The organism is Curtobacterium sp. VKM Ac-1376, from assembly GCF_015351025.1.
In the GTDB taxonomy this organism is placed as follows: domain Bacteria; phylum Actinomycetota; class Actinomycetes; order Actinomycetales; family Microbacteriaceae; genus Curtobacterium.
In genome coordinates, this window is sequence record NZ_JADKRV010000015.1 from 1 (window position 1) to 56,361 (window position 56,361).

Genomic DNA, 56,361 nt, shown 5'->3' on the forward strand with positions numbered 1-56,361 from the left:
CACCACCGGGAGGCCTTCTTCGATCAGCGCGTCAACGACCGCCCAACGACACAACGTCCCTGGACATCACAGCTAGCCCCGGGACGTGCGCGTCAGGCGGAGCGGACCTCGACGCCCTTGGCAGCCAGGCGCTCCGAGACGTGCGCGGGCAGCGGTGCCGCGGCGTACACCGTGCGGAGTTCCGGCAGGTCGAGCAGGTCGTCCCAGTTCTGCGGGTCGAAGCGGTCGTCGGAGCCGTCCCAGCCGGGGTGGACGTCCTGCAGTACCTCGAGATCGGAGTCGACGGTGATCTCGCGGACGAGCGCGAGGTGCGAGGGCAGCAGATCGAGGTCGTCGTAGTACTCGCGCGCCCGGTCGTCCTGCCCGTCGACGTCGAGGTCCTCGTCGCTCTCGTCCTCGGCATCCGGGTCGTAGGGGTCGAGGACGTCGAGGTCGTAGCAGAGGACGTCGAGCACCAGCAGCTTCGCGTTGAAGTCCGCGAACTCGATGGGCTCCTCGGTGGTGTTCGACTGGTGATCCATGGCCCGGAGCGTATCCGGCGCGGCACCTGCCCGTTGCGGCACGGGCGTGTTGCGATCTCCAGGGAGCTTCCTGTGAAATCGAACAGCCCGCTGTCCCCCGGGAACAGGGTGATGCATGGCCACCACCAAAGCAGACCGCCCACAGCAGGAGCAGACCGAGCTCCGCCGGGTCATCGGTCCGAAGCTCCTGCTGCTGTTCATCGTCGGCGACATCCTCGGTACGGGTGTCTACGCACTCACCGGGCAGGTCGCGGCAGAGGTCGGCGGAGCAGCGTGGCTCCCCTTCCTCATCGCCTTCGCGGTCGCGCTCCTGACGGCGTTCTCGTACCTCGAGCTCGTGACGAAGTACCCGCAGACCGCCGGCGCCGCGCTGTACGTGCACAAGGCGTTCGGCATCCACTTCGTCACGTTCATCGTCACCTTCATCGTGATGTGCTCCGGGATCACCTCGGCGTCCACCGCGTCGCGGGCGTTCGCGGCGAACCTCGGCGTGGGCTTCGGCATCGAGCTGCCGAACGGCGTGGTGATGCTCATCGCCATGGGCTTCATGCTCGCCGTGATGCTCGTCAACCTGCGCGGGGTCAGCGAGAGCGTGAAGACGAACGTCGTGCTGACGCTGGTCGAGCTGTCCGGTCTCGTGATGGTGATCCTGATCGGCTTCTGGGCGATCGCCGGGGGCAACGCGGACTTCTCGCGGGTGGTGATGTTCGACACTCCGGAGGACAAGTCCCTGCTGCTCTCGATCAGCACGGCCACGTCGCTGGCGTTCTTCGCGATGGTCGGCTTCGAGGACTCGGTGAACATGGCCGAGGAGACCAAGGACCCGTCGCGCATCTTCCCGAAGGTCATGCTCACCGGCCTCGGCATCACCGCCGTGATCTACGTGCTCGTCTCGATCTGCGCCGTGGCCGTCGTGCCGATCGGTGAACTCGCCGGCAACGAGACACCCCTGGTGACGGTCGTGCAGACCGCGGCACCGGACTTCCCGATCGCGGACCTGCTGCCGTTCATCTCGATGTTCGCCGTCGCCAACACCGCGCTCATCAACATGATGATGGCGTCGCGGCTGCTCTACGGCATGAGCAAGCAGGGCGTGCTGCCGGGCTTCCTGTCCCGTATCTCCGCCGCCCGCCGCACCCCGTCGACCTCGATCGTCTTCACGACCCTCATCTCGCTCGTCCTGATCGGCTGGGTCTCGCTCGACCCGGATTCCCCGATCGTCGTCGTGCTCGGTGGCACCACCTCGCTCCTGCTGCTGACGGTGTTCGCGGTCGTCAACGTGACCGTGCTGGTGCTGCGCCGCGACAAGGTCGAGCAGAAGCACTTCCGCGCCGGCGTGGTCATCCCGGTCATCGGCGTGGTCACCTGCCTGTGGCTCGTCCTGCCGTTCTCGTCGGGACGCGACCCGCAGCAGTACCAGATCGCCGGCGCGCTGCTGGCCCTCGGCGTGCTGCTCTGGGTCGTGACCTGGTTCACCCACGGCCGGAAGCAGGCGGAGAAGGCCCCGACCGGACTCGTGACCGAGCCGACGAAGGTGCAGCGCCCGCCGCACGACCACCGCTGAGGGCTGTCGACGGTTCCGGGGCACGAGCACGGGCACGGGCGGCCGAGACCGGCGGGCCGCCGTGCGGTTCTCAGGCGGCGCCCGTACGCTCGATCTGCTCCGCCTGCCCCGCCCCGCCCGTCGAGAGGTCCCGTCATGCGCCGTGTCGGCATCACCCTCGCCTCGGTGTTCGGCGCCGGGATCGTGGCCGTCGGCATCGGGGTCGTCGTGCTCGTCGTGATCGCGGTGAACTCCCTGGCCGGCATCGCGAGGTCGAGCGCCGCGACCCCGACCCCCGCGTGCCCGGCGGTCGCCGCGAAGACGGTCGGCGGGATGGTCGTGCCGGCCGGACCCGTCGGGGGCTTCTGCCAGGACCGCCTGATGAACGCCGCCCACGTGATCCAGGCCGCCCAGGCGCTCGGCATCGGTCCGCACACGCAGGCCGTCGGCGTGATGACCGCGATCGGTGAGTCGAGCCTGGTGAACCTGGACCACGGCGACGCCGCGGGCCCGGACAGCCGCGGCCTGTTCCAGCAGCGAGACAACGGCGCTTGGGGCACGTACGAGCAGCGGATGGACCCGTACACGGCCGCGTCGATGTTCTACGCGAAGCTCGTGAAGGTACCGGGCTGGAAGTCGATGACCCCGACGCAGATGGCGCACGCGGTGCAGATCAACGCGGACCCGGACCACTACGCCAAGTCGTGGCCGCAGGCGAAGGCCATCGTCGAGGAACTGACGGGCGAGACCGTTCCGGACGCCGCCCCGCAGAACTGACCGGTCACGACGCCACCGCCTCGTCGAGCTCGACGATCGCCGCTCCCCCGGTGTGCACGACGACCTGCGCACGGAGCCGAACACGGTGTTCGTCCAGGGCGCACGCACAGGCGTCGACCCACTCCCAGTCGACGGGGTACAGGCGGTCGGCGTCGGGCCGTTCCCACACGAGTACGACGTCGACGGCACCGAGCTGCGCCACGATGTCCGCGATCAGCGCCGCGAAGTCGTCGACGTGCTCGTCCGGAGAGTACGGCAGGTCGGCGATCGGCAGCAGGAACGGGATCGACATCCCGCGGTCGTCGAGGAACAGCACCCAGCACTGTCGGCGCAGTGGCCGTTCGACGACGGCGGTCACGAGCTGGACGACGTCGTCGTCGGTGCGGACGGGTTCACGGATGAGGCGGTCGAGCATGTCGGTGTCAGGCATGGAACCAGCGTGTCGACTCGGCACCACGGACAGCGGCGAACCCCGACTTCTGGGGAGAAACGCCCGGGTCGACCCCGTTGGGGAGGAAGAAGCACGACCTCAGATGCCGTGCGTCACCGAGCTGTCGACGAGCAGCAGCGACGCGAAGAACACCGCGACGACCGCCGCCATGCCGATGAGCACCACCGGCCAGGTCAGTCGCCGCCGCACGAGCCGCAGCACACTGACCACGATCGACGCGACCAGGACCACGGCGACCACGATCGGCCCCACGACCACGACCGAGTCACCCAGGGTGGCGTTGCAGGTGTTGCCGGGTGCCGCGCACGACACGAACGCGAGCGACATGAGCTTGATGCCCCATCCAGCTGCCAGCGCTTCGACCGTCAGCAGCACGAGCAGGGCGATGGAGGCGACCATGTCCGCGACGCGGCGGTTCCCTGCCAAGGGGTGCCGGGCCTCCCGTCCGAAGCGTGCCGGACCGGACCCGAGGGGATCAGGACCGGACCCGACATCCACGCCGGACCCGATCGACGCACCGGGCCCCGACTCCGGGGCCGGCGCTGCCCCTCGCGTGGGCGCGTCCATCAGGAACGCCGGACCAGTTCGAGCAGGACGCAGAGGAAGGAACGCATGTCCCCATGGTGCCCGGTCCCGCGGGCAGGCGCGCGCTGCACGACGACGGGATGTACGAGACGAGGGAACCTCGCTACATTCAGACCCATGGGAGCCGCCGCTCGTGACCACGAACCACCAGCAGCCCCGGCCACGTTCGCCGTGGTGCTCGGCCTGGTCGCGTTCGCCATGGGCCTCATCGTGCCCCCGCAGTCCGCAGGACGACACCTGCTGCTCGGCGCGCTGTTCGGCTGCATCAGCGTGCTGAGCGGGTGGCGGGCGGTGCAGATCGCCAGCCGTCGTCGCGGAGTCCACGTCTGGTCGTGGATCGGGATCGCCATGGGTGGGGCCGGCCTCGTCATGCTCGTGTGGCAGGCGCTCGTGCTCGTCACCGGCGGCGGGTTCCCGACGCCGTTCTGGTTGCCCTACGCGGGTCGCTGACGCCTTCCGGCCTGGAGGCCCGGCTCGGCCCCGCCGTGCCGCTCACGCACCGGGGTGGTCGCCCGTCGGGCGCGGCAACGGGCATCCGGCGTCGTCGGCGGTCACCAGCCGAGCGTGCCCGGGGCGCCCTTGAACGGACCGACGATGTCGGCCGTGATCCAGCCGCCGTAGAAGTCGCCGTCCTGCGCCTGCACCCGTTCGCCGCCGACCTCGCAGGAGTCCATCGCCGAGGGGTAGATCGCGACCCGCTCCCGGAGCGTCTCGTACCCGGGCACGGGCGTGGGGTAGTTCCAGGCGGCACGGCTCGCGACCGTGCCGTCCCCGCCGACGATGTCGAAGTAGCGCGCCAGGCCCTTGAACTCGCACATGCTCGAGCCCGTCGCCGTCACGAGCGCGCCGTCGACCAGGTCCGCGGTCGGCAGGTAGTACACCGGCGGGTGCGAGGTCTCGAGGACCCGGACCGCATCCGTCGTGTCCGCCACGACCGTGCCGCCGAGCCGCACGACGACGCGGGCGGTGACGGGTTCGACGGCGGGCGGGCGGGGGTAGTCCCAGACGGACTCCTGGCCGGGGGCGGGTTCGGTCCGGTTCGGGTGGCGCATGGTCCAGGTCTACGCCGCGCGCCTGCCGGCCAGCCGGGCGGGCGGTGCGGTCGGAAACGGCCGAGCACGAACCGGCCGCCGGGTGCACGATGGGCGGGTGACGACGACGACACGCAGCCTGTTCCGACGGAAGCCCATCGACCTGATCGATGACGACTCCGGGGGCGAGGGCGGCCTGAAACGGCACCTCGGCCTCTGGCAGCTCACCGCGATCGGCATCGGCGGCATCATCGGCGCGGGGGTCTTCACCCTCGCCGGCACCGTGGCGAACGGCGTCGCCGGACCCGCGGTCCTGATCAGCTTCCTCGTCGCCGGCGTGGCCAGTGCCGCGGCAGCCCTGTCCTACGCCGAGTTCGCCGGGCTCATCCCGAAGGCCGGCAGCGCCTACACGTACGGCTACGCGGTGCTCGGCGAGATCGTCGGGTGGTTCATCGGCTGGGACCTGTTGCTCGAGTACACCGCGATCGTGGCGGTGGTCGCGATCGGCATCTCCGGGTACGTCGGGTTCCTGGTCGGCCAGTTCGGCATCGACCTGCCCGCCTGGATGCTCGGCGCGCCCGGCACCGGCGACGGCCACGTGATCGACGTCTTCGCGATCATCCTCTGCCTGCTCACCGCGTTCGTGCTCACCCGCGGCATCCGCAGCGCCGCCCGGTTCGAGTTCGTCGCCGTCGGCATCAAGGTGGCGCTCGTCGTGCTCATCGTGGTGCTCGGCGTCTTCCACATCGACAGCGCGAACTACTCCCCGTACTTCCCGTTCGGGTTCGGCGGCGTGATGACCGGTGCCGCGACGGTGTTCTTCGCCGTGTTCGGCTACGACGCGATGTCCACCGCGGCCGAGGAGTCCACCGACGCCCGCAAGCACATGCCGAAGGCGATCCTGCTGTCCCTCGGCATCTCGATGGTCCTCTACGTCCTGGCCACGATCGTGCTCACGGGCATGCAGGACTACGAGGACATCGACCCGGCGTCGGGCTTCTCGTCGGCGTTCGCGTCGGTCGGGCTCGGCGGTGTCGCGAACGTCATCGCGATCGGGGCCATCGTCGGCATCGTCACGGTGCTCGTGACGTTCATGCTCGGTGCGTCGCGCGTGTGGTTCTCGATGAGCCGCGACGGTCTGATGCCGAAGTGGTTCGCCAAGACCGACCCGAAGCGACACGTTCCCACCCGGGTGACCTGGATCCTCGGCATCGCGTCAGCTGTCCTGGCGGGTGTGCTGCCAATCGGCGTCGTGGCGGAGCTGACCAACATCGGCATCCTGCTCGCGTTCGTGGTCGTCTGCGGTGCCGTGGTCGTGCTGCGCTACCGGCAGCCCGAACTCGACCGCCAGTTCCGGCTGCCGTTCATGCCCGTCATCCCGATCATCGGCGTCATCGCGTCGCTGTGGCTCGTGACGTTCCTGCAGTGGGAGACGTGGGTGCGGTTCGGGATCTGGTTCGCGATCGGGCTCGTCGTGTACTTCGGGTACTCCCGGAAGCACAGCAAGCTGGCCGAGCCGACGAAGCGCTGAGCGCGGCGGACGCCGCGAGCGCGGCGGCCGGGGCGGGCGCGCTCAGCGCCGAAGCGTCTCCCGCGGGTACTCCCCGAACCGGGCCGCGTACACCGAGGCGAAGCGCCCCATGTGCGCGAAGCCCCAGCGTCGCGCGACGTCGGCCACCGAGGTCGCCTGCGGGTCGAGGATCCGCAGTTCCTCGTGCACCCGTCCGAGCCGGACCTCGCGCAGGTAGGTCATCGGCGACCGCTCGAACGCACGCTGGAAGGACTCCTGGATACCGCGGATGCTGAGCCCGGCGGCCTCGGCGATGTCGGCGACGGTGAGCGGCTCGTGCGCGTGCGCCTGGATGAACTCGACGGCGGCGCGGAGCCGGCCGTCGCTCCGGGTGCCGTAGCCGGCCGGGAAGCGCTCGGCCTGCAGCGGGTACATCCGGAGCAGTGCCCGGGCGACGTCGCGCTGCGACTCGTGCCAGGCGAGCGACCCCTCGCCGTCCTCACGGAGCGCCCGGACCGCACCGGCGACGGCGGTTCGCCACTGTCCGACGGCGGCCGGGTCGGGCTCCACCGTCACGTCGAAGGCCATGGTGCCGTCGACCAGGTGGTCCTCGGCGGCGACGTCGAGCACCAGGTCGCGGCGCAGGTGCACCAGGCGCTGGTCCCAGTCCTGGTACTCCATCTCGAAGCGGCGCTCCACCGGGAACATCGTCGGCACGCCGGGCTTCATACGGATCTCGTCGCGACCGATGTCGACGCGTGCTTCACCGCGGTCGAGCCACTGCACGACGACCTCGCCCTCGGTGGCGACGTCACCCCGCAGGTACCCGTGCATCTGGGAGCGCCGGATGCTCATCCGCTCGTCGCCCACGGCGACGTACCGGTACCAGTAGTCCTGGTCGAGTTCCCGCGAGTACCAGGCCTTGCCCCCGTACATGCCGGCGAGGGAGCTGATGGCGGAGTCGGTGTCCTGCCCGGCGACCGCGACGAGCGACGTCGGCGGCGTGGTCCCGGCAGCAGCGGGATGTGAGTCGGTCGTGCTGTCGGTCATGCGAACACCTCTCTCTCGTGGAGCAGAGCGGTGGGTGGTGACATCCGGGTCGGGCCGACCTGCGCTTCCACGCTAGAGAGCGGTCGGTGGTCGTACAACCAGGGTGCGCTCTGTGGCTTATCGGCCGGTCCAGCGAACCCAGCCGTGCACCTGGGCGGCCGCGCTCTCGAGCGACGAGTGCGCCCCGGCGATCGAGTCGTCCGGCGATGCCACCCGGTACTGGTCCGTCCGGGTGACGTCGCAGACGACCTCGGAGTCGAGCCACACGTTCCAGTGGTCTGCAGAGTCGTGCACCCACCGCAGGCGGTCCGGCATGAGCGTGTCCAATCGGGTCGGGCGGATCGCAGTCGTCACGTTCCTCCATGGACGGTAGCCCTGTCCGGTGTGTCGCGCCCAGGGTGGTGTCGGGGATCGTCGGTGGTGACTGGCACGATGGACCCGTGCCAGCAGCCCCGATGATCGACGCCGTCGACGTCATCCGCTTCGTCGGGCCGCAGACGTTCGGCCGTGCACGCGACCTCGTCCGGGCCGGCCTGGTGGACGACGCCACGTGGCACGACGACGACGGCACCGTCACGGCGACCGTGTCCGGCACCGCCGACGATCCGTACGAACTCCGGGTCGACACGACCCCGGCACGTGGTGACTTCGTCCGCCCGGTCCGCAGCACCTGCACCTGCCCGCTCGGCGGCGACTGCAAGCACGTCGCAGCGGCGCTGCTCACGATCAACGCCCGTGCCCTCGCCGCGAACGCCGGCCCCGGTCCGGAAGCGCCGGCTCCGCCGCCCTCGGACTGGAGGCACGACCTCGCCCGCCTCGCCGGTGACGACGAGCAGGCGCCCGCGCCGCAGGGCACGCGCATGGGCCTGCAGTTCGAGTTGCGTGACGCGGTCCCCGCCAAGCTCGCGTCGCGCGCACGGGCCGCCGGCCGTGCACTGCCTGCGCCGTCCCGCACGGTGCGGCTCGGGGTCCGCCCGGTGATCCGCTCGGATGCGGGCAACTGGGTGCGCGGGCAGTTGACCTGGAGCACGCTCCCCTACTCGCAGAACCGCCTCGGGGTCGGCGTCGAGCAGCACGCCTGGTTCCTGCAGCTCGTGGCCCTGCACCGCGCGGGCCAGGTCGCCGGGCTGCCGACCGAGAGCGATTGGCTGCACCTCGACGACTTCCGCAGTCCGCTGCTCTGGCCGCTCCTGCAGCAGGCGGCCGCGCTCGACGTCGCGTTCGTGACCGGCAAGCGCGAGGGCGGAGCCGTGCTCGGTGCGCAGGCGCAGGTGCTGCTGGACGTCGCCCGCGACGACGACGCCGTGGTGATCGGCGCGAGCGCAGTCCTCGACGGCCGGCCCGTGGTGCCCGGGGCAGCGCGGATGATCGGGGACCACGGCGTCTACGTGTTCCGCGAGAGCCCCGAGTTCACGGTCGCCTTCGCCCCGACGCCGGCCCCGGTCCCCGAGGACCAGCGGCGCATGCTCCTCGAAGGCACCCGCATCACGGTGCCACGGGCCGAGGTCGACGAGTTCCTGGCCGACTGGTCGCCCCGGTTGCGCGGTGCCCTCGGGCTCGTCAGCTCCGACGGCTCGGTCGAGCTACCGGAGCGCACCCCGCCCGAACTCGTGCTGACCGCGACGTTCGAGCCCGCCCGGGCGCCACGCACCGATGACCGCGTGCACCTGCACTGGCGCTGGCACGTCGACGGCAGGAAGGACCCGGTCTCCCTGCACGGCCCGCTCCCCGACCTGTCCGGGCTGCTGGCCGCCGACGACCCGACCGAGCCGACGAACCCAGCTGCGGCGGTGGAGTCGACCACGTCGACGGCGTCGGTCGACGACGCGACGCAGGCCGGGCCTCCCGTCCGTGCTGCTGGACCCGGAGGCGGACTGGACTGGTTCGAGGACGGCACCATCGACGGGGCCGACGTCGCGGTGTTCGCGAACGAGTTCCTGCCGGAGCTGCCGGCGCTGGGCATCCGGACCGTCGTGCAGGGCGAGCGGCTCGACTACGAGCGGCTGAGCGGACGGCCGCACATCCGCGTCACGACCATGCCGTCGGACAAGCACGACTGGTTCGACCTCGGCATCATCGTGAGTGTCAACGGCAAGCAGATCCCGTTCACGCCGCTGCTCACCGCGCTCGCAGGTCGGCAGCGACGACTCAAGCTCGTCGACAACTCGTACCTGTCGCTCGCCGACCCCGCGTTCGACCGGCTCAAGGAGCTCATCGACGAGGCCCGCGACCTGGACGAGTGGGAGCCCGACCAGCCGATCGCCGTCACGCCGCTGCACGCCGGGCTGTGGTCCGAGTTCGACCTGCTGGCCGACGAGACCTCGCACGACGAGCGCTGGCAGGCCATCACGTCGGGGCTGCTCGGGGCGACTCCCCCGGGTGACGTGCCGTTGCCGGACACCGTGCACGCCGAACTCCGGCCGTACCAGCACGCCGGGTACGCGTGGCTGTCGTTCCTGGTGACGCACGGCATCGGCGGGGTGCTCGCCGACGACATGGGGCTCGGCAAGACGCTGCAGGTGCTCGCGATGGTCGCCGCACGTCGTACCGCGGAGCCCGACGCACCGCCGTTCCTGGTCGTCGCACCGACCTCGGTCGTCGGCAACTGGGCCGCCGAGGCCGCCAAGTTCGTGCCGTCGCTGCGGGTGGCGACGGTGACCTCGACGTCGTTGAAGGACCCGGGGCTCGTCGCCCGGACCGCCGCCGCGTCGGACGTCGTCGTCACCTCGTACGCCCTGCTCCGGCTCGACGCCCGCGCCTGGACCGACCTGCCGTGGTCGGCGCTGGTGCTCGACGAAGCCCAGTTCGTGAAGAACCCGCAGTCCCAGACCCACCGTGTGGCGTCGGAGCTGCAGGCACCGGTGAAGTTCGCGATCACCGGCACCCCGCTCGAGAACGGCCTGACCGACCTGTGGGCACTGTTCCACATCGTCGCTCCTGGGCTGCTGTCCACCTGGACCCGGTTCGGCGACGACTACGTGAAGCCCCTCGCCTCGCCCGAGCTCCGCGGCGAAGCCCGTCAGCAACTGACCGCCCGGCTCCGTCGACGGATCCGGCCGCTCATGCTCCGCCGGACGAAGGAAGCCGTCGCGGCCGACCTGCCCCCGAAGCAAGAACAAGTCGTCCGGGTCACGCTCGACCCCGCGCACCGGGAGCTGTACGAGCGGACGCTGAACCGGGAGCGCCTGAAGGTCCTCGACCTGATCGACGACCTGTCGAAGAACCGGATGATCGTGTTCCGATCGCTGACGCTGCTGCGGATGCTCGCGCTGTCGCCGGCGCTGGTGTCCGTGGGGACGTCGGGGTCGGCGTCGTCGGACTCGCCACTGTCGCCGTCGACGCCGATCCCCTCGGCCAAGCTCGAGCTGCTGCTCGACGAACTCGAACAGCTCGCCGCCGAGGGCCGCCGCGCCCTGGTTTTCAGCCAGTTCACCTCGTTCCTGCGGATGGTGTCCGACGCCCTCGACGCCCGCGGCATCGGCTACGAGTACCTCGACGGCTCCACCCGCAAGCGCCCGGAGGTCATCGAGCGCTTCCGGCAGGGCACCGCCCCGGCGTTCCTCATCTCGTTGAAGGCCGGCGGCTTCGGGCTCACCCTGACCGAGGCGGACACCGTGTTCGTGCTCGACCCGTGGTGGAACCCCGCCGCCGAGTCCCAGGCCGTCGACCGGACGCACCGCATCGGGCAGACCCGGTCGGTCAGCGTGCAGCGGTTCATCGCCGAGGACACCATCGAGGAGAAGGTCCTGGCCCTCGCCGCCCGCAAGGCCGAGTTGTTCGCCACGATGATCGACGACGACGCCCTGTTCGCCGATGACCTGACCGCCGACGACATCCGCTCCCTGCTGACCTGAGTCGCCAGCCCGCAGCCCCGCGCCACCGTTCCGCCCCGCACCACCTGGAGTCCCACCGCATGACGTCCCGCCGACGCCGCAGCCGCATCACCCTGACCTCCGTCATCGTCGTCCTCGCCCTCGCGGTCGGCGGCTACGCGCTCGGCGCCACCGGCGCCCTCGGGCCCGACGTCGACGCCGACGCTGCTGGCGGGCCCGCGGCCGTGGAGACGACCACGATCGGACCGCAGGACGCGTCGTCGGGGGCGAGCCCGGCCTCCAGTCCGACCGTCACCCGCGGAACCGACGCCGACGCCGCCCGCGCTCGCACCCTGCTCGCCGACCTGCCCGTCAAGGGCAAGGCCGCCGGCACCGGCTACGACCGCACCGGCGACTTCGGTAGCGCCTGGCTCGACGTCGACCACAACGGGTGCGACACGAGGAACGACGTGCTCGCGCGCGACCTCGCACGCATCACCCGCGAGGGCCGCTGCAAGGTCCTCACCGGCACCCTCGTCTCGCCGTACACCGGTGCGACGGTCGACTTCATGCGGGGCAACACGACCTCGACGCTCGTGCAGATCGACCACGTCGTCGCCCTCGAGAGCGCCTGGCGCACCGGGGCCCAGCGGCTCACCGAGGCCGAACGGCAGGCGCTGGCGAACGACCCGGTGAACCTGTTGGCCGTCGACGGCCGGTCGAACTCGCAGAAGGGCTCCGGCGACGCGGCGACCTGGCTGCCCGCGAACAAGGTGTTCCGCTGCACCTACATCGAGCACCAGGTCACGGTGAAGACGAAGTACCGCCTGTGGGTGGCTCCGGCGGAGCGGGACGCGATGGTGCGGGTGCTGGACGCCTGCTGACGTCGGGCAGTCCGCTGCCGCTGGGCATCGGCTCGGAGGCCCGGCACGGCTCCGCCCCGCGTGGCAGGCTGCGGACATGGCTGAGCAACTCACGGTCCCGCAGGCGTTCGCACTCCTCCAGGTCGAGCGTGACGGGCAGCACGCGCTCGATGGCTCGACCCTCGACACCGGTCTCGCGGGGGCCGTCCTCGCCGACCTCGCGCTCCGGGGTGTCGTCTCACTGCAGGACGGGCTCGTCACCGTGGTGAACGGCGCCGCCACCGGCGACGCGGTGCTCGACGGCGTGGTCGACTCGATCGCAGCGTCGGGCACGCCCCGCAAGGCGACGTGGTGGGTGGGCCAGCTCGGCAAGCGCCCCCTGCGCGACGCCGTGTTCGCCGGGCTCGTCGAGCGCGGCGTCCTCAGCCTCGAGCAGGGAAAGGTCCTCGGGATCTTCCCCACCACGAAGCACCCGGAGCGCGACGGAGGCCCGGAGGCGCTGCTGCGGTCAGGCATCGCAGACGTCCTGGCTGGCCGCGCGGGACCCGCGCCGTTCTCCGCCGCGGTCATCGGGCTGCTCGACGCGACGAACACCCTGCGCAAGCAGTTCGGTCCGGCCGACAAGGACCTGGTCAAGGAGATCACCTCGGGCACCTGGGCGAGCCCTGCGGTGAAGGCCGTGCTCGAGGAGGTCGAGGCCGCGACGATGGTCGTGATCATGGCGGCGACCGCGGTGACGACGACCTCGATCGTCACCGGCTGAGGCTCCCGAAGGCACGGCTCGGCCACGCCGTTCCCGCCGTTCCCGCCGTTCCCGCTGAGCGTGACAGCATGGCTGGTGACACCCTGGAGGGGAACGCATGAGCACCAACGAGCAGCACGGGTCGGCCTTCGGCCGTGGCGTCGATCGGACCCCGCCCTCGGCGGCCGCCGAACTGCGACGGAGGATGGCGGCCTCGCCCGCGGGGTTCCTGAGCAGCGCGGCGTGGGTCCCCTGGAAGCCGGAGGGCACTCCAGAGGCAGGCAGCGTCGCCCACGTCATGATCCGTGACAAGCCGTTCGTGCCTGTCTTCACCGACCCGGCCGAACTCGCCGCCGGCCTGCCCGGCGCCGAGGGGCGTCCGGTGCCGATGTCCGAACTCGTGTCTGCGCTGCCCGAGGAGTTCGGCATCGTGGTCGACCCCACCAGTGCGGCCGAGGCGAACTTCCTGCACGCCGACGTCCTCGCCCAGATGCGGGCGCAGATGCAGGGTGGCGTCCCGACCGACGACGACTGACCCGCTCCGCCCTCAAGCGTCGGGGGCCCCGCGATCGTAGCGGGCCGCCGTCTTCACTCCCGGTCAGCCCATCAACCCAGTTCTGGGGATCGCTCATGCCGGCGTCGCCCATCAGGATGGGTCCGTCGTACTGAGCGGACGGGGGAACGACGATGCCGTTGGGCGGCCCAGGACCACGAGATTGGTCACCTCCGGAGCAGTACTCGTCGGCACCGCCGAGGAGTGCCACTCGGCGACTGCCGACGCTGCACGCACCGTCACCGCTGCTGAACGCGAAGCCACGCAGGCGCACGAGGCCGTGGGCGTTCGCGACCCTCGCGATGCTGCTCGGCGTCGGAAGCGTCGTCATCGCACTCGTCGAACCGCAGCAGTCGGGGGCGCAGACCGGGTTCATCGTCTCGACCATCGGCATCTCCGCGATCGTCTTCGGCGTGCAGGCCATCAAGACCGCACGATGGGGCTCGGCCGTTGCGCGGGCGTTCGGTCGCGGCGGTGCGATCCTCGGCAGCGTCGGCACGGCCCTCATGGCGTACGCGGTCATCGGGTCCGCTCTGACGGGTACCGGCGTCCACCTGCCAGCGCTCTCGCTCCCCCTCGGCCGGAGCGCTTCCGTCGCCCCGGTTGCGGCCCCGCAACGCTCGGCCGTCGCGGCTCCGGTGGAGTCTGCGGCGCCAGCGGTGACGCCGGCACCTGCCGTGCCGCCAGCTCCGACGAGTATCGAGGCCGAGCGGTCAGCCGTCGTACGGAGCGCGGGCACGCTCGCCTTCGTCATGCAGCAGTCGTTCGGTGCCGGTCCGTACCCGTCGACCCTGTCCGTCGGGATGAGCACGCCGGAGCGGATCCTGTTGCCCGACGGCACCGGGCTCGCTGCCGTTCCTGATGGCGCACGCGTCCTGTACTCCGTCGCCCCGGACGGCTCCGCGTGGACCGTCACGATCATCGGAGCGCGGTTCGGGGCGGTGGCGACCTACAGCTCGACGATCGGCACGGTCGAGTCGGGCTGACTTCCCGCCGGTCAGCGGCGCGGTTCGACGAGCTCGATGAACCGGGACAACAGGGACAGGCCTGCGATCGACGGGGGCAGCCCCGTGGTCAGCGCCGGCGAGTGCACGAGGTAGGCCGCCCACTTCGCTCGCGAGATCGCCACGTTCAACCGGTTCGGCATGAGCAGGAAGTCGAGGCCGCGCGGGATGTCCGCCGCACTCGACGCCGCCAGGGACACGATCGACACGACGGCCTCTCGGCCCTGGAACAGGTCGACCGTACCGACCTGCGTGCCGGTGAAGCCCGCGCGGTCGAGCTCCTGCCGGATCAGTGCCCCCTGTGCGTTGTACGGCGCCACCACGATGACGTCCTCGTCGGTCAGGTCGCGGGTCTGGGAACCGTCGGTCCAGGTGCGGCCGACGACGTCACCGACGAGTGTGACGACCCGGGCGGCCTCTTCAGCAGAGGACGTCGTGTTGCCCGCGTGCACGACCGGCACGGGGTGCACGCCCGCGCCGATGCCGTCGAGGTGCCGCCCGGAGACCATCGAGGCGAGCTGCCCGTCGTAGGACAGGGCCGAGACGGACTCGGTCAGCGCGGGCTCCATGCGGCGGGTGCGGGCGAGGAAGTACCCGAACTCGGACGGCAGAACGTGTTGCCCGTCGGCGAGCCAGCCGAGCGCGGACTCGTCGACGGGCTCGGGGTGCGAGCCCTGCGACACCTGGGGCAGCTGCTGGGGGTCACCGAGCAGCAGGAGCCGGGTCGCGGCCACCGACGACGCGATGGTCGGGGCGAGGGAGAACTGTCCGGCCTCGTCGACCACGAGCAGGTCGAGGGAACGGCGCTCGATCGTGGACTCGTTCGCGAACGTCCACGCGGTGCCCCCGACGACCCCGCCGGTGCCGGAGGCCTCGCAGGAGGCCAGGAACGCGGCGACCGCGGCACCGTTCTTCACGGGCGTCCACGCGGCGGCGTCGAGCTCGTCCTCGGTCGCGCCGGACTTCGGCACCTTCACGACGCGGTCAGCGGGTACGCCGGCCTTCACGACCGAGGACAGGAAGTTCTCCGACGTCGCGTGCGACTGCCCGACGACCCCGACGCGCCAGCCGTACTCGCGGACGAGTCGGGCGACGACGTTCGAGCCGACGTAGGTCTTGCCCGTGCCGGGAGGGCCCTGGATCGCCAGGTACGACCGGTCCAGGCCGAGCAGGGTCGAGACGACGGCCGACACCGTGTCGTCGCCCTGCACGGGCACGATCGGACCGCGGGGCGGCACCCGGCGCAGCAGGTCGAGCGCGGGGTCGGGCAGCATCGCCGGCAGCTCGTCGAGCACGGCCTGGCCCCACCACGCGATCGCCTCGGGCTGGGGTTTCGCGCGGGGCGGTGCCGACGGGGCGAGTGCCACGGGGAACTCGTGGTGCGGCTCACCGCCCACGGGCAGTCCCTCTTTCACGAGGACTTCGACGGCAGCACCGTTGTCCCACACGTCCACGATCACGGCGCGCGACGAGGCGCCCTTCGACCCGGGGCCCGGTGAGGCGACCGATGGCGGAAGCGGGTCGTCGTAGACCAGGTGGGGCGTGCCTCCAGGCCGGAGCCGCGAACCGGGCGCGAGCGTCCCCGACAACCGGAGTTCCCGCGACTGCGAGCGGGCGCGCGGCAGCGTGTCCCAGTCGCGCTCGACCGACGCACGCTCCACGACCAGGACGTCACGCGTGTCGGCCCAGTCGTCGACCGGGTTGCGCAGGCGGTCGAAGTGGTCCTGCCAGAAAGTCTTGGCCTCGCGGCGGTGGTAGTCGATCGCCGCTGCGGCGAGCGCCAACGCGGTCTGGTCAGGGGTGCGGTCGAGGGCGTCGACGTCCTCGAGCTGCGCGGCCAGGGCGACGTACACCGGGTTCGGCTCGCGCTCGACGGGGATCGGTGGGACCTCGAGCTCGAGCGCCGGGTCGGCCGCGTCCGGGTCGTCGGTGCGCAGCGAGCGGAGCCAGTCGCGCAGGCGCAGGGTCGAGCGGCAGTCGTAGGCGTTGTAGTCGGCGACCTGGTCGAGCATCCGCTGCCCCTCGGCCGCGTCGCCGTTCCGGAGTTCCTCGATCGCGTCGACGTAGGCGGTGATGCTGTCCGCGGCGTTCGTGACGTCGCTCTCGCGCAGGTCCGATCCCATGTACAGCGGCTCGAGCTTCTTGATCGAGTAGCTGTGGCTGCCGACGACCAGGGCCTTGCGCACGATCGGGTACAGGTCGACCAGGACGCCGGCGCGCAGCAGGTCGTCGACGGCCTCTTCGCCGACCCCGTGCCGGGCGGCGAGCGACAGCAGGTGCGTCCGCTCGTAGGCGGCGTAGTGGTAGATGTGCATGCCCGGGTACTGCTGCCGCCGGGCCTCGATGAACGCGAGGAACTGCTCCAGCGCAACTCGCTCGTCGCGGATGGTGTGCGCCCAGAACGAGGTGAAGTCGGCGCGGTCGTCGACCAGGCCGAACAGGTAGTCGAGGCCCCAGTGCACGCCGTCCTCGGTGTGCAGCGGGTCGCCCTCGAAGTCGAAGAAGACGTCACCGGGATCCGGCGCCGGGATCGCGTCGAGTGCGCGGGCATCGAGGACCTCGAAACGCGGCGCTGCGGGCTGGTCCGGCCCGTCGGCGCCCTTCCGTCGGGCGTCTTCCGACTCGATCTGGAGGCTCGCCTGCCGCACCAGCCGATCCTGCGTCGCGCGGGACAAGCCCGGCACTGCCCGGGTGCGGACCGCCAGGTCGTCGATCGTCCGCACCTCGTGCTTGATCAGCTTCGCCCGTTGGTCCAGGCGCATGCCCGCGACGAGGACGAGGTCGCGGTGCTCGGCCACCTGGGTCGAGCAGATCACACAGCGCCCGCAGCTGGAGTACCGCGGGTCGCCCCACCGCAGCGACTCGTCGGCGGCGATGCGCTCGGCGATGACCCGCTGGAGTTCGGCGCGCTGCGTGCGGTACACCGGCGCGATGTCGGCGAGCTCGTGCGTGGTCGTCGTCCGGTCGCCGAGCACCAGGTGGACCTGCTGCCCGGTCGGGATGCCGTGCGCCTGCATCTGCTCGGCGTACGCGGCGAGCTGCAGCAGGGCGCTGATCTTGGCGTGGCGGGCGAGCTTGGTGTCGTACACCTCGTACTCGCCGCGGTCGTTGCGGATGATGAAGTCCGCGAAGCCGATGAACCCGGGCTCGTCGGCCGTCGGTGCCGCGTGGAAGGTCGGCTGGTACAGGACGTCGGCGCCGTCGGCGAAGGCCTGTCGTGCTTCGGCTGCGGCGCGTGCGTAGTCCGGCGGCGCGGGGCGGTCGAACTCGACGACGTTGCGGGTCTGCTTGAGGATGTCGAGGTAGTCGAGCTCGTGCTGGTCCCCGAGCCGAGCCGTGCGCTCGAGCATGTCGTCGTGCGCCTCGGGCAGGGCCTCGCCGCGACCGAGCTTGACGTCGAGTCGGCGCAGGAACGCCCACTCGCAGGCCGACCACGTGCTCAGGTCACTCGGGCTGAGCAGCACGTGCCCGTCGACGCCGATCTGCATGCGCTCCCCCTTGCTCTCCGGTGCGCTGAAAGCCTAGGGGCGGCGTCAGACAACGGGCCGAGCTTCAACGGATTGCTGTTGACATACTGGATTCGGTAGGTGATACGTTAACGCGCAACCAGAAAGGGGATGGTTCATGTCGAACCTCGTGCTCAACGGAGCGCTCTATTCACAATCGGCGATCACCGGCAGAGTCGAATCGATGCGTGATCGACTCGCTCTCAAACAGGACCGAGTCGTTGTGCTCGTGCTCATCGCGATCGCACTGTTGCTCGCGGTCGGCCTCATCACAGCGTGGTGGATCACCTGCCAGAACAAGGGCATGTACCCGGCAATGGACATGCCGTCCTTCAGTGCCGGCGGCACATGGAAGGTGTACTGCCGAAAGTGAACATGCACGAGGAGCCCGTGAATCCTGTCCTGGAGGTGATCGGAGTCGACAAGTCGTACAGCGGGCGCCCGGCACTGATCGACTTCTCGATGACCATAGTCCCCGGAAGTATTCACGGGCTCCTCGGCTCGAACGGTTCCGGGAAGAGTACCGCCTTGCATGTGATCACGGGCATCATCGACCCGGACCGCGGATCAGTCCTTCACCATGGCGTGACTGTCAGCCAAGCGGTCGCTCGGATGCGGTTCGGTTTCGCACCCGATGACCTCCCGCTTCCACAGTCTTTGACCGGCCGCGAGTACCTGCGCCTGCATGATTCACTCCGTCGCCGCGATGACTCGTCCCGAGCAATGTCCCTCGCACGTGTCCTCCAGGTACGAAATGCACTCTCAAAGCCGATCTCCTCGTACTCCCACGGCATGAAGCGAAAGCTTCAATTGGTGTGTGCGCTCGCACACAGTCCATCGCTCCTCATCCTCGACGAACCGTTCAGGGGGTTGGACCCGGATACAGCGCAAGTTCTCCAAGAATGCCTCTCCTTGTTCACCGCGGCAGGCGGAGCGGTCCTCATGGCGACGCATGACTTGTTGCGCGCCGAGACGCATTGTGAGGCCATAACCATGCTGCACAACGGAGCAATTGTTGCTTCAGGTCGCACCCGGGAGATCGTTTCCAGCCATGGCTCGGTCGGCCAGTGCTTCTCCGCGCGGATCAGCAGCGCTTCGTCGATGACTACCCGCACCGACCGGCTCCGCGCCTTGTTCGCCCCCGACGAAAAGGAAATTCATGAAGACCGCTAGCGTGACGTTCATCGGGCTCGTGCTCGGCATCGCCATCACCTTCCTTGCGATCGCTGCCACGATCGCCACCTCAGCCGTCAGTGGGACACCCGCTGAGATTCCGTTCGTGTTCTCGGCCACAGTCGGCACGGAGAATGGGCTGCCATCGGTGGAGTTCACGCCGAACGGGTTGGGGCTTCTCGTGACGGTCGCTCTCATCACCGTCGGCTACGCCGCCCTGCGCCTTCGCGCTCGCCCCCACCCGTGAGCCAGACCATCACGGTCGCGCGCGCCACCGCGTTGGTCTGGATGTCGGAACTTGCTGGAGCCTTCAACGTCTCACGTCTGCGAGTCCTCCTCTGCGCTGCATGCACCGTTGCAGGCATCCTTGCACTCGGTCTTGCCCTCGGGCTGACGACAGTCTCGACGCTGAGCGGCCAAGTGCCGGCACCGATCGCGGCGTTCATGGTGGAGACCGCGGCGAGTGGTGCTTTGCTGAGCGCGGCGCTGGTGACGGTCGTCCTCGCGCTCACTGCCCCAGCGGGCTCGGCACTCGACCACCTTCTGTGCCTCCTACCGGTGACGAACAGCGCTCGAGCAATCGGCAGATCGCTTCCGCTGACCGTGCTCACCACCATCGGCTCGACGGCGCTGTGCGTCCCGGCGATGCTCGTGGCGGGTCGCGTTCTCGACCTCAGCGAGGCGACGCGATACGTGGTCGCGCTTCTCGCGGGCGTCGCTCTCGTTGAAGCGCTCGCCCAAGGCCTGCTGCACGCAGTAGGGAGCCTGATGCAGTCTTGGCTCCGAACACCCTTCGCCGTCTCGTCGACGATCAGTGGCGCAGTGACGATCGGCGCTGCGCTCGTCGCTTTCGGCCCCGGCGTCATCGTGCCCTCGAGTTTGGCCACCGATAACGCACCCGCATTGTCCCTCCCGAGGCTGATCAGCGATGTCGCGACCAGCCGGAGGCCTGATCTGGCGTGGCCGGTCTTCGTGAGCTACTTCGTCGTGACGATTGTGTTCGTCTGGGCAGTCAGCAAGATCTCGACTTCGAAGGCGGCGCCGTCCGCGTTCGCGCTTCTCCCTGCCGATCGGATACTCCGTGGACCGCAGGGGCCTTTCCTCTCCCAGCTCCTGGTGATGATTCGTGCGCCGCAGACTTCCCTCGCGATTGCCGGCGCAATCTGCTTGTTGGCGACAACGGCCTGGGCGCTCCCGCCGAGCGTTCCAGCAGAGGTACGTGACGGCTTGGCCATGGCGGTTCCTTCGGCAGGATGTGCTCTCGTCCTCTTCGGCCCGGGGCGCGTCCTGCCATGGGCTTGGACCGGCATTGCGATCGGTCGTCGCCGCACGTGGTGGTTCGCGCCCATTGCAGTGGCGCACGTCGTCGCCGCTGCCCTTGCTTGGACAGGCTTGAGCGGCGCAGCCCTCCTCCTGGGCGTCGTTCAATTCGACGAGCTCACGGGGATGGCCTTCCGTGCGACACTGCTCTTCCTGTCAGCGGCACTTGCTGGCGCCCTCGTCCCGTGGAGCGACACGCAGCCCATGTCAGGCAGCGTCGGCCTGATGCTGACGACCGTGTTGTACCTGGGATGCAGCTCCCTGATCTCCTATCTGGATCAGCTCGCTGGACCACTGAAGACGCTCGGAAGCATCTGCAGTATCTGCCTGCTGATCGCAGGGTCGGTGACCACGTGCATCCGACTGACCTCCTCCCGATGATCTCCGGACCGCTGCCGCCCTGCTGTAGTCCGGAGGGCCCTGCCGTTCGATGTGAAGAGTTCGCACTGTCGCTCCGGACCGACACGAACGCGAGGCGTCGCGCAGCGATCGACCACGGATTCATCGCTGGAGGCGAGAGCCGCTGGAGAACGGCCTTCACTGCGGGAGCGCTCGTGGATTCTGGCGATGCGACGAGATTCTCGGTGTACGTGCGCCTTGTCCTGGCAGTCGTCAGTTCTGCGGCACTTCCTTTGACGGTGACGACCGCACTCGCAATGCCGACGCTTCTGGGCAGCGGAGCGACGTACGGGCCGTTGCTGGCGGTGCTCGCGCTTCTCGTCTCAAATCTCTGCCATGAACTCGGTCATCTCATCGCCATCGGCCTGCTGTCAGGGCAGCGGTCGCACGTCCATGTCGTCGCGAGACTCGGATTCGCCCACGTTGTGCGCAACTCATTGCCACCGCTCCGCGAGGCTGTCGTCGCGGTGAGCGGGCCACTCCTGGTTGCGTCATGTTGCGCCGCCGTGATGATCTTCGCGACCCACATCATCGAGGTGGTCGTTCTCGCCTCGATCGGGGTAGGTCACCTTGGCACCCTGCTCTTCCCGGTCGGGGACGGCGCCAATCTGCGCGACGCCCTCAGGTCCGCCCGCTCGTCAAAGGCGCCCAAGGGCCGAGAGCAGGCCAGCCGACAGTGAACCCTCGCCAACCGCCGGACATGAGCGCTCTCAGCGGGCCGGCAAACAGTCCGGCCTCCGCGATCAGCCGACGACCGGCACGAACCGCGGCCCGTCGTACCCGTCACGCGTGACGTGCGCGGTGAAGTCGGCGAGTGAGCGCACCCAGTGTCCGCGATCGCCGTACAGCGCCTGGTACACGACCACCGGCTCCTCAGTCTCGACGTCCCGGGCGACGAGGAGCACCTCGTAGTCATTCCCCTTGAAGTGTCGGTAGCGGCCCGCGGTCACGTCGTCAGTCACCCGACCGAGGGTACGGCCCGAGCGGTGGGACCACGACCGCGCGTTCTGCTTGACTGAGCAGCACGGGGAGCGAGCACCACGGGGAACGACATGACCACATTGAGCACGCGCGAGCGGGACCGTCGCGCACAGCGCGTCTTCTTCGTCGTCATGGCGGTCGTCATGGCGGGGGTGGACGTCTGGCTGCACTTCCACACCGGCGCCATCCGCCCCTCGGTCTTCTGGGTCCCCACGGTCGTCGGACTCGTGTACGGCGCCGTGGTGTGGCCGCTCGGCCTGCGCCAGGAGTCGAGGTGGCTGCGGCACCTGGTCGCGGCGGGGTTCCTCGGTGGCTTCCTCGTCCTCATCGCGACGAAGACGTTCTCGCCGTACGCCTGGTTCCTCGCGGTGGTGATCGGTTCCTTGCTGTTCCAGGCCTTCCCCCCGCCGAAGCGGCCCGCGGCGCGGGTCGTCGCCAGGCTCCCCCTGATCGAGGTGCGACCGTGGACCGGCTCGGGGATCACGGCCACGGTCGTCGAGCACCACTTCGGCAAGAGTCGGACGAAGCCAGCCGTCGCCCTCACCACGCAGGACGGGGCCACCGCGTTCCTGGTGATGGAGCTCGCCTCGTTCTTCGACGGTGAAGCGGCGATCGCAGAATCGACGAACGGCGAACAGCTGACCTTCCTCACCAGGAAGGGTGTCGCGGCGAAGTCGTCCATCCTCGACGACGCGACAACGGGGATGGCCGACGGCACGCTGTTCCTGCACTCGGCGCAGGACGAGTCGCGGTCTTCCGCCGTCTTCAGCGACGACGACGCCGCCGCGTTCGAGCAGTGGGTCCGCACGCTCCCCGAGGACTGAGCACCCGCCGAGCCCGGCGCGACGCGCACACCTCGGCGTCACGTCCGGTCACGTTCGACAACAGTTCGTCGGCCGGGCGTACCGTAGGCGTGTGACCGTCGGAACCGCAGTGGCCGTGCTCGTGGGGGTCCTCGCGCTCGCGACGGTCCTCGGTCTCCTGCTCCGCCACCAGACCGGTCGAGCCCGATCGGCGGGCACCGCCGCCTCGATGAGGCAGGACGCAGACGGCCTCGCGCTCGACACCGACTACGGCACCACCGCCACGTTCGTCCAGTTCTCGACGCCGACGTGTGCTCGTTGCCCGGCCACCCGGCGCCAGCTCGACGCCGTCGCCGGTCAACACGAGGGCGTCCGACGCATCGAGATCGATCTCGCCGAGCGCCCCGAACTCGCGAGCCGCTTCGACGTCCTGCAGACCCCGACGGTCCTGCTCCTCGACGCCGACCGCACGGTTCGCACCCGCTTCGGAGGCCCGCCCCGCCCACCCGAGCTCGCCGCAGCCCTCGACGCCGTCCTGACCACAGGCAGCACAGGCGCCTCAGGAACCACAAGCCCCCAGGAGTCCCGATGACCACCACGAACGACACCGACCGCGGCATCGACCCGCGCTCCCCGCGCTTCGGCGCTGTGATAACCACGGTGCTCCTCGCCGTGACGATCGTCCTCACGCTGATCCCCGAGACGTGGGTCGCCGGCATCGTGCTGCTCGCGGTCATCGTCGTGCTGTTCGCCGTCGGAGGCATCGCCGGCATCCGCCGCCACCCCTACGGCGCGATCTTCCGCCGCGTCGTCCGCCCGCGCCTCGCCCCGCCCGCCGAACTCGAGGCCCCGGAACCCCCGACCTTCGCCCAGCAGGTCGGACTGTTCGTGACCGCGGTCGCCCTGCTCCTCGCGCTGCTCGGCGTGCCGTACGCCGCCCCGATCGGCGCCGCGGTCGCCCTGGTCGCCGCGTTCCTCAACGCCGTCTTCGACGTCTGCATCGGCTGCTTGCTCTACGTGTGGCTGGTCCGGGCGGGCGTCTTCCGTCCGCGGCGTGGCGTCGCCTGACGGCTTATGGCCTGGAGGCCCGCCGCACCTCGACCGCTCAGCCAGCGGCCGACGGGTGCTCGGCTCCAGAACACGGCTCTGCCCCGCCCCGTAGGGTGAGCGGGTGGGGGAAGACGAACGAATCATCCGGCGTGCCTGGCGTCGCACCGCCCTGGTCGTGTCGATCGCGGCGATCGCGGGGGCAGTGGCAGGTTAGGCAACCTCGCGGGACGAGGACGGTTGGACCGTCGCCCTGGCGATCTTCACGTGCGTCGCGATGCTGGTGGGTCTGGCCGGGATGCTCTCGTTGCTCCCCGCCAGTGCACGCGCGTCGTCGATCATCACGCAGGCGACCGAGGACCTGACGAGAGACCGTCGCAAGATCATCACGAGAGCCATCCGCTCGGGCGTTCCGCTCGCGGAGGACGCAGGCCCAGAACTCTAGCACCGAGCGCTCACTCTCGCCCGCGGGACCGCCGTGTTCAACGGACTGATCCTCGTCCAGAACCTCCTGCTGGTCGCAGGAGCCGCCGCTCCCCAGTTCGCCCGAGTCGTCACCGGCGATGCCAGCGCGCTCATCAGCCGCATCTTCCTGGCGCTCTTCGTCATCGAAGTGGTGTTCCTTGTACCGGTGCTGGTCGTCCGAGGCCGCCGAGCTCGGCGCTACGCGGAAGCCGCCACAGCCGACAACGATCGCCGCACCGACACTCCGGTCTCCGTCGCATGACCACCGTGGCCGAAACGCCGGCCACCCCCGAGGCCGTTGCCCGCCGAGCCTGGCGCAGAACCACTGCAGTCGCCACAAGCGGTGTGGTCCTCGGTGCCGTCGGCGGATCGCTCTTCGCCCGGCAGGACAGCGCGATCGAGACCACCCTCGCGATCGTCGGCATCACTGCGGGAGTGGGTGGTCTTCTCGGCGCCTTGTCGATGATCGCCACGACGCTCCGCCGATCCTCCGACATGCAGGCGCCGATCGATGGACTCTCGCGCTTCGGCCGGAAGACGCTCGCGCAGGCGATCGCGAGCGGGACCCCGATCGAACCGACCGACTCCGACCTTGCACGACGGGCCTTCGACCTCGCCCGTCTCCGCGCTGCCTACCAACCGGTCGCGCTCGGCCAGTTCCTGCTTCTCTACATGGGGATTGCCGGCCCGCAGATCCCGAAACTGCTCGACGACAACTCGTTCGTGGCTGGCTTCAGTCGCATCCTCTGCGGAGCACTCCTCGTCGTGGCTGCCGCCATGTCCCCCCTCATTGTGCGTCAGACCCGGGCTGCACGACGCTACGTGCAGGCGGCCACCGAAGCATCCGCCCGCCAGCGCTGATCCGGTAGGCCTGCCACACCTCGTGCTCCTGAAGTAATCCTCCACCCTGTACGGTGAAACACCAGTACAAGGTTTCAAGGGGGCGCAGTGGGCATACAGATCGACGAACTCACCTTCGGGTACCGGCGGGACCACGCGGTGCTCCCGGGGTTGTCGACGGCGTTCCCGACCGGAGCGAGCGTCCTGCTCGGGCCGAACGGCGCTGGCAAGTCGACCCTGCTCGGACTCGTCGCCGACACGCTCCGTCCCCGCACCGGGACGATCAACATCGAGGGACTGGGGAAACCGGGCACGCGCGGAAACCGCCGACCGTACCGCCGGGGTGTCGCGTGGCTTCCGCAGCGGAGCGGCGCCTTCCCCGGCCTGACCGCACGGGAGCACGTCGCGTACTGCGGTTGGCTGAAGGGCTTGTCGCGCGCCGACGCCTGGGATCGCTCGACGGCTGCCCTGACCGCCGTCGATCTCGCCACCCGAGCCGACGCACGAGCGTCCTCGTTGTCGGGCGGCCAGATCCGGCGGCTCGGCGTTGCCGGCGCGCTGGTGTCCGGCGCACAGTGGATCCTGCTCGACGAACCGACGGCCGGACTCGATCCGGCACAGCGCGCGCGGTTCGCTCGGGTCATCCAGAACCTGCCGACGGAAGTGTCCGTCGTCGTCTCGACGCACCAAACCGAGGACGTCGCCGCGACCTACGACCACGTGACCGTCCTCGTCGACGGCCGGGTGCCGTTCGCTGGTTCGGTCAGGGCGTTCACCGAGCCGTTCGCTGGCTTCTCGCCCGCCGAGGCGATCACCGCTTCCTACGCGCGGTTCACGAGCGAGGACGACTGATGCGCCCGATCATCCCGTGGCGCAGCCGAGCGGCAGTGTGGCTCCTCATTCCTGGGTTGCTCGGCATCGTCGCGTACAGCGTGCAGTTCGCAGATGAGACGACCGTCGCCGGCTACTGGCCCGCCGCTACGGCTGGCTCCGCCATCTACCTGGTGTTCTCGTGCGGCGTGGCGGCCACGGCCGCCGCCTGGGAAGGGAAGCGCTTCCGTGTGACTGCGCCGGTGATCGAGTCCAGCAGCCGATCCAGTGCAGCAGTCGTCACCGATCACCTGTGGACACCACTGGCCGCCGGTCTGTTGCTCCAGCTCGTCGCGGTCACACTCATGAGTCGGGACACCTGGGGCGCTCCCGGTGGCCCGTCGCCCCTCGTCGGTCTGGCCTTCGCGGGGATCCTGTTCTTCCACAGCTGCATCGGATTCGCACTGGGGCGGTGGCTCCCGCCGGTGGTGTCCATCCCGCTGAGCCTGCTCGTCTCGTACAGCTGGCTCGGCTTCACCTGGTCCGTGGACTACTTCCCACTCCGGTACCTCGCCGGACTCGTGATGGCGGACTGCTGCTCGGTCGAGACCGCGCTCGACATCCGGGCACCGGTCATCGCGACGGCGTTCAGTGTGCTCGCCGGGTGCAGTCTGCTCGTCATCGCGGTCGCTCGACGCTCGAGTGGTGACCGTGCGCGCCGGTTCGGACTCCAGATCGGCGCGAGCTCGTTCGTCGTGATCACCCTCGTCGCGCTGACCGCCGGCTCCGGCCTCGGCGCGGCACCGATCGTCGACCGCCCGCAAGCGCAGGCGATCTGCAGCGGCGCGGCGCCGACGATCTGCCTCTTCCCGGAGCAACGCGACACCGACGACCCGCAGTCGGTAATCCGGAAGGCCGTGGAGAACCTCGGCCGCTCGGGCATCACGGTGCCGCCGGCCATCCGGGCGAGCAACGCGCCATCGACGCCCGACGTCCTGAACATGATCGTCCGGGTCCGGATGACCGACGCCGACCTGCTCCACAGCATCACCACCTCCTTGCTCGGCGACGCCGAGGTGGCGTCCTGCGGCACCGAGCAGGACGATGCCGAACGTCTCAACGATGCCGCCGTCGCCGACCGATGGCTCATCGACGTCGCCGCCGAGGGCATCGTGAACGCCGACCAGGTGGAACCCGCCCTCGAGCTGGATGACCCCGACGTTCTGCGAGCCCTCCGTCGTGCTTCGGTCCCCGCTCAGGCCGCGTGGGTCACGGCGACGATCGACCGCCTGACGAATTGCTCGGTCGGCTACATCACGGTGCCGTCCTCGTGATCTGGTGGCTGCGTGTCCACCGCACCCTGCCGTTGCTCGGACTCACGACCGCCCTGACGGTGTTCTCGATCGCGCTCGGCCCGATCGGCATGCTCTTCCCGTCGTTCGGCGGTGGTGCACCGTTCGCACTGATCCCCGTCGCGGCCGTGCTCCCGCTGGTGATCGCCATCGCGACGAGCGTGTCGGTCACCCGCGCGCGGTTTCCCGCGCCCACTCGGCGGACAGACCTGCTCGAGCTGGCCGCCGTCATCGCGGTGGTCGCGCTGGTGACAGCCACCGCGAGCATCGGCCTCGCGGCCGGCGCCGAACCCGAGGCCGCGGTCGCGACCGCCCGGAACACGATCGCGTTCTGCGCGCTCGCGCTGGTCAGTCGCGCCATACTCGGCGACCGGTTCCAGTCCGTGCCGGGCGTGCTCTACCTGTTCGTCGCAGCACTGTTCGGTCGCGGGAGTCCCGGCCAACCAGCCGGATGGGCCGGAGTCGTGTCGACGAGCACCGACCCGGCGTCGTGGGCGTTCGTCCTCCCCGTCGTGATCGCCGCCATCGTCAGTCCGCTGGTACACAGGTCGGGCACAACGACGTAACACGCAATTTACTTTCAGCCCTGGCGCTCGCCTACGAAAGGCGCTTTCATGGCGGGATGACGATCACCGAGCGGCCAGAGCGGTCCGAGCGCGCCGACGCCTTCGCCCTCGTCCGCACCCAGTCGGCGAGCATGCCGTCGAGCATGCGCGCCATCGCCGACGCCGTCCTCGACGACCCGGCAGCCGCGGCCACCACCAACGCCACCGACCTCGCCGGCCGCGCCGGGGTCTCCCCCGCCACCGTCTCCCGCTTCGCCCAGCACCTCGGCTTCACGAACTTCGCCGCCCTGCAGCGCAGCATGACCCGGGCGGTCGAACGCGGGATCCACGAACGTGAGTCGACCGAGATCCACGCCGGGGTCGCGGTCGACGACGACGTCGCCACCGTGATCGCGAAGGTCACCGAGGACGTCCGCGCGGTGATGGCCGACACCCGCGCCGCGCTCGACCCGCACGCGCTCGACGAATCAGCACGAAAACTCGCCGACGCCCGCCGCGTCGTCCTGTACGGCGTCGGCGCGAGCGGCATCGTCGCCCGCGACCTGCACCTCAAGCTCGAACGCATCGGCATCGTGAGCTCCATCGCTGACGACCCGCACAACGCCCTGACCCTGGCGAGCGTCATCGGCGAGCACGACGTCCTGGTGCTCGTCAGCCACTCGGGCTCCACCGTCGAGACCCTCGAGGTCGCCCACGCTGCCCGAGCCCAGCACGCCACGATCATCGCGATCACCGGCCACGCCGCCGCCCCGCTCGCAGTCACCGCCGACCACGTCCTGCTCGGCGTCGCCGGCGCCGAGAGTGCCCTGCGCCCCGCGGCCATGGGCAGCCGGATGAGCCAGCTCGCCATCGTCGACACCCTGTTCATCGTCGTCGCGCAGCGCACCGACGAGCGCTCCCAGCCGCTCCTCGCCCGCAGTCGCGACGCCGTCCGCACCCACCACCGGAACTGAGCACCACCATGACCATGAAGCACGACAGCCACGACGCCCTCCGCGACGAACTCGCAGCCCTCACCACCGAGGCGACCGACCACTCGCTGGACGACATCGACACGATCTCCACGCTGGAAGCTGCCCAGCGCATGAACGCCGGAGACCGCAGCGTGCCTGCGGCACTGGAGCCGTGCCTCCCGGCCATCGCCCTGGCGGCAGACTCGATCGCCGCAGCGTTCGCGCGCGGCGGCCGACTCGTCTACGTCGGCGCCGGCACGCCGGGCCGGCTCGGCGTCCTCGACGCCAGCGAGTGCCCGCCCACCTTCGGTACCGACCCGAGCCAGGTGGTCGGCGTGATCGCCGGCGGCGACCCCGCCCTGACCACCGCGGTGGAGGGTGCCGAGGACGACGAAGCGGCCGCCGTCCGTGACCTCGACGCGCTCGGCCTGACGGCGGACGACGTGGTCGTCGGGATCAGCGCGTCCGGCAGGACGCCCTACGTCATCGCGGCCATCCTGGAGGCCCGGCGCCGCTCCGCCCTGTCGGTCTCCGTCGCGTGCAACCCCGACTCGGCCGCGGGGCGGGAGGCGGACATCGCCATCGACGTCGTCGTCGGCCCCGAGTTCATCGCCGGGTCGACCCGCCTGAAGGCGGGCACCGCGCAGAAGCTCGTCCTCAACATGCTCACCACGCTCGCGATGGTGCGCAGCCACAAGACGTACGGCAACCGCATGGTCGACGTGCGGGCGACGAACGCGAAGCTCGTCGCCCGGGCGTTCTCGCTCGTGCAGGACATCACCGGCGCTCCCTCTGCCGAGGTGCAGGCAGCGCTCGATGCCTCGGACGGCGAGGTCAAGACCGCCATCGCCGTGATCCTGACCGGTGCCTCCGCTGCCGACGTGCGTTCACGCCTCGATGCTGCTGCCGGCTCGTTGCGCACCGTGCTGTAGAGCTCGTTCCCCTTTTCCGTTTCCTTTCCCCCGAGGAGCACGCCATGCCCGATGCACAGCAACTCGCCCAGCAGATCCTCGACGCCGTCGGCGGTTCCGCGAACATCACCGACGTCGAGAACTGCATGACCCGCCTGCGGGTCGAGGTCGTGTCCGACTCCTCCGTCGCGCTCGAAGACCTCAAGGCCACCGACGGCGTCATGGCCGCCATCGCGGCCGGCTCGAACCTGCAGATCGTGCTCGGCCCGGGTCTCGTCGACCGCGTGGCCGACGACCTGGAGGCCCTGCGCGCGGCCGCCCCGCCGGCTGCGGCTGGTGGGCCTGGTGCGTCGCCTGAGGAGCTCGCTGCTCGCGGTGCGTCCATCAAGGCGAACGCGCGGTCCCGTTCCGACGGCCGCACCATGCGCGCGATCCGGAAGATCTCTGCGATCTTCATCCCGCTCATCCCCGCGCTGATCGCCTGCGGGCTGATCGCCGGGATCAACGGCATCCTGACGAACCTGGGGTGGGTACCCGGAGTGACGCCGTTCCTCGGCGTGCTCTCGTCCGGCTTCCTGTCCCTGCTCGCCGTGTTCGTCGGGATGAACGCCGCGAAGGAGTTCGGCGGCACGCCCATCCTCGGCGGCGCGGTCGGCGGGATCATCGTCGCGGCCGGCGTCGCGAACGTCACGGTGTTCGGCGAGACCCTGGCGCCTGGGCAGGGCGGTGTGCTCGGTGCACTGGCCGGCGGCATCCTCGCCGCCTACGTCGAGCGCTTCATGCGTCGAGTCACGCCGGACGTCATCGCGCTCATCGTCGTGCCGACCGTGACCGTCCTGGTCGCCGGGTCGATCACCCTCGGCGTGCTCATGTCCGTCGCCGGTGTCGTCTCCGTCGCGATCGGGACCGCGGCGACCTGGCTGCTCGCGAACGGCGGGGCGTTCGCCGGCTTCGTGCTCGGAGGCCTGTTCCTGCCGCTCGTCATGACCGGCATGCACCAGGGACTCATCCCGATCCACACCACCCTGATCGACCAGACCGGGTGGACCGTGCTGCTGCCCGTGCTGGCGATGGGTGGTGCCGGGCAGATCGGTGCGTGCATCGCGCTGTGGGTGCGGTTCCGGTCGAACGCCTCCCTGGTGCGGACCATCCGCGGTGCACTGCCGGCCGGGTTCCTCGGTGTCGGTGAGCCTCTGATCTACGGCGTGACGCTCCCCCTCGGTCGGCCGTTCATCACCGCGTGCATCGGTGGAGCGTTCGGTGGTGGTGTCGTCGGGCTGTTCGACCAGCTCGGGCACTCGGTCGGGGCGATCGCCATCGGCGCTTCGGACCTGTCGCTCATCCCGCTGCTGAACGGGTCGTCTGGGTACAGCTGGGCGTTGCTCGGGTACGGATCCGGGCTCGCGGTGGCGTACGTCGTGGGGTTCGTGGCGACGTTGTTGTTCGGGGTGTCCGCGTCGGTGCGGGCAGATCTGGAGGCGCAGTCGTCTGCCTCGCCCGGCGACCCTGTCGCTCCGGATGCGCCGCTGGACGTGCCAGTCTCGCCGGTCGGAGCGACCGCGGCCGACTCGCGCTGATCAGCCGCTCCACCACATCGCAGTCCACCGTCGATCCGTCCACAGATCACCGCTCGGATCCTCAACTCATCGCATACTTAGCGAGGATCGGAGCGTGGAGACGTGGGAAGCAGACGATGCTCGTAGGCGGCACATGGCGCGCTTCGGGCGACGGGACACCGCGCCGGAACTCGCGCTGCGTCGTGAGCTGCACCGCCGAGGGCGACGGTTCTTCGTCGATCGGCGCGTGAGCAGTCTTTGCGGCGTTCGGCCCGACCTCGTGTTTCCACGTGCAAGGATCGCTGTCTTCGTCGACGGCTGCTTCTGGCACTACTGCGAGGACCACGCTCACCTACCGAAGGCGAACGCCGAGCTGTGGCGTCGGAAGTTGCTCGCCAATCGTCAGCGGGACGCACAGAACCAGGCGATCTTGGTGGTGGAAGGCTGGCGGGTGCTGCGGTTCTGGGAGCACGAACGTCCCGAGGATGCAGCCGCCCCCGTCGAGCACGCGCTCGATCAGTAGACAGCAATCGCTCGTACCGCGCCGAGCTTCTCAGGCAGGATGGAACGCATGATCGAGGTCGTCGCCGGCGTACTCACTCGGCCTCACGGTCGCGTACTCGCATGTCGAAGGGCATCTGGTCGACCAGCGGCGGGCCAATGGGAGTTCCCCGGAGGGAAGGTCGAGCCAGGAGAGCCCGCTGCGGAAGCCCTGCGACGCGAGCTCCACGAAGAGCTCGGTCTGGACGTCGTCGTTGGTGAACCGATCGACCGCTCCATCACGAGTGTCGGCAACGTCGACATCGACCTCGCCACCTACCGAGTCGCCTGGACCGCGGACGGACCGACGTCGAGCACGGACCACGACGAGTTGCGCTGGGTGCTCCCCGTCGAACTCGGCTCGCTCGGTTGGGCCGAGCCAGATCTGCCCACAGTGAAGATCCTGAGCAGCGCCGCGGCTACGGCCTGACCTCCCGGAAGTCACCGCTCGATATCGGCCACCACACGGTGATCCCGATCGAGGTGCACAGCTCCAACATCGAGGGTTGGGGCTCGGAAGGCAGGAGGACCGCCGGGGTCACCGCCAGACCGTGACGTCTCGCGACCGCCGCGTAGTCGAGCGCCTGCCCGATCGCGGTTCGGACGTACGCCCGCGCGGTCGACCTCTTCGCCTCGACGACCTGGCCGATCGTCGGGACGTAGAGATCCCCTGCACGCGGCCTATGGAAGCGCGGCCTCACCGACTGGGAGGACGTCGTCCTGCTCACCCGCGACGCGCTCCACGAGCGACCGCTCGCAGGCCACGACGCGGTCATCCTCGACGAGGCTCAGGACCTGTCCTGCGTGATGGTGTCGTTGCTGCACTCGCTCGTCGGGGACCGATCGGACGGGCTGACGCTGATCGGCGACGGACAGCAGACGATCTACCGGGGCGGGTACACACTCGGCGAGGTCGGGATCAGCCTCGAGGGACGCGGTGTCGTGCTCGACGTGAACCACCGGAACACGGCAGAGATCCTCGACTTCGCGAAGCAGATGGTCGCAGCGGACCCGTTCACAGACATCGAAGGCGTGGACGGCACTGGCGACGCCGTATCCGCCGTCACGCGGAACGGGCCCGCGCCCGTCGTCCACTGCGCTGCCGGACGCGCCGACCACGATGTCGCGATGCTCGCTCGTCTGAACGAGGTGCTGCGACTCGTCGGAACCTCGCGCGGCGACGTCAGGATCCTGACCGCGACGAACCGGCAGGCGGACGACGTCATGACCGTGCTCCGCCCAGCGGGCGTGCGCTTCGTGTCGCTCAAGGACTACGACGGAAAGCCGGTCGACGCGGTCAAGGTCGGCACCGTCAAGCGGTCGAAGGGGCACGAGTTCAAGCAGGTGCTGCTCGCGCACGTTCGGGGGCGGTTGCTCGCCGATGCACGTGCATCGATGAGTGAAGCCGAGCGGGAGCGGCGGGAGCTCGAGCGCCGGGAGTTGTACGTGGGGATGACGCGGGCGCGGTACGGGCTGTGGGTCGGCGTCTGCCGCTGAACGCCCGCCGGCTCACACCCCCCACTCTCCGTTCTTGGAGCTGAGGCCGAAGAAGCGATCGAAGAAGGCGTCGAGCAGTCGAATCACACGCTGCTTCTTCTCACCGTGGCCGCCGTCTGCAGAGAACCGTGACACCGGCGGCAATACCTTGGTGATCGCGGTACCGCTGGTGCGGATCTGTCCGTCGCGGAAGGCTGCGTCGATGAAGACGCGAGTCTCGTCGGGTCGCAGCTGCTCGTCGATGATGATCGTCTCGAGCTCGGCCTCGCGCCTGGCGGCGATGAAGGCCCGCCATTCCTTGTCGATCTCGCCGTCCACGGAGAGCGAGTCGACGAAGTCCTCGATGAGGTCCTTCTTGTTGCGCAGGGTCGGGCTGGCGTCGACGGCACGAGTGATCTCCGCGCGGATCTCCTTGTCGTCGCCGTCCCCGCGCTCGTCGCGGTACTTCTGCACGAGCATGAGGATGTAGTCGACGTTGATCTCGACCTGCTTGATCAGCTCGATCTCGAAGACGACGTCGTCGTTGATCTGCTCCTTGTCGGCGCCCTTCTCTTTGCGGAACTCGGCATAGAGGTCAAGGTAGACGCTGCGGTAGTCCTGGCCCTGACGATCGGTGAGCAAGGCAGAGCCGTCGAACTCGTCAAAGGAAGTGAGGATGTTCTGTAGGCGCAGGATCGCGCCGAAGAGCTGGATGAACTGCTTCTGCGCGGCCTCGCCGATGATCTGCTCGCCCAGCGGGAAGGCGTTCAGCAGCTCGGTGACCTTCTCGGCGTAGTCGTTGTAGTACTCGATGTAAGGCTTGAGCAGCACGACGCCGCGGGCGTCCTTGTTGCCGAAGAGGGCGATGGCGTCGTTGGTCTCGTCCTCAAGGTCGCGGAAACTGACGATGTTGCCGTAGGTCTTGACGGAGTTCAGGATGCGGTTCGTGCGCGAGTATGCCTGGATGAGGCCGTGGGCGCGGAGGTTCTTGTCGACGAAGAGCGTGTTCATCGTGGTGGCGTCGAAGCCGGTGAGGAACATGTTCACGACGATGACGAGATCGATCTCGCGGGACTTGAGCTTGAGCGAAAGGTCCTTGTAGTAGTTCTGGAACCGGTCGGCCGTGGTGTCGAAGGACGTGCCGTAGAGCTCGTTGTAGTCCTGGATAGCGTCGTCGAGAAAGGTCCGAGCGTCCATGGTGAGCGAGCCGGTGTCGAAGCCTTCCTCGTCGAGGGCACCGTCCTCGACGGCCTCGTTCGCGCCGTAGGAGTAGATCAGGCCGATCTTGAGGCGCTGGTCTGACGGCAAGCCCTCCTGCTGCAGCTGAAAGTGGTTGTAGTAGGTGCGCGCCGCACCGATCGAGGCGGTCGCGAATAGGGCGTTGAAACCCCGCACCCGTCGTTCGCCCAGCGTGTAGTGGTCGGCGCGCTTCGTCTTCTGATCGAAGTGCTCGCGCGTGTACCGGACGATATCGGAGATGCGGCGCGGATCGAGCAGCACACTCTCCTTGTCGATCGCGGAGACTTGGCTGTCGTCGGGGCTGCCGACCTTGATGGTGTTGACGTAGTCGATGCGGAACGGCAGCACGTTCTTGTCAGTGATCGCGTCGACGATCGTGTACGTGTGCAGCTTCTCGCCGAACGCTTGCTCGGTGGTCTTCAGCTGCGGGTTACCGCCACTGCCGGAGTTCGACGCGAAGATCGGCGTGCCGGTGAAGCCGAAGAGGTTGTAGCGCTTGAACGCCTTCGTGATCGCAGTGTGCATGTCGCCAAACTGCGACCGGTGGCACTCGTCGAAGATGATCACGACGTGGCCGTCATAGATCGCGTGGCCCTTGTTCGCGCCGATGAACGTCGTGAGCTTCTGGATCGTCGTGATGATGATCCGTGCGTTCGGGTCTTCGAGCTGCTTCTTCAGCACCGCGGTCGAGGTGTTCGAGTTCGCGGCGCCCTTCTCGAAGCGGTCGTACTCGCGCATCGTCTGGTAGTCGAGGTCCTTGCGGTCCACAACGAAGAGCACCTTATCGACGCTCGGCAGCTTCGACGCGAGCTGCGCAGCCTTGAATGAAGTCAGGGTCTTACCCGAACCGGTGGTGTGCCACACGTATCCGCCCGCGGCGACACTGCCGAGGGTCTTGGAATTCGTCGCGATGTCGATGCGCTGCAGGATCCGCTCGGTCGCGACGATCTGGTAAGGGCGCATCACGAGCAGCATGCGGTCGGCCGTCAGCACGCAGTACTTCGTCAGGATATTCAGCAGGGCATGCTTCGCGAAGAACGTCTTCGCGAACGCCGACAGGTCAGTGATCGGCTTGTTTTGCGCGTCGGCCCACCACGAGGTGAACTCGAACGAGTTCGACGTCTTGCGCACCCGCTTCGAGCCGGCCGCCTCACTGAGGTGCTGGCGCCGGGTGCTGTTGGAGTAGTACTTCGTCAGCGTCCCGTTGCTGATCACGAACAGTTGCACGTACTCAAAGAGGCCAGAGCCCGCCCAGAAGCTGTCGCGCTGGTAGCGATCGATTTGATTGAAGGCTTCGCGAATGTCGACGCCGCGACGTTTGAGTTCGATGTGCACCATCGGCAGGCCGTTCACGAGGACGGTGACGTCGTAACGGTTCGAGCGGGCAGAGCCACCTTCGCCGACGCCGATCTCGTATTGGTTGATGACCTGGAGACGGTTGTTGTGGATGTTCTGCTTGTCAATCAACGTGACGTTCTTGATCGAACCGTCGTCGCGATTCAGTAGCTGGACGGCATCCTCGTGGATGCGCACCGTCTTGTCGACGATGCCATCGTTCGCGCCTGCGATCCGCTCAGAGAAGAACCGCTCCCACTCCGCGTCAGAGAAAGTAGTCGAGTTCAACGCCTCGAGCTGCGAGCGCAAATTCGCGATCAGCTGCGCCTCCGACGTAATCGGCAGGTACTCGTGCGCCTGCGACTGCAGCAGGCGTAGAAGCTCGCGCTCAAGATCCGCCTCGGACTGATATGAGGAGGATGCCGCAGCATCGGGGATGTACTCGGCAACCACCGTACTCTCGGAGGACACGGCGATCGGATCGTACTTGCGCGGAGACAGCTCACTCATGCTGCTGCCTCCTCGAAAGTCAGGAGTTTGTCCCGGTAGTACTTGTATTGCGAACGACGTGCATTAAGCTCGGCAGGAAGTCCAACACTGATGTCATGGACGAGCGCTTCAAACTTGTCGAGCGAATCGGCAATCTGCTTCTGATCAGCAAGGGAAGGCAGCGGCATCCAAATCTTCCCGAGAGCATCGCCAGACAATCGCTTCACCTTCGCACCTGTAATGAACGGCATTTTCTGCTTATGAAAGAGTGCGCTCGCAAAAAAGTGCGAGATAAACCGCGCATCAGCGTCAGATCGAAAGATGTAGGCATCACTGCTTGCAACTGCAGGCACGTCGCCCAACCATGCGACGGACTTCCCGAGATCTTCCTCATTTTCCGACGTCGTCGCGATAAAGAGATCGCCTGGGTGCAAAAGCCTCTTCTTCAGCGCAAAGTCGGCACTTACGTACGACTTCGTCACCCGCGTACTAATTCCATAATGTGTATAGACCTGTCCGTAATGGAACGCGGGAATACCTTCACTAACAAGGTCCTTTTTCTGCAATGCGCTACCCCGTTCAAATTGCCCCACTTGGGATAGGGGCACCCAGCCTGCGCGATCGATGCCACCGTACAAAGAGTCTCGGTAGTGCTCGTATTGCCGGCGGCGAGCTTCCAGCTCCGCTTCCAGCTCCGCTTCCAGCTCCGCTTCCAGCTGAGCAAACTGATCCAATACTCGCACGATCTCCCGCTGCACCTCGAGAGGCGGCACAGGTACCTCAAACCCTGAATAGGTACCAATCCATTGCCGCGCATGATCCTGTGGCTCGTAACGGATCGTCTGCATGACGTAGTGGAGGTATCGCAAGCTGGCTCGCGCCGGGTTCTTCGGTGTGAGCATCTTCATAGCCGAGGACTTGGCCTTGAATGGGAAATCAACCCACTTGAATGCGGTCGTGAAGTCGTCGAAGATGATCGTCGGCATCGAAGCAGACGCAGGATAGATACCGTCAGTCTCGGCGGTTCGGCCAAGGATGAACGTCTGGCCCGCTGTGAGGACTGGTGTTGTGTATGAATCACTGTATTCGATGGAGGCGACGAGGTACTTCGTAGGCTGTTCATACGCGAGCAATTCACCAAGAGTAGCGAACTCAACACCATCAGGTGCTAGTTCCGCAACCAGTTCATCGACGCGACTCATGCCGTGCCCTCCAGATCAGCAACGATCTCGTCGATCGAGGAGCGGAGCTCTGCCTGCTGCGCGACGATGCGAGCGATCTCTGCGTTGAGTTCGGTGATATCGATGACGTCGCGGGTGTCTTCGGCTTCGACGTAGGACGACACCGCGATGTTGTAGTCGTTCGCGGCGATGTCCTCGTTGAAGACGAGCTTCGAGAAGTGTTCGACATCCGCGCGGTCCTCGAATGCGGCGAGGATGTTCTGCTGGTTGTCCGGCGTGAGCTTGTTCTTGTTGCCGCTGCGCTTGAACTCGGTCGACGCATTGAGGAAGAGCACCGAGTTTTCGGCCTTCGACTTCTTGAGCACAATGATGCAGGTTGCGATCGTGGTGCCGAAGAACAGGTCTGGTGGCAGCTGGATCACAGCGTCGACGTAGTTGTTGTCGATGAGGTACTTGCGGATCTTCGCTTCCGCTCCCCCGCGGTAGAGCACGCCAGGGAACTCGACGATCGCAGCGGTGCCGTTGACCGCGAGCCACGACAGGATGTGCATCGTGAACGCGAGGTCCGCCTTGGACTTCGGCGCAAGCACACCTGCGGGCGCGAATCGAGGGTCGTTGATCAGTAGGGCGTCGGCGTCGCCCGGCCACTTGATCGAGTACGGCGGGTTGGAGACGATCGCCTCGAACGGCTCGTCATCCCAGTGGGCTGGCTCGAGGAGCGTGTCTCCGTGCGCGATGCTGAACTGCTCGTAGTTCAGCTCGTGCAGGAACATGTTGATCCGAGCAAGGTTGTACGTCGTCAGGTTGATCTCCTGACCGTAGAACCCGCCGACGTTCTCCTTGCCGAGCACCTTCGCGAACGTGAGCAACAGCGACCCCGAGCCCGCCGCCGGGTCGTAGACCTTGTTCACCCTCGTCTTGCCGGAGACCGTGATCTTCGCGAGGAGCTCTGACACTTCCTGCGGCGTGTAGTACTCCCCACCGGACTTCCCCGCCTGCGACGCGTACATCTGCATGAGGTACTCGTACGCGTCACCGAACAGGTCGATCGAGTGGTTCTCGAAGTCACCGAGCGGGAGCTCCCCGATGGCGTCGAGGAGCTTCACCAACTTCTCGTTGCGCTTCGCGACGGTGTTGCCGAGCTTGTTGCTGTTGACATCCAGGTCGTCGAACAAGCCCTTGAGATCGTCTTCGCTGTCCGTCCCAAGGGCCGAGCCCTCGATGTTTCTGAATACCGTTGCAAGGGTCTCATTGAGGTCTGGATCGTGCGGCGCGCGCTTGCGGACGTTCTGGAACAGTTCCGACGGGAGGATGTAGAAACCCTTCTCGTAAACCGTTTCACGGCGGCCGTGCTCCGCAGCCTCGTCCGGCAGGTCCGCGTAGGCGAAGTGTGTTTCGCCCGCCTCGCGCTCACCCTTGTCGATGTACGCAGCGAGGTTCTCGGAGATGAAGCGGTAGAACAGCATGCCGAGCACGTAGGACTTGAAGTCCCATCCGTCGACGCTCCCCCGAAGGTCGTTCGCGATCCGCCAGATCGTCTTGTGCAGTTCGGCGCGCTGCGCCTCTTTGGTAGTCGGTGCCATCGTGATGTCTCCTACGGCTGGCCGGTCGGTTCGAGGTGGCCTGGGCCGCTTGATCACCGTAGCGGGAGCACAGGACATACCGAGCGCGCGACGCGAGCCACGAAGCGTTTGCTCTGTGCCAGGAGCCCAGTTCCGTCCGCGTCGAGTGCCACAAATGTTCGCACCACCTTCGGCCCCTCGACGATGCGCACACTCGGCGAAACCGGAACCTGCGGCGTAGAGGAGCCACCCCTCCCCCAACCCGAACCTCCGGCAGTACGCCGCCATCTGGCACAGATCAGCGTTCGGGTATTGCCCGTGCTTCTCGACCTTGTACTTCACATCAATGCACGCTCGTACCTCTCCGTCGACGAGCCACACCAGGTCCGGCGCAATCTTCACCGTCCCCCCGACGTCGAGCGTCGACGCGTACTGAGGGACAAGCTCTCCCCCGTACGGCTTGAACGCCTCGCACAGAGCAGCCGACACGAAGTCCTCGAACACCGACCACATGTCGACGAGGAACCCTGACGCGACGACCGAGCCGGGGCGTTGCTCGACCGACGACCCCGACAGCACGAGGGACGCAAGAGCGAGCGTCGACGCGTACCGCGCGTTCCGTCGATCCGGCCGGACGACCGGAACCGGCGCCCCGACGGGGATTACCGACACTCCGTCGAGCACCCGCACGATCCGCCGCAGCGCCCCGAGCACATCGGCAGGCACACCCGGCAGTCGCAACAACCGCGTCGCTGCGGTCAGCAGTACCTGGTTCTCGGCGATGTCCTCGACGTAATCGTCGAACGACACCTCGACCGGGAGCGGCTGCCCACCCCGCCGCGTCAGCTGGTCCCCGATCCGCCACCGACCACGCACGAGCGGCAGCGCATCCTCCCGCGTGACGTACCCACGGAGCGGCCCTCCGGCCAACGCCCGCGAGGCCTGCCGCACGAACGCGTGCGCCAATGCCGGCACGAGGTCATTGTCTTCCTCGAACCCGAAGTCGTCTTCGGTCCAGATCGCACTCCCGGCACGGGCGTACCCCAGCATCGCGAACAGCCGCCGCACCGGCGTCTTCGGCTTCAGCCACACCGTGTGCCCGGCGATCCGCACGACGCCGACTTTCCGGACACCACCCACGCGGTACTCGTCAGCGCCGAGCGTCGGCGCGACCGTTGCGATGTTCGCTGAGGCAAGACCGACCGCCACCGCGCGCGGCAGCCGGTGCACCACCGGCTGGTCCGCCTCCCGCAGCTCAATCGTCGACGGAAGCACCTTCGGCCCCGTCCGCAGCGTCGCGCGTCGCCTGGCGACGCAACGTTGCCAGGCCGTACCGAGCCTCCAGGTCGACGCCTTCGCCGTAGTGGTGCTCCGCCAGGAGCGGCAGGATTTCGTACCGCCACACGTCCTGCAGGCCGGTTCCGGCGAGATCGCGCATCAGGAACGACGGCCCGACCTTGGCGTCGTGGTCTTGGATCTGCGCGTTGAGTCGCGTCAGCAGGTCGGCACGATCGTCCTGGAGGCCCTTGGTCGCCGCCCAGCGTGACAGCACGTTCTGCACTGGCTCACGTTCCGGGTGCAGTTCGACGAATGCAAATCGGCGACGCATCGCGGCGTCCAGCATCGCGATCGAGCGATCGGCGGTGTTCATCGTGCCGATGACGAAGATGTTGCTCGGAAGGGTGAACGGCTCGTCGCTGTAGAGCAGGGAGATCTCGCTGTCCCGGTACTCGAGCAGGAAGTAGAGCTCACCGAAGACCTTCGCGATGTTGCCGCGGTTGATCTCATCGATGACCAGGAAGTAGTTCGCCTCCGGGTTGGCGGCGGCCGCGTCGGCGAGGCGCCGGAGCGGACCCTTCCGGAGCGTGAAGGCGAGGTTGCCGCTGTCGTCGTTGGCGACGGGGCGGAAACCCTCGAAGAAGTCCTCGTACGAGTACGTCGGGTGGAACTGCACGATGGTGGTCTCGCCGTCGGTGCCGTCCGTCACGTGCTTCGAGAGCGCTTGAGCCAGGAAGGTCTTGCCGGTGCCAGGAGGGCCGTAGAGGATTACCTGTTTGCGCCGCTCGATGAGGTCGAGGGTGTCCTGCAGCCAGGCCTGCGGCATGTGGAGGGAGTTGGCGAGCGACCCGATTACCTCTGGGAAAGCGGTTCGAACGGTGCTCGGTTCCGGACTGGGTTCGGGCGACGGAGTCGGGTCCGGCTTTGGCCCAGGGACCGGAGCCGACTTCGTCTGCCAACGGCTCGCCAGAGGCTCGACGTAGTAGAGCGCCGGTCCTTTGGCTTTCTGCTGCAGTGCGAGAGTGATCTGCTGAAAGGCGGCGTCTGCATCGTCTTCCATCTGGCCTTCGACCTCGCCGGCGAAGGCGGCCCGGATCGCCTCACGGTTGTCACCGGACACGACCTCGCCGTAGACGCCCGGGTGCACGAGGTACAGCAGCTCGTTGCGCTGGGTCGGGAAGGCAGAGCCGGGGAGCGCGTTCACGAAGTCGCGCCAGGCCCACGGGTCTTCCAGAGCGTGCTCGCGCTTCTCAGCTGTCAGGTCGATCCAACGGACCGCGCACTCAACCACGAGTGACAGTGCCTTGTAAAGCTGCACTGACATCGCGGTTCCCGGGTTGAATGACCACGAGCGGAACGCCGCGTCAATCTCCGTCGGGATCGTCACGGGGTGCTCCATGGCGTCAAGCAGGAACGAGACTCGCTCCCGCTTCTTGCGCTCCCCGGGGGTCTGCAGCGGCAGGATCTGCCAGCACACGAGCTCGGCCATCAGCAACTTCGCGTCGTCGCTGGCATCCCGGAACTGATCGCCGAGCTTCGACAGGAAGTCCTCACCTTCCGTGTCCGGTTGCATGAGGAAGCGCTGGCGGAGCTCCTCCGCGACGTCTCTTCGCCACACCGAACGGCCCGGCGCGAACACGGAATCCAAGGCTTTAAGGCCTCGTTCGACGAAGAGCCGCTCGGTTGTGCGGATCAATTCAGCTCGCCAGTCCGGCGGAACAACCTCAGTGCGAAGGCGAAGCGCGCGGTCTTCCCGCTGCGCCTGTTGGAACGCACGCTCTCGTTCGTTCAATGCGGTGCCGAACTCATCGAGGGACAGCCCAGGGCGCGCGATCTGACGGCCTTGCTCGGTGACGACCCACTCCCCCCGCCGTGGCTTCTCCATGAAGCCGGCATGCACCAGCGCAGTGGTGCCCCAGAGGAAGTCCGATTGGCCCTGAGGATCCCCACTCCCGTTCAGTTCACGCTCGTCGCCCTCGAGCGGCACAAGGGACTTGACGTGATCCCACACATCGAGGCGCCGAGCAGTACCGCGCTGGTCCAGGTAGCGCAGCGCGCCGCGAAGACGCTCGAGTCGATTCTCAGTACGAGTCATACGACGTCCTCGCTAGCTTCCTCGTCATCATCGTGAAGCAGAGCTGTCGGCATCGGCAGCCCGTACTTTTCGCTCAAGAAGCGCGTCTGGCAGTAGCGCTTGGCATCCTCCGCCAGCTGTCCGAGGACGGCGGCGTTCACACCGGCACCGATGACGATGCCGACGAAGGGCGCGACCTTTGCGACGCTCTGAACGGAAACTCGTCCGCCGCTGACGCCCGCGTGCTTCATCAGCTTCTCCAGAGCGGCCAAGAGCCGGTGGTCGGTTCGGAGTTTGTTCGACCAGCGGACTCGATCCTTCGCGGCCCATGCCGCCCGAGAAGCATCGCGTATCGGCCCAGCCTTGGCAGCCTGCGCGAAGAACGACCGCCGGACGATGCGCTGGATGAACTCCTGCTCTTCCGGGTCTTTCGCGTCGTAGCCGTACGAGTACGCAACGCGAGCGGCGATCGATGCGCTTAGTGCCTGCACGACGACGATGTCCGCCGTGAGGGCGAGTGGGATTCCTGCGATCGGCACGAGCGCAAGCGCTCCCATCGCTCCTCCCTCCACCGCTCCGGCACTTCTCCACCGCAGCGTGTTGCCCGTGAGTAAGCGGTCGCAGTCCCGGATGTCTCGCCGGCGCAAGTCAGTGAAGACCTCGACGTCGAGTCCGCGCTTACGGGCGAGCTTCTCCACAGTCGCAGGATCGTTCAGCTCAAGAACCCAATCGTTGGCCAGGTTCAGAAGCGCCACCGCCGACTCGAGGGCGGGCCTGATCGCGGCGTCCGCGACGGCATTACTCGCGCTCCGGATGGGGTCCTTGATCCGTTCCGGAACCGCCTCGACGACGCGACCAGCGCCCTTCTGAACCGCGGTCCCTCCGCGCTCGATCGCTGTGCTCGCCCAGTTCGGGAGTCCCCGGGCGTTGTTGCGCTTGTGCCAGTAGGCATCAAGACCGGCCCAGACCCTTTCCTCGTACGCGCTCATCCGTCTGTCGTGGATGACTACTTCGCTCATGCCGGGGTCCTCTCGGGTTGTGCCACTCGAAACATCTTGGTGGACGCGAGCGACGTTCTGTCACTTCCGCAAACGACTTGAGCGGCCAAGTGCGGCTTCACGCACGTTCGCGGGCCAACATCTCAAATGTGAGTTCACGAGGCTAGTTGTCGCGTCGATGCCCTGAGGACTGCCACCACCCCACAACGGGTACTCCCGCCTTACCTCCCCACCCACGAGGATGGTTCAGCACTACACGTCCCGGGGACGACGGGTGGTCCGCACAGTCAGCACTTCGAGGGGCAACACAATGACGATGGCCGGCGAATCCGCAGGGGTCGAGGCACACCGCCAGCGCAGCCACGCACGCGAACTCCGCCGCCAAGCAGACGACGCCGAACAGCGCGCTGCCCGCTTCGAGATCGCCCACCGCACCGAGAGCGAGACCGCCCGGATCCTCGCGCCACTCGCCGGCATCGGGTACCACCTGCTCGCAGACCGTCGCTGGCCCGGCAGCCGCACAGCGCAGGTCGACATGGTCGTCGTCGGCCGCGCCGGTGTCTTCATCGTCGACACGAAGGCCTGGCGTGAGGTCGCGGTCCACGGCGACCGGATCACCCGCGGCCAAGAGGACGTCACTGACGACATCGCCCGCCTCGCTGACCTCGCGTACAGCACCGAGGCAGCACTGGCGGACACGGGCCTGGCGCCCGGCGAGGTGCATGCGGTCGCCGCACTCGCCGGCCAGAAGCGGATGCACGCTCGCGTCGCCTCGGTCGACGTGATCGGGGCGAACGACCTCGTCGGGCACATCACCAAGCGCGGAGCCCGACTGTCGGCGTCCCGCGTCGACGAGGTCCTCGCCGCGATGCTGCACCACTTCCCCGTGATCGGCGACGGCGGAGCAACACCGCCACAGGTCGTCGTCCCGGCACCGGTACTCCCCCGCGAACCCGACGTACTCGTCCCGACGATCGACACCACGGACGACGGGCTCGCGGAACAACTGCTCGACGGCGTGCTCGAAGCACCGATCGAGGACTGGATGGCGTTCCTCGACCCGGCACAGGCAAAGCTCGTCCGCCGGAGCTTCAACGGCCCGGCCCGCATCCGCGGCGCTGCGGGCACCGGCAAGACCGTCGTCGGCCTGCACCGTGCCGCGTTCCTCGCACGCGCGACCGGCGGCCGCGTGCTGTTCACGACGTACATCAGCACCCTGCCGAAGGTCCTCGAGTCGCTCCTCGAACGCCTCGCGCCCGACATGGTCGGTCGCGTCGACTTCATGGGCGTCCACGCGTTCGCGTCTCGACTCCTGAAGGAACGCGGCATCGCGTTCCGCGCTCCTGGACGGGAGGCCCAGCTCGCGTTCGACGACGCGTGGAACGCGATCCGCGCCTCCAGTCCATTGCGGTCGTCGCGATTCTCGCGCTCGTACTGGGAAGACGAAATCAGCCACGTCATCAAGGGCCGTGGCCTGACGCGGTTCGACGAGTACGCGGACCTGGCTCGCATCGGGCGCAAGCACGCGCTCCCGCTGGAGACGCGCCAGGCCGTCTGGGACCTGTACGAGGCGTACGCGCGCGGGCTGCGCGAGCGACGTGCCCACGACTGGGAGGACATTGTGCTGCTTGCGCGTGACGCGGTCCGCGCGGTGCCCCTCGAGCGGTACGACGCGGTCATCGTGGACGAGGCGCAGGACCTGTCCTGCGTGATGGTCGCGCTGGTGCATCAGCTCGTGGGTGACCGTACCGACGGCCTGACGCTCATCGGCGACGGCCAGCAGACGATCTACCCCGGCGGGTACACGCTCGGCGAGGTCGGCATCAACCTGTCGGGCCGAGGCGTGGTGCTCGACGTCAACCACCGGAACACCGCCGAGATCCTCGAGTTCGCGAAGGAGATGGTGGCGGACGACCAGTTCGTGGACATCGAGGGTGTCGACGGGGTCGGTGACGCGGTGTCCGACGTCTCACGCTCCGGCGCTGCCCCGACGATGACGCAGTTCGCGAGTCGTGCGGACCACGACCGGGCGATGCTCGACCGGTTGACCGAGGTCCTCCGGCTGGTCGGAACTGGTCGCGGAGACGTCGGCATCCTCACGGCCACGAACCGGCAGGCGGGCGACGTCATGCAGGCGCTTGCAAACGCCGGCGTCCCGACCGTCTCACTGCAGCAGTACGCAGGGCGGAGCTCGGACGCGGTTCGCGTGGGGACGGTGAAGCGTGCGAAGGGCCTCGAGTTCAAGCAGGTGCTGCTCGCGCACGTCGATCCACGGCTGCTCGATGCTGCACCGGCCGAACCGTCGGAGACCGAACGAGAGCGCCGAGAGCGAGGGCGCCGCGAGCTCTACGTGGGGATGACCCGGGCGCGGGACGGCCTGTGGGTTGGCGTCCGCAGCGGAGCAACGCGCAGCCGCTGAGTCGACACCAGGTGTCGGAGCAGTCCGTCAGAGCACGTCCAGCATCTGATATTGTCGCCGGCGGAGGGGCAACATTGGGGAATCTCATCGTCGACGTCGCAGCGATGAACGCAGCGAGTAAAACCATCACGAGGATCAGCGCAGCGCTGAACGGGGAAGTTGGCTCTGCCGGCATGTCGGCGGACTTCGGAAGCGACGCGGTCGCAGCGGCTCACAGCGATTCCTCGGCGTCACACGAGCGATCTTTGCGAGCAATCGCCGAGATGACAGACACCATCGGCGGGTGGGTGCGGACTGCAGCTGAAGAGTTCAGCCGCCGCGACGCTGACCTCGCGAGCGCCATCGAATGACGGCCGATCCGACTCGCGGCGCTCCGGCGTCGATCAGGGCTACCTCACGGCAGCACGAGGCACGTGCCCAGGTGCTCCGGGACGAGCAGACTCGTCTGGAGCGCACAGCGGGAGGTCTGAGAGCCTGCGAGTGGTCCGGCTCGGCCAAACGGCGGTTCACGGCGGCGGCTGAGACCCTCGGACCGTCCTACTCACGGACGGCTTCCCTCATCGAGCACGTTGCGCAGACGCTGTCGCGGTACGCAGACGAGGTCGAACGCATCCAGGACGAAGCCGCCCGCATCCGGTCCGCACAGGACAGCGCTGCAAGCGATCGCGAGCGGCTGGTCACGAACCGCTCCCGACTCAATGAATTTGTCGACGCAGGGACGGATGTGGAATCCGATCACGTCATGCTACGCAGGGTCTCTGACGCGCTGACGCAGCAGGACGACGAGGACGCTCAACTGTCCACGCGATGGGACGAGCTCGTCGCCGAGCGGACACGACTGGACGACACGACGGCTGCGAAGCTCTCCGGAATCGAATCCGTCGGCATCGTGGCCGCGCAGGCACATTCAGTGGGCCGAATGTCGGATCTTCAAGTCCTGAGTTGGCTGAGTTCGTTGAAGCCTGACCAACTTCTCGCCCTACGCGACGATCCCGCGATCGCCGATCGGCTGGCTTCGGTCTCGGACCCCGAGATGATCGCCGACTGGTGGTCGTCGGCGGGCGGGGCACACGAGCGGGGAAGCAGCGACGAGCACTCTCCAGAGCAGGATGCCTTGATCGCAGCGTTCCCCGCCGTGATCGGCAATCTCAACGGCGTTGCCTACTGGGCACGCGACCGGGCGAACCGGTCGAACCTCAAGACTCTGATCAAGTCCGCGTCCGGGGAAGACCTTGCCGCCTACAAGAACATCCGCGCGTCCCTCGGGAAGTACAAGGGTGTCCAGCTGACCTCGCTCGTTCCTCAGCATCCACCACTGGCCGCTGTGTCGATCGGTGACCTCGACACGGCTCATGACGTCACCTACCTCGTCCCCGGGATGGACTCGGACACCAGGAACATGACGGTGGTGGAGCGAGCCGCATACAACCTCCGGGTCCGCCAACAGGACTACGTAGAAGATGCGGCAGTCGTCGCGTGGATCAACTACGAGACCCCGACGACGAAGACCGTTCTGCACGGCGATCTCGCTCGGGCGGGGAGCGAACGACTCGGGCAGGACCTCGCAGGGTTCAACGCTGCTCGTGGTTCGACCAAGGGGACACTGAACGTGGTCGGGCACTCCTACGGGTCGACAACTTCCTCTCTCACCCTTGCTGAGAGGGATTACGGGGTAAACGCCTACGTGACGGCCGGATCGGCCGGGCTGGAACGCGAGATCAAGACCGCTGACGACATCCACTCCGATCAGGTGTTCGCTGCGCAGGCACCGCGCTCGATCCCCGGCCTGCCGGGCGACAACTGGTCGTGGATCGGGCAGGCTTTCAGCATGACTCGCCGAGACCCAGCTAGCCCCTCGTTCGGCGCAACGTACCTGCCGACAGCTGGACTCCCACACGACCCGACGATGAACGGTGTGAACCGTCACGACCCGATCTGGAACAACGCGACTGATCACGCCGGCCAGTACGGGTACTTCGACAAGAACACTGAGTCACTCGACAACATCGCTCGCGCGACCACCGGGAAGGTCAGCGACCGATGAAGACACGCACCACGAAAGTGATCCTGAGCTTGGTGTGCGCTTCGGTGCTGCTGGCCGGATGTACCCAACAACCGAAAGGCAGTGAGATGGACGCCGAACAGGCACGAGACGGCATGGTCAGCCTGGTTCGGCAGACGATGGACGCTGCCGGCGGTGACTGGAAGTCGCTCTCGGAGGAACCCGCATCCTCGGAATGCTCGTCGGACGCCGGCAGCTCAGGCGTCACGTTCTCGTGGGACCAGGAGCGCACCGGTGCCGAAGACCCCGAAGCGCTCGTCCGTACGGTCGCGAAGACGTGGAAGCAGCACGACTACGACGTGACCATTCGGCAGGACACGATCGACGACGGTCGGCCGCTCTGGTCCGCGGTCACCACCGGACAGGCGGTGGAATCGATCTCGGTCAACGCCAGTCCTCGACGAGTCTCCATCGAGGTTCAATCGGCCTGCGGCACAGGCGACATCGCAGACTACGAGTGATGAAGGGCGCGGTACGCCTGCGGAAGGACTGAACACGTGGTGAGGGCAGGCGCACGCGCTTCGGTGCTCGATCAGGTGCTGCTTCAGGCTGAGCTGACTCGACCTTCCGCGCGACCACGAGCACCGCGGATCGCGGACCTTCCTGTGCCGCTGGCTGGCGAGATTTTCGACCTGTACCACCAGCTCGGAGGCAAGCTCGCCGATCCAGCCTTTCGACCAGGCGCTTGGGATCTGCCGTACTCGAACGTGATCGTCGAATTTGACGAAGACATGCATTTCAACCGCTATCGGGCGCTGACGCTTGAAGCGCGGTTTGCAGCCGTACTTCCGTGGGCGGCGGCCTACCGTCAGCACGCTGGAGCCCACGAAGGCCGCGGGGGGACCGGTGGCAGACGATGGACGAGTCCCCCGGCCGAGCGCATGTTCGGGCCAGCCGACGAGAAGTGGGTGTTCAATCGCGGCGGAGCTCCACGATGGAAGCAACGGGCGCTGTACGACGCGATCAAAGATGCTGCAGCCGCAGCTGGACTTGTCCAGCTGCCACGCGTCTCGATCTACGACGCTGTGGACGGAATCCGCATCGAGGACGCTCTTCGTGGTCGCGACACCATCGCTCCGGCCTCGCTCCGACGGTTCGTTGAGTCGCGTTCCCTGCATTGACAGCTTCGCGGCAGCACATTCCTCCCGCTGACCGTCCTCAGCCCGCGTCGTTCAGTTACTCAAGGATGAGCGCCGAACGACGAACGACGCGGCACCGCGCCCCCGTCACTCAGGACGTCCTCAACTCCACGTCAGTACGAACCGTCCCCGCGTCCCCCCGGCCTCCAACCGCTCATGCGCCTCCACAGCCCGAACAGCCGGCAGCACCTCGGCGACCCGCGGCGTCAACGTCCCACTCTCCACCGCATGCCGCAGCTGCTCGAGCTTGTCGAACGACCGGTACTCCGAGAACACCATCACCTGCACGAACTCGATCCCCCGAGCCCCGTTGCCCTGCCACCCCCGCACGTCGAAGAAGACTCCCCCGTCGCGAACAGCGTCCACCACCTCGTCGCGCTGCACGGCAGCGTCGGCGAGCGCATGGACCCCGCCCGGCACGAGCGCACGAACAGCGGAAGCAAACGAAGCTCCTCGCGGCACCACGTGGTCCGGCCCGAGCGACCGGACGAGTGCTTCGTCGGCCGGAGCAGCATCCGCGATCACGGTCAGCCCGGCGGCCTTCGCCAGCTGCACCACGTAGTTCCCGAGCAGCCCCGCGGCCCCGGTCACGGCGAGCGTCTGCCCCGGCGCGAGCGAGGCGTGCGACAGGATCTGCAACGCCGTCAGCCCGTTCATCGGGACTGTGGAAGCGAGAGCGACCGACGTCCCGCGAGGGATCCGCGTGAACGACCCCACCGGAGCGACGAGCTCCTGCACGTAGGCGCCACCGTGAGCACTGAGCGGCAGCGCCATCGCCATGACCTCGTCGCCGACCTGCCATCCGGTGACGTCGGGCCCGACCTCGTCGATGACGCCGGCGGCGTCCATCCCCGGCACGTACGGCGGCGAGGCCTGCGAGCTGTCCCGCTGTCCAGCACGCACCCCGGTGTCGGTCGGGTTCACGGCGAACGCCTGCACCCGGATCCGCACGGACCCCGCACCGGCGTGCGGCTCGGGCACCTCGTGGACGGCGAGGGCCTCGGGCCCTCCGAACTGTTCGACTCCGACGACCTGCATCCTCCCGGTCTACGCGCACGTTGCTTGACGCAACCAGACGCGACCACCCCACGGCCTGGAGGCCCAGCACCACCCCGCCCCGCGCCTCCCGCCCGTCAGGGGTGCGGTCCACGGCACGTGGTGCGCCATGCTGGCACCGTGCGTTTCGACGAACTCCTCACCCGCCGACGGTCCCGCGATCGCCGAGGAGCTCGCCGCCCTCCGCCGACCCGCCCGGTACATCCTCGAAGGCATCCACCAGGAGTCCCGGCAGAAGTACTGGCAGTTCCGCGTCGACATCGACGAGCCCGCGCAGACCTGGACGCTCCTGCGCCAGCGTGCCAAGCCGGTCTCCTACCGCGACGGCGTACTGCACGACCCCGACAACGGCCCGGACGAGGTGTCGTTCGCCCGGAGCATGGTCTCGTCCCCCGTCGTCCGGATGGCCGCGCCCGATCTGATGCTCCGGTGGGGCCGCGCCACGGACGACGTCCACCCGATCCTGGTCCAGCACATCGGCTCGATCCTGCTGACGTTCGAGTACCACGAGGACCCGGCGTTCCGCTCGACACTGGTGATCGACGAGCGCGACGGCATCGCCCGCCGTTCGTACGAGCACGGCGAGGCCACGATCATCACGAGCGTGCGGACCGCCGAGCCGGACGAGGTCCTGCCCCGCGTCCGCTTCGTGCAACCGACGGACTGGATCCGTCCGCAGTACTGAAGTCGTGGCGGTTCCGGTTCGCGATCCCCGACGATCGCGAACCAGAACCGTCAGACCTCATTCGTCATCAGGGCCGTCACCGGTAGTCGTCCGGGTCCCCGAGCACGCAGCGCGAGTCGACGTTGACGTGCGCGCGGATCTTGGTGGCTGCGATCGACGCACGAGGCTTGCCGTCGGCGCGCGCGACCACGGCGGACACGTCGCCCGTCTCTGCATCCATCTCGGTCCGCGTCGCTGCGAGCTCGTACCCTTGCTTTCTCCAGTGTTCACCGGCCTGTCCGACGAGCGCCTGCGGGTCGTCCGGCCTGTCCACCTCGACGTAGTAGCTGAACTGCACCGCCTTCTGGCCGTCGACCTGGCAGTCGTTCGCGACCGGCTTCGGGACTTCCTGTGGCCATGTGTCGGGAGCGAGTTCCAGGACCGACCGGAGTTCGGTCACGGCCTGCGAGCGCGCTTCGTCGATGGTCATGGTCTTGCCCGGCCCTGTCATCCCGCACCCCGACAGCGCGAGGACGATCGTGCCGGCCAGAGCGGCAGCGGTCATCGGCTTGCCCACTCGCCTCGTCATCGCAGCCGCCCCCGCCTCGACACCGTCACTCGTCGTGATCGTGCACCGACCCCGTCGCGCACGGAGAGGTCACTTGCACCGAATCCGCCGGAGGGCCGCCCGCTCGGATGGTACGGTCGTGCTGTCTGCATTCGCCGCACCGCGGTGGTCATTCGTCATCCGGAGCGCCAGCGACGCACTGGGAGTTGACGTAGACGAGTGCGTTCCCGTTCGTGATCTCGAAGGCTGCGGCAGCCTTGCCGTCTGCCTTCGCCGTGGCTGCGTACACGGTCCCGTACTTCGACCCGAACTCCTGCTGACTCCGTTCGACCTGGAGTCCCTTGGAGCGCCAGAACTCGGACAGGGAGTCAGCAAGTTCGGTCTGCTTCGAGGTGACCGGAGCATGCACCATGTACTGGTACCGAACACCCTCGGAACACTTCTTGCTGACGGGGTCCCCGGGCGACGACCAATCGAGGTCGGTCGCAATCGCGGTCTGGTCAAGCAGGGCGAGCGCTTCCTGCTGGGACGCTCCGGGGGTCATGGGTCTGCCTCCTGGTGCGCATCCAGCGAGCACGGTGATGAGGGACAGCGCAACGGCCGTGACCGAGTACCGGAGCCGTCGTTCGCCGCCGAAGTCCGTCTGCGACGGCTGGATCGTCAGCCCCTCCGACTTGCACGAGTGCAGGAGCGTCCGCGCCACGGAGCCCGCGTCCGCTGGACGCCGAGTCTTCTGGACCACACCAATCAGTCCTCGTAGTCGTCCGGCGAACCCTCGGCGCACTGGGAGTCGACGTAGAGGCTGATGCCGCGCTCACTGAACTGGAACGAGCCCCACGGCTTCCCGTCCGCACGCGCGGTTGCAGAGTAAGCGACGCCGTACTTCCCGAAGTCCTCCCGCGAAGGTTGCACGTCCAACCCCTTCGCCCTCCAGAACTCCTCGAACGAGGTGGCGAGTTCCTTCGGGTCGGTCTTCTGGTCGATCGTCACGAGGTACTGGAACCGGACTCCGTCGTCCCCGTCGGAGCATCGCGTGGCCACCGGGTCTGGGACCTCGGGCCAAGCCAGCGGCTCGTGGTCCATCGTCTCTCGCAGGAACGCCACGGCGTTCTGCTTCGCCTCATCTGGTTGCATCTCGTCTCCCCCGTTCGAACCACAGGCCGTCGCCGTCGTGAGGAGCCCGACCACGGCGACGAACCCGAGGAGCGACTTCGACAGGCTGTTCACGGCATGGTCACTTTCGCTGTTCCCAACAGCGTCTTCGTGCCGCTGTCGAGGTATCCGACGTTCCGAGACTCCGGGTCGGCGGCAAGGTCGTGTACATTCACCGTCTTCGATCCATCCGTCTGCATCTCCGTCGCGCCGAATCCCTGGGTGGGATCTGTACGGTGCGGATCACTGAACGTGCGCCCGAACGCCGCGATGCCCCACTTCTCGTCGGCCTGCGCAGCATACATGTGGGCCGCATGGGTCGCTGCGGCATCGGGGACGGACGAGGGGATACCCGCCGATCCGAGCGTGACGAAGGAGTGGATCCGCAAGGCGGCGTCGTCCGCGAGCGCGATCGCGGCAGTCGTCGAGCCGTACGAGTGGGCCACGACGTTCAGCTGGACGTCCGGTCTGGTGTCGCGGACCCCGGCCAGATCTGCGGCGAGCGTCACAGCTCCGGCACGGGCCGAGTCCTCGTGGAAGACGGCAGTGTCACCGGTCGCCACGAAGTTCGGGGGTGCCTCGTAACCGAGCCAGGTCACGTAAGCGCTGGCATCACCGCTCATCTGCTGTTGTGACTGCTGCACGGTCGACGCCGTCCGCATGTACTGCGTGGTGTCGGCCAGCGAGCTCCCCATTCCGGGGACGAGGAACGTGACGCTACTCGCGCTGTCAAGATCGCCGACCGAGAACGCGCCCAACGGCGGTTCGCCGTCGCGGAACGCCACCATCTGTCGAGACAGGGGATAGCGAAGGTTGAGGTCCGTCCTCGCCCCGGCCACGAAGTTGTTGAGCTGGTTGTACCGCTCTTGCGCCGCGATCAACGCCCGCTGCGCGACAGCCTGCGCAGCATGCCCGACCGCCTTCCCGTACGCCTCCTGAGCAGCAATCAGACCCTCCTTCGCCTGCTCGTACGCCCGCTGCGCACTCAGCCGGTTCGCCTGGTCACGCGCCCAGTACGGCACCCCGTTCAGGTTGCCGATCACCGCGGGCAACGCCGTGATCAACGCGTCCTGCGCCGCCGAGTGCTCCCCCGCGGTCCCGCGTCCGCCGAGCCCATCCCACCACGCCTGCACGACCTCGGGCGGCATCCCGGCGATCCGGTCGGCGACGGCCTCGTCCTGTGCCGCGAGCACTTCCGGCGGCATCCCGGCCACCGCCCGCAGGAAGTCGGCGTCGCTCATCGCGGCGAGCGCCCCCGCGTACCCGACGGCGACCCCGAGCACCTCACTGTCGGTGAGGCCCGCGGCTGCTGTCCGGTCCGCAGCAGCCCGCCGCTCCTCGAGGGCGTCCCACTCCGCGTCGAGTCGCTTCGCAGCGGCGGCGAGGTCGTCGGCGTCGGTCTGCAGACGATCGACTCGACGGTCGTCGGCTTCGGTGGCATCGCTGCCCGCGGCGGTCGATCGAGCGCTGCCCATCGAGACGGCGTTGGCGATCGAGTCGACGGCGTTGGTCAGCTGAGCGGCTTGGATGCGTTCGGCCTCGTCCTGGATCTGTCGGACGGCCTCGGCGTAGGTGTCGAGCACGTCGATCGCGGCGTCGAGTCGACTGATGATGCGCTGTGCGGCGGGCGCGATCGTCCCGACGGTGGTGGTGAAGCGGTCCTTCGATGCGCCTTCCCACCCGTCGGCGTCGTGCAGCGCGCTGGCGACGTGATGTGTGCCCGTGCGGATGTCGTCCTGGTGATCGGCAAGCGCGCTCGAGAGCCTGGTGATCGCGCCCGGGTCGCCGGCGAGTGGGTCGGCCGCCATCACTTGCCCCCGGCTTTGCCGGCCAGGTCGTCGTCGGCGTCGGCGAAGAGCGACTTCGTGTCCTTCGCGTACTCGCGGAGCGTCCGGCTCGTGTCGGCCAGCCACTCGTCCGAACGCTGTTGCGCCGTCCGGAAGGTCGCGAACGCCTGGGCGACGTCCTCTGCTCCGGACGCGCCGCCCTCGGCCGGGAGCGAGGCGCCCGTGAACGTGCCCGTCGCCTTGTCGAGCGCACCGTGGACGGCTCCGAGCGTGCTCCACGACACTGTCAGATCGGCCATCGTCTCCCCCGTCTCGCCGTAGCGGCCCGCACCGCTTCCCCGCAGGCAACATATCAGAGAGTTGCCGGACGCAACCACCAGCGGAGTGGCCTGTGGACGACCAATCCGCACCGCACCTCCGGTCCGGCGCCATCCCCCGATCGGACGATGCCGAGACCACCGCCCCGGTCGATCCCCCACGGCAGCTCGGCGACGAAGCTGGAGCCATGCCCGAGTCCCCCGCCATCGAGGTCCAGCACCTCGGCAAGCAGTACGCCACCGGCAAACGCGCCGTGGACGACGTCTCCTTCACGATCGAACGGGGTGAGACCTTCGCGCTCCTCGGCCCGAACGGTGCCGGCAAGTCCACGACGGTCGAGATCCTCGAGGGGTACCGGTCCCGCACCGCCGGCGAGGTCCGCGTCCTCGGCCACGACCCGGCGCGCACGAGCCGCAGCCACAACGCACGCATCGGCATCGTCCTGCAGACCAGCGCGGAGTCCCCGAACGTCACCGTCGCCGAGCAGCTGAACCACTTCGCGACGCTCTACCCGAAGCACCGCAGCGTCGAGGAGCTCCTCACCGCGACGGGGCTCGAGACGCAGCGCAACACCCGCATCAGTCGACTTTCCGGAGGCCAGCGCCGCCGCGTCGACGTCGCCCTCGGCATCATCGGCCGCCCCGAGGTCCTGTTCCTCGACGAACCGACCACCGGCTTCGACCCCGAGGCCCGCCGGCAGTTCTGGGACCTCCTGCGCCAGGTGCAGCACGAGGGCACGACGATCCTGCTCACCACGCACTACCTCGACGAAGCCGCTCAGCTCGCCGACCGGGCCGCGGTCATCGCCGCCGGGAAGCTCCTCGACCTCGCACCCATCGACGAGATCGGCGGCGCCGAGGCCCGCACACCCCGGGTCCGCTGGCGCGACGACGGCGGACACCACGACGAGCGCACCACCGACCCGACGGCGCTCATCCGCACCAGCACCACACCCATGCACGACCTCGAAGTCATCCGTCCGTCCCTCGAGGACGTCTACCTCGACATGGTGGGACAGCAGTGAAGACAGCGACCAGCCGCATCTCCTACGAGATCCGCTCCTACTTCCGCGCCCCCGACGCGGTCTTCTTCACCTTCCTGTTCCCGATCATCATGCTGGCGCTGTTCTCGGTGGCGTTCTCCGGCGCCGCCGACATCCAGGCCGGCCCCGACGTCAGCGTCGACTACGCCACCTACTACCTGCCCGGCCTGGTCGCGACGGGCATCCTGCTCTCCGGCACGCAGTCCCTCGGCGTCGACATCGCCACCGAGCGCAGCGACGGCACGTTGAAGCGTCTCGGCGGCACACCGCTCCCGGTCCTGTCGTACTTCGTCGGCAAGATCGGCATGGTCCTCGTCACCACGCTCGTGCAGACGGCCCTGCTGCTGGCGATCGCGAGCCTGGTGTTCGGCGTCGACCTGCCGACCGACGCGAGCAACTGGGGCGTCTTCGCCGGGGTGATGGTCCTCGGCATCGCCACCAGCTGCGTCCTGGGCATCGCGGTCTCGGCGCTCCCCCGCGAGGGCCGCCGCGCCACCGCCACCATCGTCCCGATCGTGCTGGTGCTGCAGTTCATCTCCGGCGTCTACCTGCCCTTCACGCAGCTCCCCACCTGGTTGCAGGACGTCGCCTCCGTCTTCCCCCTGCGCTGGATGGCGTCCGGCATGCGGTCCGTCTTCCTGCCCGGCGCGTTCGAGTCGGGTGAGCCGGGAGGCGCGTGGCACCTCGGCCTCGGAGCCCTCGTGTTGGCAGCGTGGCTGGTCCTGGGCACGGTGGCCTGCGTGCTCACCTTCCGCTGGAACCGCAAGGATGCCTGATGACACGCCGCTGGTGGGATGCTGGGCACATGGACGGCGAGACGTGGGTGCGCAACCGGTGGTTGCACGTCTTCTTCGCGGG

Annotated in this window: 56 protein-coding genes and 2 pseudogenes (1 of these 58 only partly in view); 38 read left to right on the forward strand and 20 right to left on the reverse strand. The window is 68.1% G+C overall.

Features of this window, described 5'->3' with window-relative positions:
- Positions 1–92: 92 nt before the first annotated feature.
- Positions 93–521 (reverse strand): DUF6892 domain-containing protein, encoded by a 429-nt coding sequence (locus ITJ56_RS14670; RefSeq protein ID WP_194631378.1) that lies wholly within the window; start codon positions 519–521, stop codon positions 93–95.
- A gap of 115 nt (positions 522–636) precedes the next feature.
- Between ITJ56_RS14670 and ITJ56_RS14675 the strand changes: the two genes are divergently transcribed.
- Complete coding sequence (locus ITJ56_RS14675) at positions 637–2,085, forward strand: APC family permease (RefSeq protein WP_194631379.1); 1,449 nt, start codon at positions 637–639, stop codon at positions 2,083–2,085.
- A gap of 135 nt (positions 2,086–2,220) precedes the next feature.
- Entirely contained in the window at positions 2,221–2,841 is a 621-nt protein-coding gene (locus tag ITJ56_RS14680) for a hypothetical protein (RefSeq protein ID WP_194631380.1), read from the forward strand.
- Positions 2,842–2,845: 4 nt separating this feature from the next.
- Here ITJ56_RS14680 and ITJ56_RS14685 read toward each other — a convergent pair whose 3' ends face one another.
- Together ITJ56_RS14685 and ITJ56_RS19005 are read right to left on the reverse strand one after the other, a co-directional pair.
- The gene (locus ITJ56_RS14685; RefSeq protein WP_194631381.1) at positions 2,846–3,271 is read right to left on the reverse strand and encodes a hypothetical protein; all 426 of its coding nucleotides are present in this window, start codon (positions 3,269–3,271) and stop codon (positions 2,846–2,848) included.
- Positions 3,272–3,370: 99 nt separating this feature from the next.
- A complete protein-coding gene (locus tag ITJ56_RS19005; RefSeq protein ID WP_416354790.1) occupies positions 3,371–3,859 on the reverse strand; it encodes a DUF6264 family protein in 489 nt (162 codons plus the stop codon).
- Positions 3,860–3,994: 135 nt separating this feature from the next.
- Here ITJ56_RS19005 and ITJ56_RS19010 point away from each other — a divergent pair, with 135 nt between their 5' ends.
- The gene (locus ITJ56_RS19010; protein ID WP_194631383.1) at positions 3,995–4,327 is read left to right on the forward strand and encodes a hypothetical protein; all 333 of its coding nucleotides are present in this window, start codon (positions 3,995–3,997) and stop codon (positions 4,325–4,327) included.
- 101 nt (positions 4,328–4,428) lie between these two features.
- On the opposite strand, the gene ITJ56_RS14700 is transcribed toward ITJ56_RS19010, so the two are convergent.
- Entirely contained in the window at positions 4,429–4,929 is a 501-nt protein-coding gene (locus ITJ56_RS14700; protein ID WP_194631384.1) for a DUF427 domain-containing protein, read from the reverse strand.
- Between the two features lie 97 nt (positions 4,930–5,026).
- On the opposite strand from ITJ56_RS14700, the gene ITJ56_RS14705 reads away from it, so the two are divergent.
- Positions 5,027–6,439, forward strand: a complete 1,413-nt coding sequence (locus ITJ56_RS14705) for an amino acid permease (RefSeq protein ID WP_194631385.1) — start codon at positions 5,027–5,029, stop codon at positions 6,437–6,439.
- A 42-nt stretch (positions 6,440–6,481) separates the two neighbouring features.
- On the opposite strand, the gene ITJ56_RS14710 is transcribed toward ITJ56_RS14705, so the two are convergent.
- Positions 6,482–7,468, reverse strand: coding sequence for an AraC family transcriptional regulator (locus ITJ56_RS14710; protein WP_194631386.1), 987 nt, complete (start codon positions 7,466–7,468; stop codon positions 6,482–6,484).
- Between the two features lie 117 nt (positions 7,469–7,585).
- Positions 7,586–7,822 carry a hypothetical protein gene (locus tag ITJ56_RS14715; RefSeq protein WP_194631387.1) on the reverse strand — a complete coding sequence of 79 codons (237 nt, stop codon included), beginning with the start codon at positions 7,820–7,822 and terminating at the stop codon, positions 7,586–7,588.
- Between the two features lie 86 nt (positions 7,823–7,908).
- On the opposite strand from ITJ56_RS14715, the gene ITJ56_RS14720 reads away from it, so the two are divergent.
- The 5 genes from ITJ56_RS14720 to ITJ56_RS14740 all read left to right on the forward strand — a co-directional run bounded on the left by ITJ56_RS14720 (position 7,909) and on the right by ITJ56_RS14740 (position 14,424).
- Positions 7,909–11,322: an SNF2-related protein gene (locus ITJ56_RS14720; protein WP_194631388.1), complete on the forward strand. Its 3,414-nt coding sequence runs from the start codon at positions 7,909–7,911 to the stop codon at positions 11,320–11,322.
- Between the two features lie 59 nt (positions 11,323–11,381).
- Positions 11,382–12,164, forward strand: a complete 783-nt coding sequence (locus ITJ56_RS14725) for an HNH endonuclease family protein (RefSeq protein ID WP_228517943.1) — start codon at positions 11,382–11,384, stop codon at positions 12,162–12,164.
- A gap of 76 nt (positions 12,165–12,240) precedes the next feature.
- Positions 12,241–12,906 carry a GOLPH3/VPS74 family protein gene (locus tag ITJ56_RS14730; RefSeq protein ID WP_194631389.1) on the forward strand — a complete coding sequence of 222 codons (666 nt, stop codon included), beginning with the start codon at positions 12,241–12,243 and terminating at the stop codon, positions 12,904–12,906.
- A gap of 97 nt (positions 12,907–13,003) precedes the next feature.
- Positions 13,004–13,420: an SseB family protein gene (locus ITJ56_RS14735; RefSeq protein ID WP_194631390.1), complete on the forward strand. Its 417-nt coding sequence runs from the start codon at positions 13,004–13,006 to the stop codon at positions 13,418–13,420.
- A gap of 320 nt (positions 13,421–13,740) precedes the next feature.
- Complete coding sequence (locus ITJ56_RS14740; protein WP_194631391.1) at positions 13,741–14,424, forward strand: hypothetical protein; 684 nt, start codon at positions 13,741–13,743, stop codon at positions 14,422–14,424.
- 11 nt (positions 14,425–14,435) lie between these two features.
- Here ITJ56_RS14740 and ITJ56_RS14745 read toward each other — a convergent pair whose 3' ends face one another.
- Positions 14,436–17,930, reverse strand: coding sequence for a TM0106 family RecB-like putative nuclease (locus ITJ56_RS14745; protein ID WP_194631392.1), 3,495 nt, complete (start codon positions 17,928–17,930; stop codon positions 14,436–14,438).
- Between the two features lie 136 nt (positions 17,931–18,066).
- On the opposite strand from ITJ56_RS14745, the gene ITJ56_RS14750 reads away from it, so the two are divergent.
- The 5 genes from ITJ56_RS14750 to ITJ56_RS14770 all read left to right on the forward strand — a co-directional run bounded on the left by ITJ56_RS14750 (position 18,067) and on the right by ITJ56_RS14770 (position 21,520).
- Entirely contained in the window at positions 18,067–18,321 is a 255-nt protein-coding gene (locus ITJ56_RS14750; RefSeq protein ID WP_194631393.1) for a hypothetical protein, read from the forward strand.
- Positions 18,322–18,323: 2 nt separating this feature from the next.
- Positions 18,324–19,121, forward strand: a complete 798-nt coding sequence (locus ITJ56_RS14755) for an ABC transporter ATP-binding protein (RefSeq protein ID WP_228517956.1) — start codon at positions 18,324–18,326, stop codon at positions 19,119–19,121.
- Position 19,122: 1 nt separating this feature from the next.
- Positions 19,123–19,368, forward strand: a complete 246-nt coding sequence (locus tag ITJ56_RS14760) for a hypothetical protein (protein ID WP_194631395.1) — start codon at positions 19,123–19,125, stop codon at positions 19,366–19,368.
- Complete coding sequence (locus ITJ56_RS14765; RefSeq protein WP_194631396.1) at positions 19,365–20,822, forward strand: hypothetical protein; 1,458 nt, start codon at positions 19,365–19,367, stop codon at positions 20,820–20,822. Before ITJ56_RS14760 ends, ITJ56_RS14765 begins: the two co-directional genes overlap by 4 nt.
- Positions 20,823–21,079: 257 nt before the next feature.
- Positions 21,080–21,520: a hypothetical protein gene (locus ITJ56_RS14770; RefSeq protein WP_194631397.1), complete on the forward strand. Its 441-nt coding sequence runs from the start codon at positions 21,080–21,082 to the stop codon at positions 21,518–21,520.
- 63 nt (positions 21,521–21,583) lie between these two features.
- On the opposite strand, the gene ITJ56_RS19015 is transcribed toward ITJ56_RS14770, so the two are convergent.
- Positions 21,584–21,802 (reverse strand): DUF1653 domain-containing protein, encoded by a 219-nt coding sequence (locus ITJ56_RS19015; RefSeq protein ID WP_323749827.1) that lies wholly within the window; start codon positions 21,800–21,802, stop codon positions 21,584–21,586.
- 90 nt (positions 21,803–21,892) lie between these two features.
- On the opposite strand from ITJ56_RS19015, the gene ITJ56_RS14780 reads away from it, so the two are divergent.
- From ITJ56_RS14780 to ITJ56_RS19145, 15 genes and pseudogenes are all read left to right on the forward strand, one after another.
- Positions 21,893–22,645 carry a hypothetical protein gene (locus ITJ56_RS14780; protein ID WP_194631398.1) on the forward strand — a complete coding sequence of 251 codons (753 nt, stop codon included), beginning with the start codon at positions 21,893–21,895 and terminating at the stop codon, positions 22,643–22,645.
- Positions 22,646–22,736: 91 nt separating this feature from the next.
- Positions 22,737–23,216: a thioredoxin family protein gene (locus ITJ56_RS14785; RefSeq protein ID WP_323749828.1), complete on the forward strand. Its 480-nt coding sequence runs from the start codon at positions 22,737–22,739 to the stop codon at positions 23,214–23,216.
- Positions 23,213–23,692, forward strand: coding sequence for a DUF4395 domain-containing protein (locus ITJ56_RS14790; protein WP_194631399.1), 480 nt, complete (start codon positions 23,213–23,215; stop codon positions 23,690–23,692). Before ITJ56_RS14785 ends, ITJ56_RS14790 begins: the two co-directional genes overlap by 4 nt.
- A 457-nt stretch (positions 23,693–24,149) precedes the next feature.
- Positions 24,150–24,398: a hypothetical protein gene (locus ITJ56_RS14795; RefSeq protein ID WP_194631400.1), complete on the forward strand. Its 249-nt coding sequence runs from the start codon at positions 24,150–24,152 to the stop codon at positions 24,396–24,398.
- Entirely contained in the window at positions 24,395–24,997 is a 603-nt protein-coding gene (locus ITJ56_RS14800; RefSeq protein ID WP_194631401.1) for a hypothetical protein, read from the forward strand. The genes ITJ56_RS14795 and ITJ56_RS14800 overlap by 4 nt, the downstream gene beginning before the upstream one ends.
- 87 nt (positions 24,998–25,084) lie before the next feature.
- Positions 25,085–25,828, forward strand: coding sequence for an ATP-binding cassette domain-containing protein (locus tag ITJ56_RS14805; RefSeq protein ID WP_194631402.1), 744 nt, complete (start codon positions 25,085–25,087; stop codon positions 25,826–25,828).
- Positions 25,828–27,120 carry a hypothetical protein gene (locus tag ITJ56_RS14810; RefSeq protein ID WP_194631403.1) on the forward strand — a complete coding sequence of 431 codons (1,293 nt, stop codon included), beginning with the start codon at positions 25,828–25,830 and terminating at the stop codon, positions 27,118–27,120. The genes ITJ56_RS14805 and ITJ56_RS14810 overlap by 1 nt, the downstream gene beginning before the upstream one ends.
- The gene (locus tag ITJ56_RS14815; RefSeq protein WP_194631404.1) at positions 27,117–27,704 is read left to right on the forward strand and encodes a hypothetical protein; all 588 of its coding nucleotides are present in this window, start codon (positions 27,117–27,119) and stop codon (positions 27,702–27,704) included. The genes ITJ56_RS14810 and ITJ56_RS14815 overlap by 4 nt, the downstream gene beginning before the upstream one ends.
- Positions 27,705–27,760: 56 nt before the next feature.
- A complete protein-coding gene (locus tag ITJ56_RS14820) occupies positions 27,761–28,657 on the forward strand; it encodes a MurR/RpiR family transcriptional regulator (protein WP_194631405.1) in 897 nt (298 codons plus the stop codon).
- An 8-nt stretch (positions 28,658–28,665) separates the two neighbouring features.
- A complete protein-coding gene (gene murQ / locus ITJ56_RS14825) occupies positions 28,666–29,589 on the forward strand; it encodes an N-acetylmuramic acid 6-phosphate etherase (protein WP_228517944.1) in 924 nt (307 codons plus the stop codon).
- A gap of 44 nt (positions 29,590–29,633) precedes the next feature.
- The gene (locus ITJ56_RS14830; protein WP_194631406.1) at positions 29,634–31,145 is read left to right on the forward strand and encodes a PTS transporter subunit EIIC; all 1,512 of its coding nucleotides are present in this window, start codon (positions 29,634–29,636) and stop codon (positions 31,143–31,145) included.
- A gap of 94 nt (positions 31,146–31,239) precedes the next feature.
- Entirely contained in the window at positions 31,240–31,647 is a 408-nt protein-coding gene (locus ITJ56_RS14835; RefSeq protein WP_323749829.1) for a very short patch repair endonuclease, read from the forward strand.
- A gap of 48 nt (positions 31,648–31,695) precedes the next feature.
- The gene (locus ITJ56_RS14840) at positions 31,696–32,094 is read left to right on the forward strand and encodes a (deoxy)nucleoside triphosphate pyrophosphohydrolase (protein ID WP_228517945.1); all 399 of its coding nucleotides are present in this window, start codon (positions 31,696–31,698) and stop codon (positions 32,092–32,094) included.
- A 266-nt stretch (positions 32,095–32,360) separates the two neighbouring features.
- Positions 32,361–32,546: pseudogene (locus ITJ56_RS19020) on the forward strand (hypothetical protein); the annotation flags it as partial.
- A gap of 69 nt (positions 32,547–32,615) precedes the next feature.
- Positions 32,616–33,161 (forward strand): 3'-5' exonuclease, encoded by a 546-nt coding sequence (locus tag ITJ56_RS19145; RefSeq protein WP_416354792.1) that lies wholly within the window; start codon positions 32,616–32,618, stop codon positions 33,159–33,161.
- 12 nt (positions 33,162–33,173) lie between these two features.
- On the opposite strand, the gene ITJ56_RS14850 is transcribed toward ITJ56_RS19145, so the two are convergent.
- The 6 genes and pseudogenes from ITJ56_RS14850 to ITJ56_RS14870 form a co-directional block, all read right to left on the reverse strand.
- The gene (locus ITJ56_RS14850) at positions 33,174–36,224 is read right to left on the reverse strand and encodes a type I restriction endonuclease subunit R (RefSeq protein WP_194631410.1); all 3,051 of its coding nucleotides are present in this window, start codon (positions 36,222–36,224) and stop codon (positions 33,174–33,176) included.
- Entirely contained in the window at positions 36,221–37,405 is a 1,185-nt protein-coding gene (locus tag ITJ56_RS14855; protein ID WP_194631411.1) for a restriction endonuclease subunit S, read from the reverse strand. Before ITJ56_RS14855 ends, ITJ56_RS14850 begins: the two co-directional genes overlap by 4 nt.
- Entirely contained in the window at positions 37,402–38,967 is a 1,566-nt protein-coding gene (locus ITJ56_RS18535) for a type I restriction-modification system subunit M (protein WP_228517971.1), read from the reverse strand. Before ITJ56_RS18535 ends, ITJ56_RS14855 begins: the two co-directional genes overlap by 4 nt.
- A gap of 225 nt (positions 38,968–39,192) precedes the next feature.
- Positions 39,193–40,221, reverse strand: a pseudogene (locus tag ITJ56_RS18540) (McrC family protein); the annotation flags it as partial.
- The gene (locus tag ITJ56_RS14865; protein ID WP_194631413.1) at positions 40,202–42,319 is read right to left on the reverse strand and encodes an AAA family ATPase; all 2,118 of its coding nucleotides are present in this window, start codon (positions 42,317–42,319) and stop codon (positions 40,202–40,204) included. The pseudogene ITJ56_RS18540 and the gene ITJ56_RS14865, both read right to left, overlap by 20 nt.
- Positions 42,316–43,317, reverse strand: a complete 1,002-nt coding sequence (locus ITJ56_RS14870) for an EcsC family protein (protein WP_194631414.1) — start codon at positions 43,315–43,317, stop codon at positions 42,316–42,318. Before ITJ56_RS14870 ends, ITJ56_RS14865 begins: the two co-directional genes overlap by 4 nt.
- Positions 43,318–43,612: 295 nt before the next feature.
- On the opposite strand from ITJ56_RS14870, the gene ITJ56_RS14875 reads away from it, so the two are divergent.
- The 5 genes from ITJ56_RS14875 (at position 43,613) to ITJ56_RS14895 (ending at position 48,898) form a co-directional block, all read left to right on the forward strand.
- On the forward strand, positions 43,613–45,715 hold the full coding sequence (locus ITJ56_RS14875) for a nuclease-related domain-containing DEAD/DEAH box helicase (RefSeq protein ID WP_194631415.1): 2,103 nt from the start codon (positions 43,613–43,615) through the stop codon (positions 45,713–45,715).
- 74 nt (positions 45,716–45,789) lie between these two features.
- On the forward strand, positions 45,790–46,065 hold the full coding sequence (locus ITJ56_RS14880; RefSeq protein ID WP_194631416.1) for a hypothetical protein: 276 nt from the start codon (positions 45,790–45,792) through the stop codon (positions 46,063–46,065).
- Between the two features lie 71 nt (positions 46,066–46,136).
- Positions 46,137–47,759 (forward strand): alpha/beta hydrolase, encoded by a 1,623-nt coding sequence (locus ITJ56_RS19030; protein ID WP_194631417.1) that lies wholly within the window; start codon positions 46,137–46,139, stop codon positions 47,757–47,759.
- Positions 47,756–48,238 (forward strand): hypothetical protein, encoded by a 483-nt coding sequence (locus ITJ56_RS14890; RefSeq protein WP_194631418.1) that lies wholly within the window; start codon positions 47,756–47,758, stop codon positions 48,236–48,238. Before ITJ56_RS19030 ends, ITJ56_RS14890 begins: the two co-directional genes overlap by 4 nt.
- A gap of 36 nt (positions 48,239–48,274) precedes the next feature.
- Positions 48,275–48,898 carry a hypothetical protein gene (locus tag ITJ56_RS14895; RefSeq protein ID WP_194631419.1) on the forward strand — a complete coding sequence of 208 codons (624 nt, stop codon included), beginning with the start codon at positions 48,275–48,277 and terminating at the stop codon, positions 48,896–48,898.
- 120 nt (positions 48,899–49,018) lie between these two features.
- On the opposite strand, the gene ITJ56_RS14900 is transcribed toward ITJ56_RS14895, so the two are convergent.
- The gene (locus tag ITJ56_RS14900) at positions 49,019–49,954 is read right to left on the reverse strand and encodes an NADP-dependent oxidoreductase (protein ID WP_194631420.1); all 936 of its coding nucleotides are present in this window, start codon (positions 49,952–49,954) and stop codon (positions 49,019–49,021) included.
- Between the two features lie 127 nt (positions 49,955–50,081).
- Here ITJ56_RS14900 and ITJ56_RS14905 point away from each other — a divergent pair, with 127 nt between their 5' ends.
- A complete protein-coding gene (locus ITJ56_RS14905; RefSeq protein WP_194631421.1) occupies positions 50,082–50,657 on the forward strand; it encodes a hypothetical protein in 576 nt (191 codons plus the stop codon).
- Between the two features lie 76 nt (positions 50,658–50,733).
- On the opposite strand, the gene ITJ56_RS14910 is transcribed toward ITJ56_RS14905, so the two are convergent.
- The 5 genes from ITJ56_RS14910 to ITJ56_RS14930 form a co-directional block, all read right to left on the reverse strand.
- Positions 50,734–51,225, reverse strand: a complete 492-nt coding sequence (locus ITJ56_RS14910; protein ID WP_194631422.1) for a hypothetical protein — start codon at positions 51,223–51,225, stop codon at positions 50,734–50,736.
- Positions 51,226–51,373: 148 nt separating this feature from the next.
- A complete protein-coding gene (locus ITJ56_RS14915) occupies positions 51,374–51,748 on the reverse strand; it encodes a hypothetical protein (protein ID WP_228517946.1) in 375 nt (124 codons plus the stop codon).
- A gap of 203 nt (positions 51,749–51,951) precedes the next feature.
- Positions 51,952–52,431, reverse strand: a complete 480-nt coding sequence (locus ITJ56_RS14920) for a hypothetical protein (RefSeq protein ID WP_194631424.1) — start codon at positions 52,429–52,431, stop codon at positions 51,952–51,954.
- The gene (locus ITJ56_RS14925) at positions 52,428–54,164 is read right to left on the reverse strand and encodes an alpha/beta fold hydrolase (RefSeq protein WP_194631425.1); all 1,737 of its coding nucleotides are present in this window, start codon (positions 54,162–54,164) and stop codon (positions 52,428–52,430) included. The genes ITJ56_RS14920 and ITJ56_RS14925 overlap by 4 nt, the downstream gene beginning before the upstream one ends.
- The gene (locus tag ITJ56_RS14930) at positions 54,164–54,442 is read right to left on the reverse strand and encodes a hypothetical protein (RefSeq protein ID WP_194631426.1); all 279 of its coding nucleotides are present in this window, start codon (positions 54,440–54,442) and stop codon (positions 54,164–54,166) included. Before ITJ56_RS14930 ends, ITJ56_RS14925 begins: the two co-directional genes overlap by 1 nt.
- A 206-nt stretch (positions 54,443–54,648) precedes the next feature.
- Between ITJ56_RS14930 and ITJ56_RS14935 the strand changes: the two genes are divergently transcribed.
- The 3 genes in view from ITJ56_RS14935 to ITJ56_RS19035 are tightly spaced (each overlapping or abutting the next) and all read left to right on the forward strand, a layout consistent with a single transcriptional unit that may run on beyond the window.
- Positions 54,649–55,485, forward strand: coding sequence for an ABC transporter ATP-binding protein (locus ITJ56_RS14935; RefSeq protein WP_228517948.1), 837 nt, complete (start codon positions 54,649–54,651; stop codon positions 55,483–55,485).
- Positions 55,482–56,279, forward strand: coding sequence for an ABC transporter permease (locus ITJ56_RS14940; protein ID WP_194631428.1), 798 nt, complete (start codon positions 55,482–55,484; stop codon positions 56,277–56,279). The genes ITJ56_RS14935 and ITJ56_RS14940 overlap by 4 nt, the downstream gene beginning before the upstream one ends.
- On the forward strand, positions 56,279–56,361 hold the start of the coding sequence (locus ITJ56_RS19035; protein ID WP_194631429.1) for a sensor histidine kinase. It continues 1,150 nt past the right edge of the window; only the first 83 of its 1,233 coding nucleotides appear in the window; its start codon is at positions 56,279–56,281; the stop codon falls past the right edge of the window. The genes ITJ56_RS14940 and ITJ56_RS19035 overlap by 1 nt, the downstream gene beginning before the upstream one ends.

Bases quoted from the DNA above. Each gene is read 5' to 3' on its own strand.
- ITJ56_RS14670 (WP_194631378.1), bottom strand. From the start codon at position 521: ATGGATCACCAGTCGAACACCACCGAGGAGCCCATCGAGTTCGCGGAC.
- ITJ56_RS14675 (WP_194631379.1), top strand. From the start codon at position 637: ATGGCCACCACCAAAGCAGACCGCCCACAGCAGGAGCAGACCGAGCTC.
- ITJ56_RS14680 (WP_194631380.1), top strand. From the start codon at position 2,221: ATGCGCCGTGTCGGCATCACCCTCGCCTCGGTGTTCGGCGCCGGGATC.
- ITJ56_RS14685 (WP_194631381.1), bottom strand. From the start codon at position 3,271: ATGCCTGACACCGACATGCTCGACCGCCTCATCCGTGAACCCGTCCGC.
- ITJ56_RS19005 (WP_416354790.1), bottom strand. From the start codon at position 3,859: ATGGACGCGCCCACGCGAGGGGCAGCGCCGGCCCCGGAGTCGGGGCCC.
- ITJ56_RS19010 (WP_194631383.1), top strand. From the start codon at position 3,995: ATGGGAGCCGCCGCTCGTGACCACGAACCACCAGCAGCCCCGGCCACG.
- ITJ56_RS14700 (WP_194631384.1), bottom strand. From the start codon at position 4,929: ATGCGCCACCCGAACCGGACCGAACCCGCCCCCGGCCAGGAGTCCGTC.
- ITJ56_RS14710 (WP_194631386.1), bottom strand. From the start codon at position 7,468: ATGACCGACAGCACGACCGACTCACATCCCGCTGCTGCCGGGACCACG.
- ITJ56_RS14725 (WP_228517943.1), top strand. From the start codon at position 11,382: ATGACGTCCCGCCGACGCCGCAGCCGCATCACCCTGACCTCCGTCATC.
- ITJ56_RS14730 (WP_194631389.1), top strand. From the start codon at position 12,241: ATGGCTGAGCAACTCACGGTCCCGCAGGCGTTCGCACTCCTCCAGGTC.
- ITJ56_RS14735 (WP_194631390.1), top strand. From the start codon at position 13,004: ATGAGCACCAACGAGCAGCACGGGTCGGCCTTCGGCCGTGGCGTCGAT.
- ITJ56_RS14740 (WP_194631391.1), top strand. From the start codon at position 13,741: ATGCTGCTCGGCGTCGGAAGCGTCGTCATCGCACTCGTCGAACCGCAG.
- ITJ56_RS14745 (WP_194631392.1), bottom strand. From the start codon at position 17,930: ATGCAGATCGGCGTCGACGGGCACGTGCTGCTCAGCCCGAGTGACCTG.
- ITJ56_RS14750 (WP_194631393.1), top strand. From the start codon at position 18,067: ATGTCGAACCTCGTGCTCAACGGAGCGCTCTATTCACAATCGGCGATC.
- ITJ56_RS14755 (WP_228517956.1), top strand. From the start codon at position 18,324: ATGCACGAGGAGCCCGTGAATCCTGTCCTGGAGGTGATCGGAGTCGAC.
- ITJ56_RS14780 (WP_194631398.1), top strand. From the start codon at position 21,893: ATGACCACATTGAGCACGCGCGAGCGGGACCGTCGCGCACAGCGCGTC.
- ITJ56_RS14790 (WP_194631399.1), top strand. From the start codon at position 23,213: ATGACCACCACGAACGACACCGACCGCGGCATCGACCCGCGCTCCCCG.
- ITJ56_RS14800 (WP_194631401.1), top strand. From the start codon at position 24,395: ATGACCACCGTGGCCGAAACGCCGGCCACCCCCGAGGCCGTTGCCCGC.
- ITJ56_RS14810 (WP_194631403.1), top strand. From the start codon at position 25,828: ATGCGCCCGATCATCCCGTGGCGCAGCCGAGCGGCAGTGTGGCTCCTC.
- ITJ56_RS14820 (WP_194631405.1), top strand. From the start codon at position 27,761: ATGACGATCACCGAGCGGCCAGAGCGGTCCGAGCGCGCCGACGCCTTC.
- murQ (WP_228517944.1), top strand. From the start codon at position 28,666: ATGACCATGAAGCACGACAGCCACGACGCCCTCCGCGACGAACTCGCA.
- ITJ56_RS14830 (WP_194631406.1), top strand. From the start codon at position 29,634: ATGCCCGATGCACAGCAACTCGCCCAGCAGATCCTCGACGCCGTCGGC.
- ITJ56_RS14840 (WP_228517945.1), top strand. From the start codon at position 31,696: ATGATCGAGGTCGTCGCCGGCGTACTCACTCGGCCTCACGGTCGCGTA.
- ITJ56_RS14850 (WP_194631410.1), bottom strand. From the start codon at position 36,224: ATGAGTGAGCTGTCTCCGCGCAAGTACGATCCGATCGCCGTGTCCTCC.
- ITJ56_RS14855 (WP_194631411.1), bottom strand. From the start codon at position 37,405: ATGAGTCGCGTCGATGAACTGGTTGCGGAACTAGCACCTGATGGTGTT.
- ITJ56_RS18535 (WP_228517971.1), bottom strand. From the start codon at position 38,967: ATGGCACCGACTACCAAAGAGGCGCAGCGCGCCGAACTGCACAAGACG.
- ITJ56_RS14865 (WP_194631413.1), bottom strand. From the start codon at position 42,319: ATGACTCGTACTGAGAATCGACTCGAGCGTCTTCGCGGCGCGCTGCGC.
- ITJ56_RS14870 (WP_194631414.1), bottom strand. From the start codon at position 43,317: ATGAGCGAAGTAGTCATCCACGACAGACGGATGAGCGCGTACGAGGAA.
- ITJ56_RS14875 (WP_194631415.1), top strand. From the start codon at position 43,613: ATGGCCGGCGAATCCGCAGGGGTCGAGGCACACCGCCAGCGCAGCCAC.
- ITJ56_RS14890 (WP_194631418.1), top strand. From the start codon at position 47,756: ATGAAGACACGCACCACGAAAGTGATCCTGAGCTTGGTGTGCGCTTCG.
- ITJ56_RS14900 (WP_194631420.1), bottom strand. From the start codon at position 49,954: ATGCAGGTCGTCGGAGTCGAACAGTTCGGAGGGCCCGAGGCCCTCGCC.
- ITJ56_RS14905 (WP_194631421.1), top strand. From the start codon at position 50,082: ATGCTGGCACCGTGCGTTTCGACGAACTCCTCACCCGCCGACGGTCCC.
- ITJ56_RS14910 (WP_194631422.1), bottom strand. From the start codon at position 51,225: ATGACGAGGCGAGTGGGCAAGCCGATGACCGCTGCCGCTCTGGCCGGC.
- ITJ56_RS14915 (WP_228517946.1), bottom strand. From the start codon at position 51,748: ATGACCCCCGGAGCGTCCCAGCAGGAAGCGCTCGCCCTGCTTGACCAG.
- ITJ56_RS14925 (WP_194631425.1), bottom strand. From the start codon at position 54,164: ATGGCGGCCGACCCACTCGCCGGCGACCCGGGCGCGATCACCAGGCTC.
- ITJ56_RS14930 (WP_194631426.1), bottom strand. From the start codon at position 54,442: ATGGCCGATCTGACAGTGTCGTGGAGCACGCTCGGAGCCGTCCACGGT.
- ITJ56_RS14935 (WP_228517948.1), top strand. From the start codon at position 54,649: ATGCCCGAGTCCCCCGCCATCGAGGTCCAGCACCTCGGCAAGCAGTAC.